Genomic DNA, 54838 nt, shown 5'->3' with positions numbered 1-54838 from the left:
ACCGGGCGGTGGTGGGCGATACTCCGGCTGGTGGGTACGGCGCGGAACCCCCGCGAATGCCCGGACCGGCGCGGAGCGCCTGACCCACCCTACGGTTGTGCCTCATCCCGCCGGCATTGGCCCGCCACCGATCTCATCGCCGCTTAACCCCGCGCGCAACCCTCAGCCGGCGATGCCGAACACCTTGGCCAGGTGCGCCTGGTAGCGCGCCACGTCCGCTTCGATCGCCGGGACCTTCATCACGTCGACGGCGAGGAAGGTCGGCAATGCGCTCATGCCGAGGAACTGGTTGGCCTTGTGGAAGGGGAAATACACCGCGTCCACGCCCTTGGCTTCGAAGAAGTCGGTGGGGTCGTCGAAGGCCTGCTGCGGCGCGTTCCAGGTGGCCGAGATCATGTACTGCTTGCCGTGCAGCAGGCCGCCGCTGCCGTACTTCTGCGAGGCGTCGGAGCGGGTCCGGCCGTCGTTGGCGTAGAGGCTGCCGTGGCCTTCGGTGAAGACTTCGTCGATGTACTTCTTCACCGTCCAGGGAGCGCCCATCCACCAGCCCGGCATCTGCCAGACGACCACATCGGCCCAGAGGAACTTGGCGACTTCCTCGGCGACGTCGTAGCCGCCGTCGATGAAGGTGGTCTTCACGTCGAAGCCGGCGTGGTCGAGGTAGGCCAGTGCGGCCTCGTGCAGGGTGGCGTTGTAGCGGCCGTCGGAGTGGGCGAACTGCTTGCCGCCGTTGAGCAGGAGAATCTTCTTCATTGCGAATGTCCCGTAAAGGTTTGAATGGCGCTCACCTTACGGCCCTCGCGGGGGCGGAAAAAGCCGCTTCCGGGCACATCAATTGTGCGCGAGATTCACCAATCCAATTTTGACTCGTGATTTACGATGTGGTCCTTACCTGTCCAAGGAGCAAACGAGCATGAGCGAGCCCTACGGTTTCATCCTGAAAGCGCACACCCGCGCAGAAAAATCCGCGGCCTTCGAGGCGCTGTTCCGCGGCTACGTCGAAGCCAGCCGTGCCGAACCGGGGTGCATCGAGTACCACATGCTGCGCGACGCCGAGGACCCCACGCTGTTCATCTTCTTCGAGGTCTGGGCCTCACGCGAACACCTCGAGGTGCACTCGGCGCTGCCGCACATGCAGCGCTTCCACACGCAGCGGATGGACTACCTGCGCGAGGATTTCGCCATCCGCCGCATCGACATGCTCAGCCCGGCGTCCGGGCCGAACTGAGGTCCGGAGCCTGGCTTTCGGCGGCGTCCGCGAGTTTCGCCAGCGTGGAGATCCGTGCCGGGCTGAACGGCGGGCGTGGCGCGGGGGGCTGCCAGCCGAACAGGAACTGCGCAGCGCTGCCGCACACGCGGCCCTGGCAGGCGCCCATGCCGCAGCGGCTGCTCAGCTTGGCTTCGGTCCAGCCGCGGCGCCCGCCGATCGCGGAGAGCGGCACGTCCTCGCAACGGCAGACCAGGGTGTCCGGCTGTGCCAACCGGCGCAGCGCCGGGTCGAGGGCGAAGGCCCGGTTGAGGTGGTCGGCGAAGCCTTGCCAGCGTTGCCGCTGCGGCCATAGCGCGCGGGCTTCGGCCAGCATGCCGACCGCCGCGTGACCGGCGATGGCGCCTTCGGCCAGCGCCAGTTCGCTGCCGCCGAACCCGGTACATTCGCCGGCGGCGTAGTGATCGGCGAGGCTGCTGGCCTGCCAGGCGTCGACGCGGATCGCGCCGTCGCTCAGCGCGCAGCCAAGCGCCTCACCGATCTGCGTGTTGGGCACCAGGCCGAAGCCGCAGGCGAGGCGTTCGCAGGCGATTTCCTCGACCCGCTTGCCGACCTGCAGGCGCACGCCTTCGAGCCGCTCGCTGCCGAGCGCGGCGAGCACGTGGCTACCGGTACGGTAGGTCGCATCGAACAGTTCCAGCGCCTGCCAGGCCTTGTTCGGCCAGGCCCAGAGCGCGCTGGCGAAACGTCCCACCGCGCCCAGCGAGGCCTGTTCGGCGATCCGCCCGAGGCGTGCGCCGCGCGCCTTGGCGGTGGCGGCGCTGGCCAGCAGCAAGGGGCCACTGCCGGCGATCACCAGGCGCTCGCCGTCCACCGGCAGGCCGCCCTTGATCAGCGCTTGCAGGCCGCCGGCGCCGGTCACGCCGGGCAGCGTCCAGCCGGGGAAGGGCAGCAGCAGCTCGCGGGCGCCGGTGCAGAGGATCAGCTTGTCGTAGGCGAGCAGCCAGCCGCGCTCGGCGTCTTCCAGCAGCAGGCGTTTCGGCCCGGCGAGGGCGATCACCTTGCAGCCGGCATGGCGCCGCACGTTGGCGCAGGCGTCCAGGCGCGCGCGCATCTCGCGGGCCTTGGGCGGCAGCTCGGCATGCGGGCCGTCGCGCCAGATCTGCCCGCCGGGCAACGGGTTGTCGTCGAGCAGGGCGATGCGCGCGCCGCTCGGCGCAGCGGCGAGAGCAGCGGCCATGCCGGCCGGGCCGGCACCGATGATCAGCAGGTCGACCGCGTCGCTCATGGCCGGGTCTCCACCCGCATGCCGTCGCGGCAGAGGGTCTGGCAGGCCAGCCGGCGCACGCCGTCGATGCTCACCCGGCATTCCTGGCAGATGCCCATGCCGCACAGCGGTGCGCGGCGCTGGCCGCTGACCGAGGTACGTGCGCAGCCGTCGCCCCCCAAGGCAAGGGCGGCGGCCACGCTGGTGCCGTCGGCGACGCGCAGCGGGCGACCGTCGAGAAGGAGTTCAGGCATGCGCGGTGTCTCCGAAGAAGCGCTGCGGCGAGTAATCCTGCGGCGCCAGGGGTGAGGTCTCGCCGAGCAGCTGGGCGACCAGCAGGTCGGCGGTGCCGGGCGCGGTGGTCACGCCGAGGCCCTCGTGGCCGACCGCCAGCCAGACGCCCGCTCGTTGCGGGTGTTCGCCAACCAGCGGCAGGCCGTCCGGGCTGGCGGCGCGAAAGCCGGTCCAGCTGCGGATCGCGTTGAGGTCGCCCAGGCCGGGCATGTAGTGCAGGGCGCGGCCGAGCATCTTCGCCAGCATCCAGCCTTCCACCGCCGGATCGACGCTGTCGAACTGCCGGGAAGCGCCGATGAACAGCTGCCCGGTGGGCCGCGGCTGGATGTTGCAGGCGGCGGACGGGCCGGTGGCGTTGTGCGCGCTGGTGACGTAACCCAGCTCGACCAGCGTGTGCCGGACCTTGCCGGGATAGCGGTCGGTGATCAGCAGGTGGCCCTTCTTCGGCACGATCGGCAGTTCCGGGCACAGCGTGCCGGCCTGCACGCCGTTGGCCAGCAGCACGGCCTGGGCCGCGAGCCAGGTGCCGTCGGCCAGGCGCACGCGGTTGCCGTCGATCTCGACCACCTCGGCGCGTTGCCGGCGGATGCGCGCGGGGTCGCTTTCCAGCAGCCAGCGCGCGGTGTTCGGGGCATAGATAATGCCGTCGCCGGTGACCTTCAGCGCGCCGAGCAGGTCGTCGCGCAGCTCCGGCTCGGTCTCGCGCAGCGCCTGCGCGCCGAGCATCTCGCAGGCCAGCCCGCGGGCGCTCAGCACGGCGTGCTTGGCTTCGGCCACCGCCAGCTCCTCGGGGTTCTCCGCCAGCCACAGCGTGCCATTGCTGCGGTAGGCACAGCCCTCGGGCAATTCGGGCGCGAGGTCGCGCCAGCGCTGCAGCGAGTATTCGCTCAGCGCCAGCTCGGCCGGGTTGTCGTCGAGTACCAGCAGGTGGCCCATGCCGGCGGCGGTGGCGCCGGGCAGGCCGGCGTCCAGCACCTGTACGTCGAGCCCGCGTCGGGCCAGGGCATGGGCGCAGTAGGCGCCGACGATGCCGGCGCCGATGACGATGACGTCGGCGGCGCGGCCCTCGCTCACGGGCGGATGCCCCAGGCGAAGGGGTCGTCGTCCTCGATGATCAGCGTCGCTTCGGCGCTGATGTTGGCGCGCCCGCGGATGGTCGGCACGATCCGGTCGCCCTGCCATTCGAAACTGCCCTCGAACCGGCTGCCGATCACGCTGGCCTGGCGCCAGGTCTCGCCGGGTTGCAGCTTGCCGTCGGCCGCCAGGCACGCCAGCTTGGCGCTGGTGCCGGTGCCGCAGGGCGAGCGGTCGTAGGCCTTGCCAGGGCAGAGCACGAAGTTGCGGCTGTCGGCGGGCAGCCAAGCTGCTGCGCTCGATGGGGCTTCGTTAGGAGCAGGCTCAGAATGCTCATTTACTGCTTGTAAACTGCGCTTCTTCGCCTGCTCCTGCCTCGCCCCCTCTTCGCTCGCGACGCTTGGCTGCGAGCCGTTCGGGGGTGTGTCCTCGGCGAACAGCTCGATGTGGTCGATCAGGCCGCCGTCTTCGCCGCGAATGCCCTGGTCTTCCAGGGCCTTCTGCACGGCGACGGTGTAGGCGGTGAGGGCGTCGAGGTTGTCGCCGGCGATGCGCAGGCCGTGTTCGGCGATCAGGAAGAACCAGTTGCCGCCCCAGGCGATGTCGCCAGTCACCCGTCCGTAGCCGGGTACCTCCAGGCCGACGGCCTGGCGGTAGCGGTAGGACGGCACGTTGCGCACGCTCACCGAGCGGTCGTCGTGCAGCGTCGCCTCGACGGTGCCGACCGGCGTCTCGATCTTGTGCACGCCGGGTTCGATCCAGCCCAGGTGCGCCAGGGACACGATCAGGCCGATGGTGCCGTGGCCGCACATGCCCAGGTAGCCGCTGTTGTTGAAGAAGATCACCCCAGCGCAGGCCTCGGGATCGACCGGCTTGCAGTACAGCGCGCCGACCAGCACGTCGCTGCCGCGCGGCTCCAGCACGCTGGCGGCGCGCCAGTCGTCATGCCGTTCGGCGAGAATCTGCCGGCGCTCGGCCATGCTGCCGGTGCCGAGGTCGGGGAAACCGTCCAGCACCAGCCGGGTGGGTTCGCCGCCGGTGTGGGAATCGAGGACGCGGATGCGTTTCATGCTGCCACCTGAAGCCTGTGAAGGCGCCTAGAGTGGCGCTGGAGGCGGGCGCGGGGCTTGATGGATTTCCGCCGCGCCGATGACGAAATCGGCACGATGCAAAGACGCTGCGGGAAGCCCGGCAAGCACCCCTAGACTTCGGTGATCTCTTCGTTCGGCAGCTGCGCGTAGAGGGTCCGGCAGACGCCGATGATGTGCTGTTCGATCAGTTCGGCGGCGCGGTCGGCGTCGCGATCGGCACAGGCGCGGAGGATCTCCCGGTGTTCCTGGTCGGCGCGCTGCTTGCCCTCGGGGAAGGTCATCTGCATGCGCAGGTAGCGCTCCACCTTGTCGTGGATCGAGCGGATCAGGTTGAGCAGGAACGGCCGTTGCGCGGCTTCGTACAGGCAGGTGTGGAACGCCCAGTTCAGCTCGGCCCAGCGGCCGACGTTGTCGTCGACGATGAATTCGTCGCAGATCGCCGTGGCCCGTTCGAGCTGCGCGCGGGTCATCTTCGGCACCGCCAGGCGGATCGCCTGCACCTCGAGGAGTACCCGCACCTCGAAGATTTGCGCCAGTTCCGGTTCGGAAATCCGCGTGACCACGGCGCCCTTGTTGCGCAGGAACTGCACCAGACCCTCGGCTTCCAGGCGCTTGAGCGCCTCGCGCACGGGAATCTTGCTGACGTTGAACAGCCGCGCGATGTCATCCTGGCGGATCGGCTCGTCCTCGGCGAAATGCCCGGAAATGATCGCTTCGCGCAGGTGCTTGGCGATCACCTCGGAAGCCGACGGCGCGAGGCCAAGGTTGGGTGCGTTGAGAATCGCCAGGGGCATGGGAAGGGGTCCGTTATCGAAGTTTGAATATTGTATACGAGCGACATGGCCGTTGCAGTCGCGCGCATGCCGGCGCGAGCGGTCGGTGATCGTACAACCTCGATCGGGTATGATCGATCCTGCCGAACAGCCATTAAGAATCTTCCATGGAAAGTCCAGATACCCCGCCGCTGCGCACCCGGCGCAAGCACCGCAGCCTCGCCCAGGAGCTGGTCACCGAACTGTCGCAGCAGATTCGCGACGGGGTGATCAAGCGTGGCGACAAGCTGCCCACCGAGTCGGCGATCATGGAAGAGCAGGGCGTCAGTCGCACCGTGGTCCGCGAAGCGCTGTCGCGGCTGCAGGCGGCCGGCCTGGTTGAGACACGCCACGGCATCGGCACCTTCGTGCTGGATACGCCGAGCCCCAGCGGCTTTCGCATCGACCCGGCGACCATCGTCACCCTGCGCGACGTGCTGGCGGTGCTCGAATTGCGCATCAGCCTGGAGATCGAGTCGGCCGGCCTGGCGGCGCAGCGCCGTTCGGCGGAACAGCTCGCGGCGATGCGCGCGGCGCTGGATGCGCTGAATCTCAGCGTCGCGCATGCCAGCGATGCGGTCGCCTCGGACTTCCAGTTCCACCTGCAGATCGCTCAGGCCACCGGCAACCGCTATTTCACCGACATCATGACCCACCTGGGCACCAGCATCATTCCGCGCACGCGGGTGAATTCGGCGCGCATCGCCCATGATGACCAACAGCACTACCTGTCCCGCCTCAGCCGCGAGCACGAGGAAATCTACGAGGCCATCGCCCGGCAGGATTCGGACGCCGCGCGCGCCGCGATGCGCCTGCACCTCACCAACAGCCGCGAACGCTTGCGCCAGGCGCACGAGCAGGCCGAGCAACTGCGGGGCTGAGGCTTCCAGCCGTTGCCGTCTTGGGATCGATGATCGCGAATACGCTTTTAGGCCGTAGGTAGAGGCGCCGCGCCAGACTGGCCGGCTCTTTTCCCGTGCCGGTATCGAGGCCTTGGGTATCGGGGACGCCACCGTTCGGCATCCTGCGGTGACGGGGTATCCCTAGCTGGGATCTGTCGTTATCAGTTGTAATACGACTGCATGGTTTACGGCCGCTGAGCGACGCGGGTGTTTACGCGAATTCCTGCGGGCTAAACCGAGGATAGCCAGCAAACCTGTAGACGAAGGTCGTAGGCGCAAATTCTCGGGCTTGTATTTTCAATCTACAGTTGTACGATGACATACGACATAGCGTAGCTCGCTCGTATTCCTCCATCGCTTTGCAGGGTGTTCCCATAATGAATCCACAAGAACTCAAGTCCATCCTCTCCTCCGGCCTGCTGTCCTTTCCGGTCACCGACTTCGACGCCGCCGGCGAATTCAATCCGGCCGGCTACGTGCGCCGCCTGGAATGGCTGTCCCAATACGGCGCGAGCGCGCTGTTCGCCGCTGGCGGAACCGGCGAGTTCTTCTCCCTCGCGCCGGACGAATACGGTTCGGTGATAAAGACCGCGGTCGATACCTGCGCCAGCAGCGTGCCGATCCTCGCCGGCGTCGGCGGCCCGACCCGCCTGGCCATCCAGTACGCGCAGGAGGCCGAACGCCTGGGCGCCAAGGGCCTGCTGCTGCTGCCGCACTACCTCACCGAAGCCAGCCAGGAAGGCGTGGCCGCCCACGTCGAACAGGTCTGCCGCTCGGTGGACATCGGCGTGGTGGTCTACAACCGCAACGTCTGCCGCCTGACTCCCGTGCTGCTCGAGCAACTGGCCGAGCGCTGCCCGAACCTGATCGGCTACAAGGATGGCCTGGGCGACATCGAGCTGATGGTCTCGATCCGCCGCCGCCTGGGCGACCGCTTCAGCTATCTCGGCGGCCTGCCGACCGCGGAAGTCTATGCCGCCGCCTACAAGGCGCTGGGCGTGCCGGTCTATTCCTCGGCGGTGTTCAACTTCCTGCCGCGCACCGCGATGGACTTCTACCACGCCATCGCCGCCGACGATCACGAGACCGTGGGCAAGCTGATCGACGATTTCTTCCTGCCGTACCTGGACATCCGCAACCGCCGCAAGGGCTACGCGGTGAGCATCGTCAAGGCCGGGGCGAAGATCGCCGGTTACGACGCCGGCCCGGTGCGTGCTCCGCTGACCGACCTGCTGCCCGCCGAGTACGAGGCCCTGGAAGCGCTGATGAGCACCCAGGGCGCTCAATAAGAGGACGTTTCCCCATGGCACAACGTTTCGACAATTTCATCGGTGGCGAATGGGTCGCCGGCGTCGGCTACACCGACAACATCAACCCGTCGGACCTGTCCGATTCCATCGGCGAATATGCCCAGGCCGACGCGGCCCAGGTCGCCCAGGCGATCGAGGCGGCGCACCGCGCGTTCCCGGCCTGGTCGGTGTCCGGTATCCAGGCGCGTGCCGACTCGCTGGAGAAGGTCGGCCTGGAAATCCTCGCACGCCGCGAGGAGCTGGGCGCGCTGCTGGCCCGCGAGGAGGGCAAGACGCTGCCCGAGGCGATCGGCGAAGTCGTGCGCGCCGGCAACATCTTCAAGTTCTTCGCCGGCGAATGCCTGCGCCAGAGCGGCGACCTGCTCGATTCGGTACGCCCTGGCGTCAGCGTCGAGGTGACCCGCGAACCGCTGGGCGTGATCGGCCTGATCACCCCGTGGAACTTCCCCATCGCCATCCCGGCATGGAAGATCGCCCCGGCGCTGGCCTACGGCAACTGCGTGGTGTTCAAGCCAGCCGACCTGGTGCCGGGCTGCGCCTGGGCGCTGGCCGATATCATCTCGCGCGCCGGCTTCCCGGCCGGCGTGTTCAACCTGGTGATGGGCGCGGGCCGCGTGGTCGGCGAGGCCATCGTCGGCGACAAGCGTGTGGACGGCATCAGCTTCACCGGCTCGGTCGGCGTGGGTCGCAGCATCGCCACCCAGTGCGTCGCCCGAGGTGCCAAGGTGCAGCTGGAGATGGGCGGCAAGAACCCGCAGGTGATCCTCGACGACGCGGACCTTGCCGTCGCCGTGGAACTGGCCACGCAGAGCGCCTTCTACTCCACCGGCCAGCGCTGCACGGCGTCCAGCCGGCTGATCGTCACCGCCGGCATCCACGACCGTTTCGTCGAGGCGATGGCCGAGCGCATGCGTTCGATCAAGGTCGGCCACGCATTGGAGCAGGGCGTTCACGTCGGGCCGGTGGTGTCGCAGGCGCAACTCGAGCAGGACCTGCGCTACATCGCCCTGGGCCTGGAGGAGGGGGCGCGGCTGGTGTCCGGTGGCGAGCGCGTGAGCTGTGCGAAGGACGGCTATTACCTGGCGCCGACGCTGTTCGCCGACAGCGATGCGCAGATGCGCATCAGCCGCGAGGAAATCTTCGGCCCGGTGGCCAACATCGTCCGCGTGGCCGACTACGAGGCGGCGCTGGCGATGGCCAACGACACCGAGTTCGGCCTGTCGGCCGGCATCGCGACCACCTCGCTGAAGTACGCCAACCACTTCAAGCGCCACTCCCAGGCCGGGATGGTGATGGTCAACCTGCCCACCGCGGGGGTCGACTATCACGTGCCGTTCGGCGGGCGCAAAGGCTCGTCCTACGGGGCTCGCGAGCAGGGGCGTTATGCCCGCGAGTTCTATACGACGGTGAAGACCACCTACATCGGCTGAGAACCTGTTCATGATCTGCTGCGCGTCGGCCCTACTGCGTTAAAAAACGGGCTCGGACGCTCATTTACAGTTCGTAAACTCCGCGCCCTCGCCCGTTTTTTACCAGCCGGAGGCTGTTACTAACGTAGCGCCTTGTATGGCTCTAGCTCGCGAGATCGTGAACAGGTTCTGAGGACAGCAGCAGTAAGCGGAACGGCGTCGATGGACGCCGGCTCGCAGCAACACTGCGGCGAGGCACGCGAAAAAAAGCGCCTCGCCGGCCGCACGGATGGCGGCAAACGAACCAGTAGACCCCGCCACAAAAACAAAAGTGGGAGTAACCGCTGTGCAAGACACCCAGAAGACTCACGTCCGCTATTTGATTCTGCTGATGCTGTTCCTGGTCACCACGATCAACTACGCCGACCGCGCCACCATCTCCATCGCCGGCTCCAGCCTGCAGAAAGACCTCGGCATCGATGCCGTCACCCTCGGCTACATCTTCTCCGCCTTCGGCTGGGCCTACGTGCTCGGGCAGATTCCGGGCGGCTGGCTGCTCGACCGCTTCGGCTCGAAGAAGGTCTATGCCGCCGGCATCTTCATCTGGTCGCTGTTCACCCTGTTGCAGGGCTTCGTCGGCGGCCTGCCGGTGGCCTGGGCGGTCACCACGCTGTTCGTCCTGCGCTTCATGGTCGGCTTCGCCGAGGCGCCCTCGTTTCCCGGCAATGCGCGCATCGTCGCGGCCTGGTTCCCTACCGCGGAGCGCGGCACGGCCTCGGCGATCTTCAACTCGGCGCAGTATTTCGCCACTGCGCTGTTCGCGCCGATCATGGGCTGGATCGTGCATTCCATGGGCTGGGAACACGTGTTCGTGGTCATGGGCGTACTCGGCATCCTCTTCTCCATCATCTGGATGAAGACGATCTACAACCCCAAGGAACACCCGCGCATCAACCAGGCGGAAATCGACTTCATCGAGCAGAACGGCGGCCTGGTGGACATGGACCAGACCCGCAAGAGCGACGGCCCGCGCTGGGACTACGTGCGCCAGCTGCTGACCAACCGCATGCTGCTGGGTGTCTACCTGAGCCAGTACTGCATCAACGCCATCACCTACTTCTTCCTCACCTGGTTTCCGGTGTACCTGGTGCAGGAACGCGGCATGACCATCCTCAAGGCCGGCTTCATCGCCTCGCTGCCGGCGATCTGCGGCTTCATCGGCGGCGTGCTGGGCGGGGTGATCTCCGACTACCTGCTGCGCAAGGGCCATTCGCTGACCTTCGCCCGCAAGCTGCCGATCGTCTGCGGCCTGACCCTGTCGACCACCATGGTGTTCTGCAACTACGTCCAGGCGGACTGGATGGTGGTCGGCTTCATGACCCTGGCGTTCTTCGGCAAGGGCATCGGCGCGCTCGGCTGGGCGGTGGTGGCGGACACCTCGCCCAAGCAGATCGCCGGCCTCTCCGGCGGCCTGTTCAACACCTTCGGCAACATCGCCTCGATCACCACGCCGATCGTCATCGGCTACATCATCGCCGCCACCGGTTCGTTCAAGTGGGCGCTGGTGTTCGTCGGTGCCAACGCGGTGCTGGCGGTGTTCAGCTACCTGGTCATCGTCGGCAAGATCCGGCGCGTGGTGCTGCATGACGACGACGGCGACGCCGGCACCCAGGTGGTGGATGGCAAACTGGCCGACGCGCGTAGCTGACCGATACCACTCCCGGTTCGCCGGGAGGCTTCACCCCTGACAACGACAACAAGGGCCAACCCATGCAGTTGATCGAACATTCCGATTCCCCGCGTTACGTGCGCCTGCACGATGACGACAACGTCGTGGTGGTGGTGAACGACCAGGGCGTCGCTGCCGGCAGCCGTTTTCCCGATGGGCTGACGGTGATCGAAGGCGTTCCGCAGAGCCACAAGGTGGCGCTGCGCGACATCCCCGCGGGCGGCCCGGTGCTGCGTTACGGGCAGGTCATCGGCTACGCCCGCGAGCCCCTGCGCCAGGGCAGCTGGGTGAAGGAAACCCAGCTCGACATGCCGTCGGCGCCGCCGCTGGACAGCCTGCCCATGTCCGACGCGGTGCCGTCCTCGCTGCCGCCGCTGGAAGGCTTCACCTTCGAGGGTTACCGCAATGCCGACGGCACCGTGGGCACGCGCAACATCCTCGGCATCACCACCACCGTGCAGTGCGTCACCGGCGTGCTCGACCACGCGGTGTCGCGCATCCGCAAGGAACTGCTGCCCAAGTACCCGAACGTCGACGACGTGGTGGCGCTGACCCACAGCTACGGCTGCGGCGTGGCGATCACCGCGCGCGACGCCTACATCCCGATCCGTACCGTGCGCAACCTGGCACGCAACCCGAACCTGGGCGGCGAGGCGCTAGTGATCGGCCTCGGCTGCGAGAAACTCCAGGCCTCCCAAGTGATGCACGAGGACGATCCGTCCGTCGACCTCTCCGAGCAGTGGCTGTACCGCCTGCAGGATTCGCGCAACGGCTTCGTCGAGATGATCGAGCAGATCATGGAACTGGCCGAGGCGCGCCTGCAGAAACTCGACCAGCGCCGCCGCGAGACCGTGCCGGCCTCCGAGCTGATCCTCGGCATGCAGTGCGGTGGCAGCGATGCCTTCTCCGGCATCACCGCCAATCCGGTGCTGGGATACGCCTCGGACCTGCTGATCCGCGCCGGCGCCACGGTGATGTTCTCCGAGGTCACCGAAGTGCGCGACGCCATCTACATGCTCACCTCGCGCGCGGAAAACACCGAGGTGGCCAACGCGCTGGTGCGCGAGATGGACTGGTACGACCGTTACCTGCAGAGCGGCGAGGCCGACCGCAGCGCCAACACCACGCCCGGCAACAAGAAGGGCGGGCTGTCGAACATCGTCGAGAAATCCCTCGGCTCGATCGTCAAATCCGGCAGCAGCGCGATCAACGGCGTGCTCGGCCCGGGCGAGCGGGTCAGCCGCAAAGGCCTGATCTTCTGCGCCACGCCGGCCAGCGACTTCGTCTGCGGCACCCTGCAGCTCGCCGCCGGGATGAACCTCCACGTGTTCACCACCGGCCGCGGCACGCCCTACGGCCTGGCCATGGCACCGGTGGTCAAGGTGTCCACCCGCACCGAGCTGGCCGAGCGCTGGCCGGACCTGATCGACATCGACGCCGGGCGCATCGCCAGTGGCCGGGCGACCCTCGAGGAGATGGGCTGGGAGCTGTTCCGCTACTACCTGGACGTCGCCAGCGGCCGCCAGCAGACCTGGGCCGAGCGCCACGTGCTGCACAACGATCTGGTGCTGTTCAACCCCGCGCCGATCACCTGATCGGCCTTGCCGCCCCGGCGCCGCCCGCCTGGCGTGCCGGTGGGCGCCGTTGCAGCGCCCGAACTGTCCGCCATCATGGCGAACCCCGCCGCGAGGGATAAGATCGCGTCTCTGCGCTGAAGTCTGCGAATCGCCCGCCGATAACCCCTGGTGTCCGTGTTTTCGTGCGTCGCGCAGCGGCCCGATCACTTCAACAGCCCCACGGGAGTTCCATGTCCTCATCCTTCGCCAAGAGCGATGCGCTCTCCCTGCTCCTGTTCACCTTGCGCAGCGGCAAGCTGATGGCAATCAACCTGCTCAAGGTCAGCGAGATCATCCCCTGCCCACGGCTGACCCATCTGCCGGATTCCCACCCGCACGTTGAAGGCATCGCCACCCTGCGCGGCGTCGCCCTGTCGGTGATCAACCTCAGCCGGGCGATCGGCGAGCAGCCGCTGAGCGATCCCGCCGCCGGCTGCCTGATCGTCACCCAGGTCAGCCGTTCCACCCAGGGCCTGCACGTGCAGGGCGTGACCCGGATCGTCCACTGCCGTACCAGCGACATCCGCCCGCCGCCCTATGGCTCCGGGCGCAAGTCGTTCATCACCGGCACCGCCGAGGTGGACGGCGAGCTGATCCAGATCCTGGACATCGAAAAGGTCATCCACGGCATCGCGCCGGCGCCCATCGAGCTGGGCGTGGACGAACTGGATAGCGAGGATGCGCAACTGCTGTCGGAGGCGCGGGTGCTGGTGGTGGACGACAGCCAGGTCGCGCTGCACCAGTCGCTGATTTCGCTGCAGCACCTGGGCGTGGTCTGCCACACCGCCCACAGCGCGCGCGAGGGGATGTCGATTCTCGAAGCGCTGCACGGCAGCGAGGACGCCATCAACATCGTCGTCTCGGACATCGAGATGCCCGAGATGGACGGCTACAGCTTCACCCAGAGCCTGCGCCGGCACGCCGACTTCCGCGATATCTACGTGCTGCTGCACACCTCTCTGGATGCCACGATGAGTGCCGCCCGAGCCACGGAAGCGGGAGCCAACGACGTGCTCACCAAGTTCTCCGCGCCGGAGCTGGGCAAGTGCCTGGTGCGGGCCGTGCGCGCCAATCACGCGGCGCGCATCCGCTAACGGTTGCCGGGAAGGCGCCGATGGCTCGGCGCCTGGTCGGGACGCGCGTGGCTCAGCCGCCGCGGGCCGCCGCCAGGCTGGCGACCAGCTTGGGCTGGCAGTTGAGGTAGACCGACGACTGCAGCCAGCGCTGGTCCGGGTAGTAGGAGAACATGAACTGCCCTCCCTTGAGGCTGTCCACCACTTGTTGCGCCACTTCCGGGCGCACGGCGGGGCAGCCGAGGCTACGGCCGATGCGGCCCTGGCTCCGGATCAGCGCGGGACTCACGTAATCGGCCGGATGGATGACGATGGCGCGCTCGCGGGCGCGGTCGTTGATCCCCGGCTCCAGGCCGTCCATGCGCAGCGAGTAGCCATGTTTGCCGATGTAGCTTTCCTGGGTGCGGAACAGCCCCAGGCTCGACTGATTGCTGCCCTCGACGTTGGAAAAGCGCGTCGCCAGGTTTTCCCCGGATTTCTGCCCGTGGGCGACCAGGTCGCTGAGCACCAGCCGGTTGCTCCGCAGGTCGAAGATCCACAGGCGCCGTTCGGTGGACGGCCGCGAGAAGTCGATGATCGCCAACCGCTGCGCCGGCAGCGCGCCGTTGTTGATGGCGCAACGCATCGCCGAAACGGCGTGCTGGAGGATCTTGCGATTGAGCTGTGGCGCCTGGGCGGCGAGGGTATCCACCTGGCGATCCGGCAGTCGCGGCGCGGCCGAAAGCGGGTTCGCCAGCATCCCCATGCAGACGGCTGCCAAACCGAGCCGTCGAAAAATTGTCATCATGCAGGTAGGTCTCTGTAGTGCGGCTTCCCGGCGTTCACCGGCCGGTTCCGTCTCGTGAGGTCGTTGTGCCTCGCAATTCTCATGCCTGCGGCGTACCGCGAAGTGCGCGGATTCTAGCAGGCGATCCGCCGTTCGGAGTCGAAAAGTTGCTCAATAAACGTACACTTGGTCTGGTTGGGCTGGCGCTGGCCGCCCCGCTGGCATCGGCGCAGGACGTCCTCGTCAACCCGATCCAGCAGCAATTGGCGGACACCCGCTTCGGCTGCGTGCAGCCCGCACCGCCGCTGAACGAAGTCGATCGCGAGTGGCTGCAGGCCTTCTACCTGCAACGCGGGTTCCAGCCGGCCTGGACGGACGAGCGTCTGCAGCGGCTGTTCACCCAGCTGGATGACCTCGCCGACGACGGCCTCGACCCTCAGGCGTACCAGGTGCATCCGCTGCGCCAGCTGGCGCAGTTCGAGCAGCCTTCGCCACAGCTGTCCGCCTGCACCGAGGTGCTCGCCTCCAGCGCCTACCTGCAGGCGCTGCGGCACCTGGCGTTCGGCCGTCTGGAGCAGGCCAAGGTCGAGCCGATGTGGCAACCCGAGGGCAGCCAGCCGACCCTCGACCGCGGGCCGCTGCTGCACCTGGCGGAGGAGCACCTGTCCGATCCCGCCGTGGCGTTCGCCGGGGCGCGGCCGGCCACCGAGGCCTACCAGAGGCTGCGCCTGCGTTACGCCGAATTGCGCCGGCAGCCGCTGCCTGCCTGGCTCGCGGTGCCCACCGGGCCGCTGCTGAAGCCCGGCGCGGTGGATGCGCGCGTGCCGCTGCTGGAACAGCGCCTGCTGCTGCGCGGCGACCTCGCCCAGGGAGTGCCGCCCGCCGAAGCCGGGCAGGGCGCGGTCTACTCGCCGGAGCTGGTCGCGGCCGTGGAAGCCTTCCAGGGCCGCCATCTGCTCAAGCAGGACGGCGTGATCGGCCCGTCCACCCTCACCGAACTGAACCGCTCGGCCAGCGAGCGCATGGATCAGATCCGCGTGAACCTCGAGCGGCTGCGCTGGCTCGCCCACCAGCTCAGCCCGACCGGCGTACTGGTGGACGTGGCCGGCAGCGAAGTAGCGTTCTACCGCGACGACAAGCGGGTCTGGCGCGCGCGCACCCAGGTCGGGCGCCCGTCCCGGCCGACGCCGCTGCTGCGCTCGCAGATCACCCACCTGACGCTGAACCCGACTTGGACCGTGCCGCCGACCATCCTGCGCGAAGACAAGCTGCCCGAACTGCAGCGCGACGCCGCCGGCTACCTGGCCAGCAACAACATGCAGGTGATCGATTACGACGGCAACGCGGTCGATCCGCGGGGCGTCGACTGGAGCCATCCGGGGCGCATCCTGATCCGCCAGGAGCCCGGGCCGCACAATGCCCTCGGCCGCGTGGCGATCCGCTTCCCCAACCCGTTCTCGGTGTACCTGCACGACACGCCGAGCCAGCGCCTGTTCGATAACCTGCCGCGGACCTTCAGCTCGGGCTGCGTGCGCGTCGAGCGGGTCTCCGAGCTGATCGACCAGTTGCTCGCCGAGGTCACGCCGAGGGAGCGCGAACGCATCGCCCGGCTGTGGGATACCGGCCGCACGCTGCGCGCCGACCTGCCCAAGCCGGTGCCGATCCTGATGGCCTACTGGACCGCCCAGGTCGGCGACGACGGTCAGCTGCAGTTCCGCCCGGACATGTACGGCTACGACGCGCGCGTGCTCGCCGCGCTGAATGCGGCGGGCAAGCGCGGCTAGCGCGGGTGGACGCGGCGCCTGTGACGCACCTTTCGCAGGCATGAAAAAAGCCGGGCATCTCGCGATACCCGGCTTTTTTGTTTGCCTGATCGATCAGCTGTTGCGGATCAGGTGGTCGAAAGCGCTCAGCGAGGCCTTCGCGCCTTCGCCGACGGCGATGACGATCTGCTTGTACGGCACCGTGGTCACGTCGCCGGCGGCGAAGATGCCCGGCAGCGAGGTTTCGCCGCGCGCATCGACGATGATCTCGCCGCGGGGCGACAGCTCCACCGAGCCTTTCAACCAGTCGGAGTTCGGCAGCAGGCCGATCTGCACGAAGATGCCTTCCAGTTCCAAAGAAACGAACTCGTCGGAGTTGCGATCCTTGTAGACCAGGCCGGTGACTTTCTGCCCGTCGCCCTTCACTTCGCTGGTCAGCGCGCTGGTGATCACGCTGACGTTGGGCAGGCTGTAGAGCTTCTTCTGCAGTACCGCATCGGCGCGCAGCTTGCTGTCGAACTCCAGCAGCGTGACCTGGGAAACGATGCCGGCCAGGTCGATGGCCGCTTCGACGCCGGAGTTGCCGCCGCCGATCACCGCCACGCGCTTGCCCTTGAACAGCGGACCGTCGCAGTGCGGGCAGTAGGCCACGCCCTTGTTACGGTACTCCTGCTCGCCGGGCACGTTCATTTCCCTCCAGCGGGCGCCGGTGGAGAGGATCACGGTCTTCGCCTTGAGGCTGGCACCGCTCTCGAACTTCACTTCGTGCAGGGCGCCTTCGCCGCTGGCCGGAATCAGCTGGCTGGCGCGCTGCAGGTTCATGATGTCGACCTCGTACTGGCGCACGTGCTCTTCCAGCGCGCGTGCCAGCTTCGGCCCTTCGGTCTCCTGCACGGAGATGAAGTTCTCGATGGCCATGGTGTCCAGCACCTGACCGCCGAAGCGCTCGGCGGCGACACCGGTGCGGATACCCTTGCGCGCGGCGTAGATCGCCGCCGCGGCGCCGGCCGGGCCGCCGCCGATGACCAGCACGTCGAAGGCTTCCTTGGCGTTGAGCTTCTCGGCGTCGCGGGCCGAGGCGCCGGTGTCGATCTTGGCGAGGATCTGCTCGACGTCCATGCGGCCCTGGCCGAACAGCTCGCCGTTCAGGTAGATGCTTGGCACCGACATGATCTGGCGGTCGTTGACTTCGTCCTGGAACAGCGCGCCGTCGATGGCGACATGGCGGATGTTCGGGTTGAGCACGGCCATCAGGTTCAGCGCCTGGACCACGTCCGGGCAGTTCTGGCAGGACAGCGAGAAGTAGGTCTCGAAGTTGAATTCGCCTTCCAGGCCCTTGATCTGCTCGAGGGTTTCGGCCGTGGCTTTCGACGGGTGTCCGCCGACCTGCAACAGGGCGAGTACCAGCGAGGTGAATTCGTGGCCCATCGGCAGGCCGGCGAAACGCAGGCTGATGTTGCCGTTGGGACGGTTGAGCGAGAACGACGGCTTGCGGGCGTCCGCGCCATCGGTCTTGAGGGTGATCTTGTCGGTCAGGCTGACGATGTCCTGCAGCAGGCCGAGGGTTTCCTGAGATTTCGCGCTGTCATCGAGGGACGCGACGATCTCGAACGGCTGGGTGACCTTTTCGAGGTAGGCCTTCAACTGGGTTTTAAGATTGTCGTCCAACATGGCGGCGGTTTCCCTTTTGCTGAATTTTGAGAAAAGAACGCCCGGGCGGATCGCACCCGGGCGTCGGGCACCTTCTAAACTTCATGAGCTTAGCCGGCGAAAAATGGACTGAAGAGCGTCGCGAGCGACGGCAGTGCGAGGCGAAATCAGGCGAGGGCCGGTCGGAGTCGCGGGCGACTTTACGAACTGTAAATGAGCAGCCCGAGCCTGATTTCAACGCTGCAATGCCTAGCGCAGCAGCTCTACAACCATTTTTAGATCTTGCCGACCAGGTCCAGCGACGGAGCCAGGGTCTTCTCGCCTTCTTTCCACTTGGCCGGGCAGACTTCGCCCGGGTGAGCGGCGGTGTACTGGGCGGCTTTCAGTTTGCGCAGGGTTTCCGACACGTCACGAGCGATCTCGTTGGAGTGGATTTCCACGGTCTTGATCACGCCTTCCGGGTTGATCAGGAAGGTGCCGCGCAGGGCCAGGCCTTCTTCCGGAATGTGCACGCCGAAGGCGTTGGTCAGTTGGTGGGTCGGGTCACCGATCAGCGGGAACTGCGCCTTGCCAACGGCCGGCGAGGTTTCGTGCCATACCTTGTGCGAGAAGTGGGTATCGGTGGTGACGATGTACACCTCGGTACCGGCCTTCTGGAACTCGGCGTAGTTGTTGGCGGCGTCTTCGATCTCGGTCGGGCAGTTGAAGGTGAAGGCAGCCGGCATGAAGATCAGTACCGACCACTTGCCTTTGAGGGATTCCTCGGTGACTTCGATGAACTTGCCGTTGTGGAATGCGTTGACTTTGAAAGGCTGGACTTGAGTGTTGATCAGAGACATCAGTGGAGCTCCTTCAGGGGGTTTGGAAAATTTGATGTCGCCATCCTAACGAGGTTGGCGGGAAAGTTTTAATTGATTGAGGCGATGAGTGTCATTGGCTGACTCTATGCTGCGGCGCCTCTCGCGCAAGGAACATGATCGACCAGTCGCCCGCAACACGCCAGCAGCGAAAACGGCCCGCAAGGGGCCGCTCCGTTCCATCGGGGATTCTCATGTCTGGGTGTGACAATCCCTCGACTCCGATGTTCGTCAGCGCGGCTTGTAGACCTGCCCGGTCTGCGCGCCCTCGACGCTCCTGGCGTAGGCCAGCGCCGCTTCCGCTGCGGGGATCGGCTTGAAGCCGCGAAAATAGCTGGCGTACACCTCCATCGACTCCTCGACCACCGTCGGGCTTACCGCGTTGACGCGCAGGCCGCGGGGCAGCTCGATCGCCGCGCCGCGGACGAAACCGTCGATCGCGGCGTTGACCAGGCTCGCCGAGCTGCCGAAACGGATCGGCTCGTCGCTGATGATGCCCGAGGTGAAGGTGAAGGACGCGCCGTCGTTGGCGAACTCGCGGCCGATCAGCAGCAGGTTGACCTGGCCCATCAGCTTGTCGCGCAGGCCGACGGCGAACTGTTCCCCGCCCATCTCGGCCAGCGCGCCGAAGTGCACCTTGCCCACCGCGCTGACCAGCGCATCGAAGCGGCCGACCTGCTCGAACAACCGGCGGATCGAGGCCGTATCGGTGATGTCGACCTGATGGTCGCCGTTGCTGCGGCCGACCCGGACGATCTCGTGGCGCGGGGCGAGTTCGGCATCGATCGCCTTGCCGAGGGTACCGCTGGCGCCGATGAGGATGATCTTCATGGAGCTGCTCCTGTCGGGGAATGGACACCCAGTGTAGGCGCAAGCCGGTCACGGCGGTGAGCGCCCGCGCGGCAGTGGGCACTGCGCAGGCGCTATCATGCGCGCTCCCTTTGCCGACGATGACCCTCATGACTACGGAAACACCGACGCTGCTGACCGCCCTGGAAACCGCCGACATGCTGCTGATCGACGACCTGCACGCCTGGCAGTTCGCGCTGGACGAGGCGGCGCTGGCGCAGGTCGCGCAGGGCGTCTTCGCCGACGCCGACGGCCTGCTGAGCATCGAGTGCATGGACGGCCGCACCCGCCGCGTCTGGCGCTTCTCTTCCGTGCAGGTACGGGCCGCCACCTTCGATGCGCCGAGCGACAGCTGGCGCATCGCCGACGCCGACGGCGAACACCGGCTGGTGTGTATGGCGGCATTCGGTGGCGACGACAGCGACGCCGACAACGAGCAGCAGGGCGCCAGCAACGACGCGTAGAAAACGCGAGCCGCCTGCCAGCGCGCATAAAAAACCGCCCCGAAGGGCGGCTTTTTCGTTCTGGCAGGCTCAGCCGCCGAGGTAGGCGTCGCGCACCTTCGGGTCGTGCAGCAGGTCCTGCCCGCTGCCCTGCATGACGATCCGGCCGTTCTCCAGCACGTAGCCGCGGTCGGCGAGCTTGAGCGCCTGGTTGGCGTTCTGCTCGACGAGGAACACGGTCACGCCGTCCTCGCGCAGCTGTTCGATGATGTCGAAGATCTGCTGGATGATGATCGGCGCCAGGCCCAGCGACGGTTCGTCGAGCAGCAACAGCTTGGGCTTGCTCATCAGCGCACGGCCGATGGCGAGCATCTGTTGCTCGCCGCCGGACATGGTGCCGGCGCGCTGCGCCAGGCGTTCCTTGAGCCGCGGGAACAGGTGCAGCACCTTGTCCAGCTGCTGCTGGTTGTCCGCCTTGCTGCCAAAGAAACCGCCCATGGCGAGGTTTTCCTCGACGGTCAGGCGGGCGAACACGCGGCGGCCTTCCGGCACCACGGCGATGCTCTTGCGCATGATCTGCGGGGTTTCCAGGCCGACCAGTTCCTCGCCTTCGTAGCGAATGCTGCCGCTGGTGGCCTGCGGCGAGCCGCAGAGGGTCATCAGCAGGGTAGATTTGCCGGCGCCGTTGGCCCCGATCAGGGTGACGATCTCGCCCTTGCGGACTTCCACGCTGACGCCGTGCAGCGCCTGGATCTTGCCGTAGAAGGTGGACACGTTATCGAAATACAGCATTGGATTACGCCTCCCCCAGATAGGCTTTGATCACGTCCGGGTTGTCGCGGACCTGCGCCGGCGTGCCGTCGGCCAGGGGCGTGCCCTGGTTGATCACGAAGATGTGGTCGGAAATGCTCATCACCAGGTGCATGTCGTGCTCGATCAGCAGCACGGTGACGTTGTGCTCGTCGCGCAGCACGCCGATCAGTTGCTTGAGGTCTTCGGTTTCCCGCGGGTTGAGGCCGGCGGCCGGTTCGTCGAGCATCAGGATGCGCGGGCGCGTCATCATGCAGCGGGCGATTTCCAGGCGGCGCTGCTGGCCGTAGGCGAGGGTGCCCGCCGGGCGGTTGGCGACGTCGGTCAGGTTGACCCGTTCCAGCCAGTGCGCGGCGAAATCCATCGCTTCGCGCTCGCTGCGGCGGTAGCCCGGCGTCTTCAGCAGGCCGGCGAGGAAGTTGGTGTTGAGGTGGCGATGCTGCGCCACCAGCAGGTTTTCCACCGCGGTCATGTCCTTGAACAGGCGCACGTTCTGGAACGTCCGCACCACGCCCTTGCGCGCGATGTGATGGCCCGGCAGGCCTTCGATCTGCTCGCCGGCGAGGCGGATGCTGCCGGAAGTCGGCTTGTAGAAACCGGTCAGGCAGTTGAACACGGTGGTCTTGCCGGCGCCGTTCGGGCCGATCATCGAGACCACCTGTTTTTCCTCGACGCGCAGGTTCACCCCGTTGACGGCCAGCAGGCCGCCGAAACGCATGGACAGCCCGCTCACTTCAAGAATCGGCTGGCTCATCGTTTCAACTCCAGGTGGGGACGCTGCATGGGCAGCAGGCCCTGCGGACGCCAGATCATCATCAGCACCATCAGGGCGCCGAACATCAGCATGCGGTACTCGCTGAACTCACGCATCAGCTCGGGCAGCAGGATCATCACGATGGCGGCGAGGATCACCCCCAGCTGCGAACCCATGCCGCCGAGCACGACGATGGCGAGGATGATCGCCGACTCGATGAAGGTGAAGGATTCCGGCGTCACCAGACCCTGGCGGGCGGCGAAGAAGCTGCCGGCGAAACCGGCGAAGCAGGCACCGAGGGTGAACGCCGAGAGCTTGATCGCGGTGGGGTTCAGGCCCAGCGCGCGGCAGGCGATCTCGTCCTCGCGCAGCGCCTCCCAGGCGCGGCCGATCGGCATGCGCAGCAGGCGGTTGATCACGAACAGGGTCAGCAGCACCAGCAGCAGGGCGATCAGGTAGAGGAAGATCACCTTGTTGATCGAGTTGTAGGCCAGGCCGAAGTACTCGTGGAAGGTCTGCATGCCCTCGGCGGCCTTGCGCTCGAAGGAGAGGCCGAACAGCGTCGGCTTCTCGATGTTGCTGATGCCGTTGGGGCCGCCGGTGATGCTGGTCAGGTTGCGCAGCAGGATGCGGATGATCTCGCCGAAGCCCAGGGTCACGATCGCCAGGTAGTCGCCGCGCAGGCGCAGCACCGGGAAGCCGAGCAGGAAGCCGAACAGCGCGGCCATCGCCCCGGCGATCGGCAGGCAGGTCCAGAAGCCGAAGCCGTAGTAGCTCGACAGCAGCGCGTAGCTGTACGCGCCGACGGCGTAGAAGCCCACGTAGCCGAGGTCGAGGAGGCCGGCGAGGCCGACGACGATGTTCAGGCCGAGGCCGAGCATCACGTAGATCAGGATCAGCGTGGCGATGTCCACCGCGCCGCGCGAGCCGAAGAACGGCCAGACCAGCGCGAGCATGACCAGCGCCAGGATGATCCAGCGCTGCGTCGACGGCAGGGTGAGGAAGTTGCCGGCACCGGCCGGTACGCTCGGCAGGTTCGGGCTGGCGGCCCAGCCGGCGGCCAGGTGATGGCGGAACAGCTGCCAGACGAACATCGCCACGGCGCAGCCGGCGATGATCCACAGGGTGGTGGCGCTGGCGCCGTGCACCTGCAGGCCGATGCCCACGGTGGTCAGCTTGAGGCCGAGCACCGGGTAGGCCACGGCGATCACCAGCAGGGCGCTGAAGAACGCGGTCTTGAGTTTGTGTGCGGTCATACTTTTTCAACCTCCGGGCGGCCCAGGATGCCGGTCGGCCGGAACAACAGAACGAGAACCAGCAGGCTGAAGGCGACGACGTCCTTGTACTGGTCGCCGAACAGGTCGGCGCCGAAGGCTTCGGCGACGCCCAGCACCAGCCCGCCGAGCATGGCGCCGGGGATGCTGCCGATACCGCCGAGCACCGCGGCGGTGAACGCCTTGATCCCGGCGAGGAAGCCTAGGTGCGGGTTGATCACGCCGTATTGCAGGCCCAGCAGCACCGCGGCGACCGCCGCCAGGGCGGCGCCGATGACGAAGGTCAGGGCGATGATGTTGTTGGTGTTGATGCCCAGCAGGTTGGCCATCTTGATGTCTTCGGCGCAGGCGCGGCAGGCGCGGCCGAGGCGCGAACGCGAGATGAACAGCGTCAGCCCGAGCATGGTCAGGGTGGTGACGACGAAGATCAGGATCTGCATGTAGGAGATCGTCACGCCGTTATCGCCGAGCACCAGGTTGCCGGGGATCAGGTTGGGGATCGCCTTGTCCTTTGAGTCCTGGGTCAGCAGGACCTCGTTCTGCAGGAAGATCGACATGCCGATCGCCGAGATCAGCGGGATCAGCCGGTTGCTGCCGCGCAGCGGCCGGTAGGCGACCCGTTCGATGCTGTAGCCATACGCACTGGTGACGATGACGCTGGCGGCGAAGGCCGCGATCATCACGATGGGCAGGCTGTGGATGCCGAACATGGCGAGGCCGGCGATGGCCATGAACGCCACGTAGGAACCGATCATGTACACCTCGCCGTGGGCGAAGTTGATCATGCCGATGATGCCGTAGACCATGGTGTAGCCGATGGCGATCAGGGCATAGGTGCTGCCAACGGTGAGACCGTTAACCAGCTGCTGAAGGTAGTGGTAGAGCTCGGGCATTACCTGACTCCTGGAACATCCCGTACTGCGGCGCTCGTGACGCGTGGATGTCCGGAACATGCGGATAGACAAAGCCCACTGCGCGAACGCAGTGGGCTTTGGGTTTCAAGCGTGACGCTTACTTGGCTTCTGTCTTGGTACCGTCCTGGTGCCATTCGTAGACCACGAAGCTGAAGTCCTTCAGGTCGCCCTTGTCGTCGAAGCCGAGGCTGCCGGTCGGGGTGTCGAAGCTGTTGGCGCGCAGCGCGGCGGCGACCTTGTCGGTGTCGGTGCTGCCGGCTTTCTTGATGCCATCGGCGATCACCTGGACCGCGGCGTAGGCCGGGAACACGAACGGACCGGTCGGGTCCTGGTTCTTCGCCTTGAAGGCCTCGACCAGCGCCTGGTTCTTCGGATCCTGGTCGAAGGATTTCGGCAGGGTGACCAGCAGGCCTTCGGAAGCCGGGCCGGCGATCGCCGAGATTTCCTTGTTGCCCACGCCTTCCGGCCCCATGAACTTGACCTTCAGGCCTTTTTCGCTGGTCTGGCGCAGCAGCAGGCCGAGTTCCGGGTGGTAGCCGCCGTAGTAGACGAAGTCGACGTTGGCCTGCTTCAGCTTGGCGATCAGCGAGGAGAAGTCCTTGTCGCCGGAGTTGATGCCTTCGAACATCGCGACCTTGACGCCCTTGGCTTCCAGGGTCTGCTTGACGGCGGTGGCGATGCCTTCGCCGTATTGCTGCTTGTCATGGATCACGGCAACCACTTTCGGCTTGACGTGGTCGGCGATGAAGGCGCCGGCGGTCGGGCCCTGCAGGCTGTCCAGGCCGATGGTGCGGAAGATCAGCTTGTAGCCGCGCGCGGTGATTTCCGGGCTGGTGGCGGCCGGGGTGACCATCATGATGCCTTCGTCTTCGTAGATGTCCGAAGCCGGCTGGGTGGAGCTGGAGCACAGGTGGCCGACGACGAATTTCACGTCGTCGTTGACGATCTTGTTGGCCACGGCGACCGCTTGTTTCGGGTCGCAGGCGTCGTCGTAGACCACGCCTTCGAGTTGCTCGCCGTTGACGCCGCCGGCCTTGTTGATCTGCTCGATCGCCATCTTGGCGCCGATGAACTGCATTTCACCGTACTGGGCGACCGGACCGGTCACGGGACCGGCGAGGGCGATCTTGATGGTGTCGGCGGCAACGGAATAGCTGGCAGCGCCGGCCAGGGCCATGGCGGCGAACAGTTTGGAAAGCTGCTTGGTAGCCTTGTTCATTGGTGCTCCACTCTCTGGTGTTTTGGTTGTGTCGGCTCTGCGCGGCAGGCCGTGGAACCGAACGGTAGACCCTCCGGGTCGTGCCCGTACAACTGTACCGGTACAGTGTAAGGCGGGCGTCGACGGCTTGAAAGCCAAGGCGCCAAGCGGAACGGAGGGGTGTCGCCTAAACGCAACAAGTGTACAAAATTCCGCCGCAAATTCCTCGTCTCGCATGCTGTTTGCATAGATCTGACCGGAACATCGGGAGCGGGGCACGCCGTTGCGCAGGCCGCGCAGCTCATCGCGCGCCAGCCGCGACGGTTTGGCGCGCTGCGCCATGGGCATTATCATTCGTCTCCGCGACAGCCACAGGTGAGTCCATGACCGGCTCCGACGAAACGCTCTACGCCAAGCTTCTTGGCGAAACCGCAGCAATCGGCTGGGCCGAGCTGCAGCCCTTTTTCGCCCGTGGCGCGCTGCTCTGGGTTGCGCCCGCGCTGGACCTGGTGGAAGTCGCCCAGGCCGTGGCCGAGGACGACGGCGAAAAGGTCGGTGCATGGATGCGAGGCGGTGCGTTGGGCAAGATCGAGGACGCCCTCGCCGAAGACCTGGTCGCCCGCGATCCGCCGCTCTGGGCGGTGGTGGTGGCGCCCTGGGTGCTGGTGCAGGAACGCGACCTCGGGCAGGGTGCCAGGCACTGAAACTATCCACGGGCAGACAGTCCGATCCTTTATGCCTTACGGGAGCACCACATGTTCGAATCGGGCCATCTGCATCTGCACCACCTCAGCTTCCCGGGTATGCCGGACGGGCAGGAGTTCTCCATCGACGTGCACTACGAGGTACGCAGGGACGCGCAGGAAGGGCAGATGCTGCACATGCTCATGAAGGGCGACGTGGACGGCAAGGCCTTCGAGGAGACCTTCGAGCTTCACCGCGATGACGCCTTCAATTTCGCCACCAAGATCAGCCGGATCGCCGAGCAGCATGGCAGGCATCCGCATTTCGGCAGCGTGTTCGTCGATCACAAGGATTTCGACGCGATGTTCGCCGACATCCGCCGGCTGCTCGATCTCAAGCCCGGCGAGCCGATGAACCTCGATCACCTCGGCCAGGACGGTCTTTGAGCGGCGCCAGCCCGGACCGGGGCTGACGTCCGACGTTTGCGGGAGCACCTTTCGATGAGCGCGTTGCCGAAGCTCGCCTTCGCCGGCACAGGCCTGATGGGCGAGCCCATGAGTCGCCGCCTGCTGGCGGCCGGCTATCCGCTGCGGGTATGGAACCGCAGCCCGGACAAGACCGAAGCCCTGGCCGCTGCCGGCGCGATGGTCGTCGACGACCCCGCCGCGCTCTGCGCCGATAGCGATGTCGTCATGCTCTGCCTGAGCGATACCGCGGCGGTGCGCGACGTGGTGTTCGGCGCCGACGGCATCGTCGAGGGCGCGCGGCCCGGGCAACTGCTGGTGGATTTTTCCAGCCTCGATCCGGCCGAAACGCGGCGGATGGCCGCCGAGCTGGCCACGCGCAGCGGCATGCGCTGGGTCGATGCGCCGGTTTCCGGCGGCACTGTGGGCGCCGAGGCCGGCAGCCTGACCATCATGGCCGGCGGCGAGGCGGCGGACATCGAGCGGCTGCGGCCGATCCTGGCGCACCTCGGCCAGCGCCTTACCCATATGGGCGACGTCGGCGCCGGGCAGGTGACCAAGGTCTGCAACCAGATGATCGTCGCCTGCAACGCCCTGGTGATCGCCGAAGTGGTGGCCCTGGCCGAGCGCTCGGGCGTCGATGCCGCGCTGCTGGCGCCTGCGCTGGCTGGTGGTTTCGCCGACTCCAAGCCGTTGCAGATTCTCGCCCCGCAGATGGCCGAGCGGCGCTTCGAGCCGATCCGCTGGCACGTGCGCACCCTGCTCAAGGACCTCGATGCAGCGGTGAAACTGTCCCGCGAGCAGGGCTCGGCGACGCCCATGAGCGGCCTCGCCGCACAACTGATGCGCCTGCACGGCGGCCACGGTTACCTGGCTCGCGATCTGGCCACCCTGATCGAGCACTACCGGGAGTTGGAGGCATGAAAATCGCCGCGAACCTGTCCCTGCTGTTCACCGAACTGCCGCTGCTGGAGCGCATCGAGGCCGCCGCCGCGGCGGGTTTCGACGGCGTCGAGGTGCAGTTTCCCTACGAGGTGTCGGCCCAGGATTTCAAGGATGCCCTCGATGCTGTCGGCCTGCCGCTGCTGCTGTTCAATCTGCCGGCAGGCGACCTGATGCAGGGCGGCCCGGGGCTGGCCGCGCTGCCGCAGCGCCAGGCGGAGTTCGACGAGGCTCTGCGCCTGGCGCTGGATTACGCCCGGGTGCTGCGCCCGCGCTGGGTGAACGTGCTGGCCGGGCGCCTGGCCGAGGGCGTTCCCCGCGAGCTGGCGTTGCAGACGCTGACGGTGAACCTGCGCCGCACCGCCGAGGCGTTCGCCGAACTGGGCATCGGTGTGCTCGCCGAGGCGATCAATCCGCTGGACATGCCCGGCTTCCTGATCAACACCCCGGAGCACCTGCAAACGCTCCTCAAGGCGGTGGCGCACGAGAATTTCCGCGCGCAGTTCGATCTCTATCACATGGCGCGCCAGGGCCTTGACCCGGCCGCCGGGATCGAGGCGCTCGGCGAGCGTATCGGCCATGTGCAGTTCGCCGATTGCCCCGGCCGCCACGAGCCTGGCAGCGGCACGCTGGATTTCGCTTCGGCGTTGCAGGCGCTGCGCCGCAGCGGCTACCGCGGCTGGCTGGCGGCGGAGTACCGGCCGGGCGGGGCAACCGTGGATTCGCTCGGCTGGCTGCCGAGCTGGCGCTCAGACCAGGCTGATCTGCCCGGATAACGGCAGCGGCAACTCCGGCCGTTCGGCGAGGAAACTCTCCAGTTGCGCCATCGGCAGTGGCCGGCAGAACAGGAAGCCCTGCATGAAATCGCAGCCCTGGTCGCGCAGGAAGCTCACCTGCTCCTGCGTCTCGACGCCCTCGGCGACCACCTGCAGGCGCAGCGCGTGGGCCATCGCCAGGATCGCCTGGATGATCTGCCGGTCCTCTTCGGTCGCCGCCAGGTCCTGGATGAACGAGCGGTCGATCTTCACCGTGTTGATCGGCAGGCGCTTGAGGTAGGCGAGCGACGAATAGCCGGTGCCGAAGTCGTCGATCGCCAGGGACACGCCGAGCTGGCGGATCTCCTGGAGCAGCGAGATCGCCCGGTTGATGTTGCTCATCAGCGCGTTTTCGGTCACCTCCAGTTCCAGCATCTGCGGCTGCAACCCGGACTGGCGCAAGGCCTGGTCGACCTCGTCGGGAAGCTGTTCATGGGCGAGGTTCAGCGCCGAGCAGTTCACCGTGACGATCAGTGGCGGATGACCGCGCGCCTGAAACCTGGCGACGTCCTGGCAGGCGCGGCGCAGCACCCAGCCATCCAGTTCGGTGATGAAACCGTTGGCCTCGGCGATGCCGATGAAGCGGTCCGGCGAAAGCATGCCGTGCTGCGGATGTTGCCAGCGCACCAGGGCTTCGAGCTTGGTGGTGCGGCCGCTGCGCAGGTCGACGATCGGCTGGTAGAACAATTGCAGACCCTCGTCGCGCGCCAGCGCCTTGCGCAGGTCCTCCTCCAGTTCCAGCTCGAACGACGCCTTGCTGCGCAGCCGTTCGCTGAAGAAGGTGAAGTGGTTGCGCCCGCTGCCCTTGGATTGATAGAGCGCCATGTCCGCGTGCTTGAGCAGCTCGTCGCAGGCGTCGCCATCCTGCGGGAACAGGCTGATGCCGATGCTGGTGGTCATCACCATGCTGCGCCCGGCGAGGGCGATCGGCTCCTTCATGGTCTGCATCACCCGTTGCGCCAGCAGGCGCGCGTCGTCCTGCTGCTCGAGGCTGGCGAGGATGCAGAACTCGTCGCCGCCGAAGCGGGCGATGGCGTCGCCTTCACGTACCGCGCTGCGGATGCGCTGGGCGATCACCTGCAGCAGCTCGTCGCCGGCATCGTGCCCGAGGCTGTCGTTGATCCGCTTGAAGTGGTCGATGTCGAGGAACATCACCGCCATGTCGCGGTGTTGTTCGGAGTGTTCTTCGAGCTTCTCGGCGAACAGCGCATTGAAGCCGCGGCGGTTGAGCAGGTTGGTCAGTGCATCGTGGTGCGCCGCCTTCTTCAGCGACGCCTGGGCGTGGTCGAGTTTGCGCAGCAGCGCATTGACCCGGCGCAGGTCGCGCTCCTTGCTTTGCAGCTTGCGATTGGTCCAGGCGGCGCCGAGGCTGATGACGACGATCATCAGCGTGACCAGGCCGATGCTGAGGCCGAGCTGCAGGGTGTCGTTGGCGGGCTGCAACTCGAGAGGCGTGCCTTCCGGCACCACCAGCGTCATCGCGTGCATCCCGGTGAAGTGCATGGAAAGGATCGCCAGCGCCACCAGCGCACTGGCACCGAGCTTGAGCAGGCGCTGGCGGGACGTGGTGCGCCGGCGGAAGTGCATGGCCAGCAGCAGGATCACCAGGCTGGCGGCGACGGCCAGTATCAGCGAAAGGACGAAGAGGCGCGGGTCGTAATGCTGGCTGGCCGGGGAGACGATCGACAGCATGCCGCTGTAGTGCATGGCGGAGATGCCCAGGCCGATGCAGACCGCCGACACCACGTAACGCCGCAGCGGCAATGCCGGTTTGTTCAGGGTGAACATCGTCAGCGCCGCGGTGATCAGCGCGATGATCAGCGAAGCGAGAGTCGCCGGCAGCGTGTAGTGGATCGGAATCGGTGCGCGGAACGCCAGCATGCAGAGAAAATGCAGCGACCAGATGCCGCCGGCCATGCACAGTGCGCCCAGCACGCCCCAGGTCAGGCGGCCGCGGCGCCGCCGCGCATGCACCATGCGTTCGGTGATGCCCAGGGTGGTGAATCCCGCTGCCGTGGCGACGATGAAGGCGAGCATGACCAGCCAGCCGTTGTGCATGCAGTGCAGCGCGACCATTCCCTCCCTGGGCAGGTTGAACAGGGCTGCAAGACCGGGCGATTCCATGTTGATCGGGACTCCAGGCGGGGACGCTTGCCCTTAGAGCGTGTGGCGGATTCTTTGTTCAAATAAACGACGCCAGAGAATCGTCGTTATATCGCAGTAACTGCAAGGCTGTCGCATTTGCTGACATAACACCCGCGAATGGTCGCAGACAGCTGGTGCCCGGCGCCTTAGATTGCAGTCAGGCGCCTGGGCCGCGGTATGACCAGGGAAGTTATAACAACAAGAGAGACCGACCCATGCAGCCCTCCACGCAAGCGGCGAATGCCTGGCGCATACTGTTCCTGCTGTTCCTCGCCAACCTGTTCAACTTCTTCGATCGCACCATCCCGGCGATCATCATCGAGCCGATCCGCCACGAGTGGGGCCTCAGCGACCTCCAGCTGGGCCTGATCGGCACCGCCTTCACCCTCGTCTATGCCATCGCGGGGGTGCCGCTGGGGCGCATGGCCGACACCGGCGCGCGGCGCAAGATCATGGGTTGGGGCCTGGCGGCCTGGAGCGGTCTTACCGCGATCAACGGCCTGGCCTGGAATTTCTGGAGCTTCCTGCTGATCCGCATGGGCATCGGGATCGGCGAGGCCAGCTACGCGCCGGCCGCCAACTCGCTGATCGGCGACCTGTTCCCGGCGCACAAGCGGGCCCGCGCCATGGGCATCTTCATGCTCGGCCTGCCGCTGGGCCTGCTGCTGGCGTTCTTCACCATCGGTGCGATGGTCGAGGCGTTCGACAGCTGGCGCGCGCCGTTCTTCATCGCCGCCGTGCCCGGCCTGCTGCTGGCGGCGTTCATGTTCCTGATCAAGGAGCCGGTCCGCGGCGCGGCGGAGACGGTCAAGGTGGATGCCGCGCCGGTGGAGAAACCGCTGCGCAAGGTGCTGGTGATCCGTACCTTCTGGTGGCTGACGCTGGCCGGCCTGGCGTTCAACTTCGCCACCTACGCCTGCAACTCGTTCATGGTGCCGATGCTGATGCGCTACTTCCTGCTGCCGTTGCAGCAGGCGGCAGTGGCGACCGGGGTGATCGTCGGCGTGACCGGCCTGATCGGCCTGACGCTGGGTGGCTGGGTGGCGGACCGGTTCCACCAGAAATCCGAGCGCGGGCGCTTGATGTTCGCCGCGGTGAGCATGCTGGTGGCGGCGGTGGCCACCGGTTTCGCGCTGTTCTCCGGGCGGATAGAGATCGGCCTGTTCATCACCGTCTACAGCATCGGCTGGCTGTTCTCCTACAACTTCTACACCTGCGTCTACACGGCGATCCAGGACGTCATCGAGCCGCGCCTGCGCGCCACCGCGATGGCGCTGTTCTTCGCCGGCCTGTACCTGCTCGGCGGCGGCCTCGGCCCATTGGTCGTCGGCGTCCTCTCCGACTATTTCGCCCAGGCCGCGATGCACGCCGCCGGCGACAGCCAGATGAGCGAGGCGTTCAAGGCGGTCGGTCTGCACAACGCCATGTACCTGATCCCCTCGGCGCTGTTCGTCACCATGCTCTGCCTGCTCCAAGCCATGCGCAGCTTCGCCCGCGACTCGCGTGCGATGCAGGCCGGGCTGGTGGCCGCCGCCCCGGCGGCCTGATCGGCAGGACGAAAAAAAGGCCCGCATCTGCGGGCCTTTTTCGTTTCCGTGGGCTGGCGCCTTAGCCCGCGACCAGCACGCGGATCGCCTCCAGGCGCAGCGCAGCCTTGTCGAGGCAGGCCAGGCCTTCCTCGCGCTGGTGGCGCAGCGCATCGATCTCGCTGTCGCGCACGCTCGGGTTGACCGCCTGCAGCGCCACCATGCGCGCCAGTTCCTCGTCCAGCTCGGCCATCAGACGGTGCTTGGCCTGCTCGACGCGCTCGACGTGGCGCGGGCTGACCTTCGCCTCGGCGGCGTTGATCTGCGGGCCGAGCACGTCGCGCTGGGCCTGGATGAACTTGTTGGCGCTGGCCCGCGGCACGCTTTCCAGCTGATCATTGAGGGTGTCGAAGGCGACCTTGGAGGCCAGGTCGTTGCCGTTGCCGTCGAGCAGGCAGCGCAGCGCCACCGGCGGCAGGAAGCGCCCGAGCTGCAGCGCACGGGGCGCCACCACTTCGCTGACGAACAGCAGCTCGAGCAGCACGGTGCCGGGTTTCAGCGCCTTGTTCTTGATCAGCGCCACCGCGGTGTTGCCCATCGAACCGGCCAGCACCAGGTCCATGCCGCCCTGCACCATGGGGTGTTCCCAGGTGAGGAACTGCATGTCCTCGCGGGCCAGCGCCTGGTTGCGGTCGTAGGTCACGGTGACCGCCTCGTCGTCGCCGAGCGGGAAGCTGGCGTCCAGCATCTTCTCGCTGGGGCGCAGCACGAGGGCGTTCTCGGAGTGGTCCTCGCTGTCGATACCGAATGCATCGAACAGCTCTTCCATGTAGATCGGCAGGCTGTACTGGTCGTCCTGCTCCTCGATCGCCTCGACCAGCGCGACACCTTCGCCGGCACCGCCGGAGTTCAGTTCCAGCAGGCGGTCGCGGCCGGAATGCAGTTCGCCTTCGAGGCGCTCGCGCTCGGCGCGCGCCTCGTCCACCAGCGCCTGCCACTCGCCATCGTCGCCGCCTTCGAGCAGCGGCAGCAGGCGCGGGCCGAACTGGTGCTGCAGGGCATTGCCGGTGGGGCAGGTGGCGAGGAAGGCGTTCAGCGCCTGGTGGTACCACTGGAACAGGCGCTCCTGGGCGCTGTTTTCCAGATAGGGCACGTGCAGCTGGATGACGTGCTTCTGGCCGATCCGGTCGAGGCGGCCGATGCGCTGCTCGAGCAGGTCCGGGTGCGACGGCAGGTCGAACAGCACCAGGTGATGGCTGAACTGGAAGTTGCGGCCCTCACTGCCGATTTCCGAGCAGATCAGCACCTGCGCGCCGAATTCCTCGTCGGCGAAATAGGCGGCGGCGCGGTCGCGTTCGAGGATGTTCATGCCTTCGTGGAACACCGTGGCCGGAATGCCGGAGCGCACGCGCAGGGCGTCCTCCAGGTCGAGCGCCGTTTCGGCGTGGGCGCAGATCACCAGCACCTTGAATTTCTTCAGCATCTTCAGCGTGTCGATCAGCCACTCGACGCGCGGGTCGAAGCGCCACCAGCGCTCTTCGCCGGCGTCCGGCTGCGCCTGGTAGCTGAGTTCCGGATACAGCTCGGCCTGCTCGCCCAGCGGCAGCTCCATGTACAGGTCCGGGTTGGGCAGCGGATACGGGTGCAACTGGCGCTCGGGGAAGCCCTGGACCGCAGCGCGGGTGTTGCGGAACAGCACGCGGCCGGTGCCGTGGCGGTCGAGCAGTTCGCGGACCAGGCGGCCGCTGGCGTCGATGTCGCCGTCGCTGATGGCGGCGATCAGTGCTTCGCCCTCGGCGCCGAGAAAACCGCCGATGGTGGCCTGCGCGGCCGGCGAAAGACGGCCGTTCTCCAGCAGTTCCTGCACCGCCTCGGCGATCGGGCGGTAGTTGGCGCTCTCGGCGCGGAACGCTTCCAGGTCGTGGAAACGGTTCGGGTCGAGCAGGCGCAGGCGCGCGAAATGGCTGTCCTGGCCAAGCTGCTCCGGTGTCGCGGTGAGCAGCAGCACGCCGGGAATCACTTCGGCCAGCTGTTCGACCAGCGCGTACTCGGGGCTGGCCTTCTCCGGATGCCAGACCAGGTGGTGCGCCTCGTCGACCACCATCAGGTCCCAGCCGGCGGCGAACGCGGCGTCCTGAGCCTTCTCGCTGCGCACCAGCCACTCCAGGGAAACCAGGGCGAGCTGGGTGTCCTCGAATGGGTTGCTGGCATCGCTCTCGGCGAAGCGCTCGCCGTCGAACAGCGCCACCTGCAGGTTGAAGCGCCGGCGCATTTCCACCAGCCACTGGTGCTGGAGGTTTTCCGGAACCAGGATCAGCACGCGGTTGGCGCGCCCGGTGAGCAGCTGGCGATGGATCACCAGGCCGGCCTCGATGGTCTTGCCCAGGCCCACTTCGTCGGCCAGCAGGACGCGCGGGGCGATGCGGTCGGCGACTTCACGGGCGATGTGCAGCTGGTGAGCGATCGGTTGCGCACGCGCGCCGCCCAGGCCCCACAGAGAGGATTGCAGCACGCGGCTCTGGTGTTCGAGGGTGTGGTAACGCAGGGCGAACCAGTTCAGCGGGTCGATCTGCCCGGCGAACAGGCGGTCGCTGGCCAGGCGGAACTGGATGAAGTTGGACAGCTGGGTTTCCGGCAGCGTCTGCGCCTGGTTCTGCTCGTCGAGCCCGTGATAGACCAGCAGGCCATCGACGGTCTCGACTTCGCGCACGGTCAGCTTCCAGCCTTCGAAGTGGGTGATTTCGTCGCCGGGGGCGAAGCGCACGCGCGTGAGCGGCGCGCTGCGCAGGGCATACTGGCGAGTGTCGCCGGTGGCCGGGTAGACCACGGTGAGCAGGCGACCGTCCTGGGAGATGACCGTGCCGAGTCCCAGCTCTGCTTCGCTGTCGCTGATCCAGCGTTGCCCCGGTTGATACTGCTGCGCCATGCCGCTCTCCGTCTGAGAAATCGCTTCGAAAAAGCCGGTTATCTTAACGGAAGGACCGGCACAGGGCGACGGCACTTGCCGATTCAGGCACAGTCCAAGTTGCTGCAAACGCGTTGCAACGACGAAAGGACAGCCGCCTGGCTAAAGGTAGCCGGCCGCGCGCCGACAGACATCGCAAGGAGGGATTGAAGATGCTATCGCCGATAACCCCAACCATGTTGCCGGTCGCCACCCAGCCGGACCCGGTCGTGCAACGTCCCGTGGTTCCCGCCGTCGCGCCGGTGCAGCAGACCTCCGCCGAGGATGCGGTCGCGCTGGACAAGCGCCACCCGCAGGAAACCGAGGAGCTGCTGCGCGAGGAGCAGCGCCGGCGTCAGCGCCGCCGTGCCTACAGCGCCGCCGAGCTGGCGGAGGGCAACGTCGACGAAGCCGATGCCGAGGCGGTGGAAGCCCTGCCGCGCCAGGGCCTGTGGGTGGATGTAGAAGTTTGAGCGGCATGGACCTGTTCGCCGATGTTGCGCTGCAACTGGCCGACGCCGATCTGCGCTACCAGCCGGGCTGGCTGGACGCCGAAACCGCCGACGCCTGGCTGCAGGCGCTGATGCGCGATACGCCCTGGGAACAACCGATCGTGCAGGTGCATGGCCGGCGCCTGCCGGTTCCGCGACTGGTCGCCTGGTATGCCGATCCCGGCGTTCACCTCAGCTATTCCGGGCTGACCCATCGCGCGTCGAGCTGGACGCCGTTGCTCGAGCAGATACGCCGGCGCGTCGAAGAAGCCGCGGGGCAGGCGTTCAATGGCGTGCTGATCAACCACTACCGCGATGGCCAGGACTCCATGGGCTGGCACGCCGATGACGAGGGCTACTTGGGGCGCAATCCCGTGATCGCCTCGCTGAACCTGGGCGGCGCGAGACGCTTCGACCTGCGCCGCAAGGGGCAGAGCCGCATCGAACATTCGCTGGCTCTCGGCCACGGTTCGCTACTGGTGATGGGCGGTACGACGCAGCATCATTGGCAGCACCAAGTGGCGAAAACGCGCAAGGCCTGCGCGCCCCGCCTCAATCTCACCTTCCGTCACGTGCTGCCCGAGCACCGGTAGCCCGATGGATGCGCGGCACGACGCGGAGGTTTCCTGCGTAGCCGGCATGAGCGGGCGCCCCGTCAAGTCACCCGATGGGGCTCGCCGGCAGCGGTCGAAGCGGGCGTGCGGCACCTTTCGAAAAGCGCTTGGTTTTCGTCCGATTCAGTAATTAGAATCAGTCTCATTTGATATCCGTCGCCCGGGTTCCTTGAGATGACTGAAGCAGTGACGTCGACGGAGCGGTCCCTTGATGCCTTGTACCGCGACCACCATGGCTGGCTGGAAAGCTGGCTGCGCCGGCGAATGGGCAACGCCTGGGATGCGGCGGACCTCAGCCAGGATACCTTTCTGCGGGTGCTCTCCAGCTCCCAGAAAATTGCCGACATGCGCGAGCCCAGGGCTTATCTGCTCACCGTGGGCAAACGCCTGTTGAGCAACTTCTACGCTCGACGCAGCCTGGAACACGCCTATCTCGAAGCCCTGGCGCAAATGCCTGAAGACAGCGTGCCGTCTCCGGAACAACGCTGGCTGCTGCTGGAAACGTTGCACGCGCTCGATGAGTTGCTCGATGGGCTGCAGGCCCAGGTGCGCCGCGCCTTTCTATTGAGTCAGCTCGACGGTCTTGGCTACCGCGATATTGCCGAGCGCCTGGAGGTTTCGGAGCGCACCGTCAAACGCTACATGGCCCAGGCCTACGAGCATTGCCTGCTGGTGGACTGGTGACGCGCCGAGTGCCCTCGAACGAGGATCGCGAGGTAATACGCCAGGCGGCACAGTGGTTGGCGCTGCTGGAGTCGGCGGGCACCTGCGAGGACGATCACCCGGAGTTGCAGAGCTGGCGTAAGAGTTCCAGTACCCACGAGCGCGCCTGGCAGAAGGCTCGCCAACTGCGCGAGCGCTTCTGCGGCCTGCCGTCGGGGCTGGCAATGTCCACTCTGGACCGACCGGACCAGGGCCGTCGCGCGCTGCTCAAGCGAGCCTTGGGTATTACCGCGGTGGTTCCTGCAGCCTGGTTGCTGAGCCGGCAGTTGCCGCTGGATGTCTGGCGCGCCGACCTCCACACCTCCACCGGTGAACTCCGTAAGCTACCGCTGGCCGCAGGTAGCTTGCTGCAACTCAACACGGACAGTGCCGTGAATCTGGACCTGGGCAGCGGCGTCGTGACGCTGCTGCGTGGCGAAATTGCGCTGAGCGTGCCGGGCAACGCGGTACTGGCCATCGAGGCGCCATATGGGCGCATCCTCGTAGGTCGGAGCGCGGTCTGTGTACGGCTCAACTCCAGCGATTGCCAGGTGTCGGTGCTCAGCGGCTCGGTTCAGTTGGGGCCGTTGCGGGGCGTGTCGATGGATTTGCATGCAGGTCAGCAGGTCCGTCTGGCGTTGAACGGGGCAGGGCCGATTGGCGTCTTCGACGTTTCCGCGCCCGGTTGGCGCGAGGGCGTACTCACGGCGCAGGACCAGGCCCTGGGTGACTTCCTGCGCGAACTGAGCCGTTATCGCGTCGGACTGTTGCGCTGGGAGCCCGAGCTCGAAAACCTTCGTGTCACCGGCACGTTCCGTCTCGACGACACCGAACAGATCCTCTCGTTGCTGGCGGCCAGCCTGCCGGTCGAGGTGCAGATGCGTAGCCGTTACTGGGTCACGCTGCGGTCTCGCAAAGCCTTCACGCAGAAGAACAGCGCGTAAAGCTCGTCCCTTTTTTTCAGCTCGCCGGTCATTCCCGGTAAGTGAATAAAATACGAGAGACTTGCCATGTCCGCTGCACCGCCTTTTCGTACGAGCCCGCTGTCGCATCTCGCCTTGTTGCTGGCCCTGAGTTCCCTCCCGCCATTCATCCCGAGCAGTTGGGCAGATACGCCGCCGCCGCGTAGTTACGAGGTCCCTTCCGGTAGCCTGGGTCCCGCGCTGACGCGTTTTGCCGGGCAGGCTGGCGTCAGCCTGTCGGTCGATCCGGCGCTGGTCAATGGACGCACCACGGCCGGCCTTTCCGGGCAGTATGGCGTCGAGGAGGGCTTCGCCCACTTGCTGCTGGGCACCGGCCTGCGACTTGTGCCCGTCGGCGAGCAGGCCTACACCCTCGCGCCGGTCGCGGAAGGTGCTGCGCTGCAACTGGCGCCTGCTTCGGTCATCGCTGCCAGCGGCTCGGCGGACGGCCAGGCCTACGCCGGCGGTCAGGTCGCCCGGCTCGGCTCGCAGGGTTTGCTGGGTTCGCGCGACTTCATGGATACGCCGTTCAGCATGACCACCTACACCTCGGCGGCGGTGAAGAATCAGCAGGCACGTACCCTGGCCGATCTGACCGCCAGCGATCCGGCGGTACGCTCCACCAATCCGGCGGGCGGTCGTTTCGAACAGTTCACCATCCGTGGTTTCAGCCTGTTCAACAGCGATGTGTCCTACGGCGGCCTCTACGGCATCATGCCGACGTACTCCATCGACATGGAGATGGCCGATCGCGTCGACATCCTTCGCGGCCCGACCCAACTGATCAACGGCATATCGCCGCGCGGTAGCGTCGGCGGCGGCATCAACATCGTGCCCAAGCGCGCCACCGACAAGCCCATTACCGAATTCACCACCAGCTATGTCTCCGACAGCCAGGTGGGCGGCGCGCTGGACGTAGGCCGCCGCTTCGGCGAGGACAACCGCTTCGGCATCCGCTTCAACGGCGTCAAGCAATCCGGCGATACCGAGTGGGATCACCAGAAGGTCGACCGCGAGATGGCCATCGTCGGCCTCGATTTCCGCGACGAGCGCCTGCGCCTGTCGATGGACGTAGGCCATACCGAGCGCGATACCGATGCACCCCAGGAGCGGGTGCTGGTGGGCGACGATGCGCCCGTGCCCAGGGCGGATGATGTTCGCCACAACTATGCCCAGGCCTGGACCAAAGCCCGGACCCGCGACACCTTCGGTGCGATACGGGGCGAGTACGACATCGACGACTCGCTGATGGTTTACGGCGCGGTCGGGGCACGTAAGAGCAACCACGACTTCCTGCGCCACAACGTATCGATCACCAATGCCGCGGGCGACTTCACCATCCAGCCCCGCGACTTCACCCGCGACGAAGACGTACGCACGGTCAATGCCGGTGTGCGCAAATGGTTCCGGACCGGCACAGTGAGCCATGAGGTGAATCTGGCCGCCGACTATTTCTCGATGGACTTCGAGAACGGTGGCGGGCGTTACGCCAACCGCCCGGGCAATCTTTACGACCCGGTCACTACGCCCGAACCGACCGTGCGGACCCGGACTGACGCGAAGATCTACACCGAGAACCGCTTCAGCGGCGTCGCCTTGTCCGACACCCTGGGCTTTTTCGAGGATCGGATGCTCCTGACGCTCGGCGCGCGTTGGCAGCGGGTGAAGGTCGACGACTGGGAGAATGGCATCAAGGGCGAAACCTCCTACGACGAGGAGAAACTCTCGCCGTCGGTTGGCGTGCTGTTCAAGGCTACCGATCAGCTGTCGCTTTACGCCAACTACATGGAAGGCCTGAGCCAGGGCAAGATCGCTCCCTCGACCGCCAGCAACGAAGACGACATCTTCCCCCCGTTCATCAGCCGCCAGCTTGAGGCCGGTGCCAAATACGACATGGGCAAGTTCGCCATTACCGCTGCAGCATTTCGCATCAAACAGCCCGCCTATGAGACAGGTGATGCACCCGGTCCAGGTTTGGAGGGCACTTTCGGCCCCAGTGGCAAGCGGGTGAACGACGGTATCGAGTTGAGCCTGTTCGGCGAGCCCGTCGGTGGCGTCCGCCTGCTCGGCGGTGTGATGTACATCGACAGCAACCTGGAAGACACCAACAACGGCGGCGCCAACGATGGTAACCGCGCCCCGGCCACGCCCAAGTACAACGTCAACCTCGGTGCCGAGTGGGACGTGCCAAGGGTGCAGGGGCTCACCCTGACCGCCCGTGGCATCTACAGCAGTTCCCAGTATCTGGATCAGGACAACACCAAGGAAATCGACGCCTGGACGCGCTATGACGTCGGCGCCCGCTACGCCTTCAAGGTCGATGAAAAGGTCATTACCTTGCGCGGCACCGTCGAAAACCTGCTGAACGAGCGCGACTGGATCTCGGCGGGTGCTTCGGACGATAGCGAGCCCGGTTTGACGCTTGCCACACCGCGCACCTACATCCTCTCGGCCACGATCGGCTTCTAGAACCGGCGAAGTGCCTGGGCGCCGGCCCCGGCACTTCGCCGGATACCGTTCCGCGTACGGGGACCGGGAAGGAGATCATCTCGAGTGGTCTCCGACCGATGTCCCTGGCTGAGGGCTGAGGTAACGTCACGCATCCCGTAAGGCCGATTGAGCGGTCAATTGCAGACAGCTCGATAAAAATGCAGGAAAATTGCACCGAAAAGGCGTCGGTGGCATAGGCACTACGGGGAAGGTCGACATGAGCGATGACAAACTGATCGACTTCGCCGCCGAGCGAGACAAACGCATCCACGATCTGCGCGACAAGCGCCTGGATGAAATGCGTCAGGCCTTCGAGCAGGCGATGCCCCTGGCGAAGAAGAAAAAGCCGAAGAACAAGCCGAAAAAACGCTAGAGCCCCCGCAATCCGCGGCCATCGGTCGCCCATCAATCCGCCAATGCTTGACTCAGGTCATTCCCCCAGGAAGCCGTCGGATTGGCTTTCCCCGCACTTGATTCAAATCAATTTTGCCCGCGTCGAGGGTGACTATCTTGGACCCATCCAAGCATAACGCCCCATCGCAGGAGGCCATCCATGTTTCTAGATGAAGTGGTAATCGCAGGTCTGCTTATCGTCGGACTCTGTGTCGTTTTCTGCACCAGTTTCGGACTTTTCATCTGGAAGGACTCGAAGAAGCAAAAAGCAAACTGATCCTTCTTTAAAGAGCACGCAAGGCACTTGGGGCGACTTCGGTCGCCCGTTTTTTTGCCTGCAGAAAAGTGGTTTCAGGCGGCCTGGCCCGATAGATGACGCCGAAACCCGTCTCTCTTACCGCTGTTTTCCGTCTGGCCCGATCGAGTGGCTCGACGCGCATCCCGCCCGCGCATTCCCGCCTCGCCGGCGAATCGATCCTGTGATCGGTCGCTCAGCCGTGTCCCTCATTTCTCGTCAGCCCGCCATGCGCTCGATTTTTGCCGGGGTGCGTTGCATCAGCACCTTGCCGTGACGGATCGAGACCAGCGCGTGGCCCTGGCTGCGGATCATCTCGTAGTCACTGGGTGCGGAAAGAACCAGCAGGTTGGCCGGGCGGCCGGCTTCCAGGCCGTAGCGCTCGCCCAGGTTCAGGGTGCGCGCACTGTTGTCGGTGATCAGGTCGAGGCCGCGCTGCAGGTCGTCGTAACCGAGCATGTGGCAGATGTGCAGGCCGGCTTCGAGGATGCGCATGATGTTGCCGTTGCCCAGGGGATACCACGGGTCGACGATGGAATCCTGGGCGAAGCAGACGTTCATCCCGGCGCGGTCGATTTCCGCCACCCGGGTCAGGCCGCGGCGCTTAGGATAGGTGTCGAAGCGGCCTTGCAGGTGGATGCTCTCGGTCGGGCAGGAGATGAAGTTGATCCCGGACATCTTCAGCAGGCGGAACAGCTTGGAGCAGTAGGCGTTGTCGTAGGAGCCCATCGCCGTAGTGTGGCTGGCGGTGACGCGTTCGCCCATGCCGCGCACGCGGGCTTCCTCGGCCAGCACTTCGAGGAAGCGCGACTGCGGATCGTCGGTTTCGTCGCAATGCACGTCCACCAGGCAGCCGTTGCGCTCGGCCAGGTCCATGAGGAATTTGATCGAGCTGACGCCCTGGTCGCGGGTGTTCTCGAAGTGCGGGATGCCACCGACCACGTCGGCGCCGATCACCAGCGATTCCTCCATCAGCTTGCGGCCATTGGCGTAGGACTCGATGCCTTCCTGCGGGAAGGCGACGATCTGCAGGTCGATCAGGTGGCGGGTTTCCTCGCGCACCTCGACCATCGCCTTGAGCGCGGCGAGGGTCGGGTCGGTGACGTCGACGTGGGTGCGCACGTGCTGGATGCCGTGGTCGACGAGCATGTCGATGGTCTTCTTCGCCCGCGTCTTGCTGTCCTCGTGGGTCACCAGCGCCTTGCGCTCGGCCCAGCGCTCGATGCCTTCGAACAGCGTGCCGCTCATGTTCCAGGCCGGCTCGCCGGCGGTGAGGGTGGCGTCCAGGTGGATGTGCGGCTCGATGAAGGGTGCCGTGACCAGGTTGCCGGTGGCGTCGAGGTCGCCGGGGTTGGCGACGCTGCTGCCGACCTGGGTCTGGATCGCGGCGATGCGCTCGCCGCTCAGCTCGATGCGGTACAGGCCGTCTTTTCCGCGCAGGCGGGCGTTGACGATATTCATGCAGGACTCCGTGGATTTCGGGGAGACGATAGCCGCCAGATCATCAGGGCGACGGCGGTGTTCAGGCGCTGGTGCGGGTCGTCGAACGAGCGGCCGGTGAGCGCTTCGATACGCTGCATCCGGTAGCTCAGGGTGTTGCGGTGCACGGCCAGGCGCTGCGCGGCCAGGGCCAGGTTGCCGTTCTCGTGAAACCAGGCCTCCAGCGTCGGCATCAGCACCGGCTCGTGGCGCGAGTCGTCGCCGATCAGCGCGCCAAGGGTGGTATCGACGAAGCGGTCGAGCAGCTTGCGATCGCGAATCGCGCCGAGCAGTTCGAGCACGCCGAGTTCGTTGAAGCAGCATAACCCCAGGCGCTCCGGGAAGGATTGTGCGGCGACGAGCGCCTGGCGCGCCTCGCCGAGTGCGAGGGCATAGCCGGACGGGCCATGACCGCCGGCGCTGAGGCCAAGGAACAGTCGCAGCGGCGCCAGGGTCTGGTTGAGTTCGTCGAGCAGGCCGGTCATTAGTTGCCGGTTGAGCTGCTCGCGCTGGGCGTCGGCGGCGGGCAGCAGGGCGATCCAGTGCTCGCCCTGGCAGACCAGGGCGAGCGGCTCGCCGAGGTCGTTCAGAGCCTGTTCAAGACGTCGCTGCAGGCGCTGGCGGCTGGCCTGGAGGCTGCGCTCGGCGTCCTGCAGGTCGTCCCCGGCGAACAGCCGCTCGCTGTTTTCCAGCTTGAACAGCGCCACCTGGCGCGGCACGGCCAGCGGCAGGTGCAGGGTCTGGGCGCGCTGGGTGAGCACGTCGAGGGATTGGTAGTCGCCTTCCAGCAACTGCTCCAGAACGTGCTGGCGCGAGCGCCCGAGCAGTTGTTCCTGGACCAGCGCGGTGCCGATGGCCTGGGTCACCACCACCATCTTCAACTGGTAGGGCTGCTCGAGCAGCGGCACGCCGAGGCGCTCGGCTTCGGCGATCACCGCCTCGGGAATCTGCTGGATGAATTCCTCGCCGGTGAGGATGACCATTCCGGCGACCACCCGCTGCTGCGCCTCGCGCACCAGTTGCAGCAGGTTGGCCTCGTCGCGGGGATGGTTGATGCCGGTGACGAAGATCAGTTCGCCGCCCATCACCCAGTCGGCGATGCCTTCGTTCTCGGCCACGTAGGGCCAGCGCACCGGATTGTCGAGCCCCGCCGCGCCGGCGCGCAGGTGCATGCTTTCCAGACCGGGGAGGGCGAGGGCGTCGGCGACGGTCAGGCTCATCAGCGCCGGTCCTGGCGGATGTAGGACTGCCCGAGCGCCGCCGGTTCGGCGTTGCGCCGCGCCCGCGAGCAACTGGCGGCCACCAGCACGACGATGGTCAGCGCGTAGGGCAGCATGCCCATCAGGTACACCGGCGCGTCGAAGCCGCTGGCCTGCAGGCGCGGCAGCAGTGCTTCCACCGCACCGAAGAGAAAGGCACCGAGGATCGCCCGCAGTGGGTCCCAGCGGGCGAAGATGACCAGCGCCAGGGCGATCCAGCCGCGCCCGGCGACCATGTTCTCGACCCAGACGTTGCTCGCCACCGCGGACAAGTATGCGCCGCCGAGGCCGCCGAGCGCACCGCAGCAGGTCACCGCGAACAACTGGTGCAGTTGCACGTTGACCCCGGCGACATCGGCGGTCGCCGGGTCTTCGCCGACCGCGCGCAGGCGCAGGCCGAAGTGGCTGCGGGCGATCAACCACCAGCCGCCGAGGGTGAGGAGGATGGCCAGGTAGGCCAGCGGGTCCTGGGCGAACAGCAGCTGGCCGAGCAGCGGCACCTGGGCGAGGCTGCCCAGGTCGACGTTGGTCACGCCTTCGAAGGTGCGATGCACGTAGTCGCGGCCGAGCAGCCCGGCGGCGCCGAGGCCGATCGCCATGGTCGCCAGGCCGGCGAGGATCTGCTCGGCGCGCAGCAGCACCACGGCGATGCCGAAGCCCAGTGCGAGCAGGGCGCCGGCGGCCACCCCGGCGGCGATGCCGAGAACCAGGCTGCCGCTCTCCAGGGTCACCGCGGCGGCGGCCATCGCGCCCATCGCCAGGTAGCCCTCGACGCCGAGGCTGACCACGCCGGCGCGTTCGGACAGGATCAGGCCGACGCTGGCCAGCAGCAGTGGGATGGCGGCGGTCGGTACGCTGCCGAGCCAGCTGCCGAGGAAGGCGATGTCCATCAGCGCGGCTCCTTCTTCATGTCGATGCGGTAATGGGCGAAGAATTGCGCGACGAGCAGGCTCATCAGGATCAGCCCCTGCAGCAGCACGACGACGGCGTCGGACAGGCCGTAGAACACTTTCAGCGTGCTGCCGGCGTTGTACAGCCCGGCGAGGGCGAAGGCGGTGGGCAGGATCCACAGCGGTTTGAAGCGCGCGACGAAGGCGATGACGATGCCGCTGAAGGTCATGTTCCAGCCGATGTTCTGCGTCAGGCGATACTCGCTGCCCGTGATGATCAGGCCGCCGGCGAGGCCGGACAGCGCGCCGGAGAGCAGTACCATGATCGCCAGCGTGAGGCCCACCGGAATGCCGGCGGCGCGCGCCACCTGCGGGTTGGCGCCGATGGCGGCGGCGTGGAAGCCGAGCCGGCTGCGTTCGCTGAGCATCGCCACCAGCAGGGTCACGGCGAGGGCGATGAAGAGGCCGCTGTGCAGGTTGCCGAAGCCGAGCAGCGCCAGACGCTCGTCGCCGCCGATCTGCATCGACATCGGGAAGCTGTTGGCCGGATCGCGCCAGGCACCGAACAGCAGGTGCTGCAACAGCAGGTAGGCGATGTTCGAGAGCAGCAGGGTGACCACCAGTTCGCTGACCTGCAGGCGCAGGCGCAACACCAGTGGCAGGGCGATCCAGGCGGCGCCGAACAGCGCGGAGGCGAGCAGCATCAGCGGCAGGCGCAGCGCCTCGGGGCCGACGCCGTAGAGGGAGACGGCCGTGGCGCCGATGGCGCCGAGCCAGAGCTGGCCCTCGATGCCGATGTTCCAGAACTTCACCCGCATGGCGACCGCCGAGGACAGCCCGACGAGAATCAGCGGCACCGTCAGGGTCAGCGTCTGCGCCAGTCCCTGCGGGCTGATGAAGACCTGCACGAAGAGGTCGTCGAGCAGCGACTCCGTCGGTACGCCGGCCCAGACCAGCAGCGCCAGGCCGAGCAGGATGCCGGCAGCCAGGCCGCCGACGAAGGTGCCGACGCCACGACGGCCGGACAGCGTCAGGCGGCGTTGCAGGGCGAAGGTGTAAGGCAGCGCGATCATCGTTTCATTCTCATGTCAGGCATGCCCGAGCATCAGCCGGCCAACCTCTTCGGCGCTCGACCCGCCCGGGCACTCGCCGGTGATGCGACCGGCGCTCATCACCGCGATACGGTCGGAGAGCGCGAGGATTTCCTCCAGGTCTTCGCTGATCAGCAGGCAGGCGGCGCCGCTGGCGGCCACCTCGCGGATCGCCTGGTGGACCACCGCGCAGGCTTTGACGTCGAGGCCGCGGGTCGGCGAGTGGGCGACCAGCAGGCGCACGCCGCTGTCCAGTTCGCGGGCCAGCAGTACCTTCTGCGCGTTGCCGCCGGAGAGCAGGCTGGTGCGCAGCTCCGGGGTCGCGCCGGCGATGGCCTGGCGGGCGATGGCGGCCAGGGCGTCGGCGCGCATGCGTGCGCGGTTCAGCCAGCCGCTTCGGTAATGGCCGCCGCGCACGCGGGTCAGCGCCAGGTTGTCGGCCACCGAGAGTTCGCCGATCAGGCCGCTGGCCATGCGGTCGGAGGGAATGATGCGCAGGCCGAGGTCGCGGCGACGGGCGATGGATGCGTGGGTCACCTCGGCGCCGTCCAGGGACAGGTTGCCGGCCTCGATCGGCAGGCTGCCGAGCAGGGCGTCGGCGAGTTGCTGCTGGCCGTTGCCGCCGACGCCGGCGACGCCAAGGACTTCGCCGGCGCGCACGCGCAGGCTGACGCCGTCGATACCGACGCCGCCGTCGGCGCGGCTGACGCACAGTTGATGGGCGATCAGCAGGTCGGCGCCGTTGCTGATCAGCGTGGACGGGGCGCGCTCCGGGCCGGCCTTCTGCTCGCCGACCATCAGGCGGGCGATTTCTTCCATGGAAAGGCTGGTGGTCGGCAGGTTGGCGGCCACCGTGCGGCCCTGGCGCATCACCGTCAGGCGGTGGCTGTGGCCGATCACTTCGCGCAGCTTGTGGGTGATCAGCACGATGCTGAGGCCGGTGTCGGCCATGCGCCGGATCGCCGAGAGCATGTCGCCGGCCTCGCGGTCGGTGAGCACCGCGGTGGGTTCGTCGAGGATCAGGATGCGCGCGCCGAGGGCCAGCACCTTGCAGATTTCCGTGCGCTGGCGCTCGGCTACCGAGAGGTCGGCGACCTGCGCCTGCGGGTCGATGCGCAGGCCAATCTGCTCGGCGGTGCGCAGCAGCGCGGCGCTGGCTTCGGAGGCGCTGCGCAGGCCCTTGCGCCCGCCAGCGGCGAGCAGCAGGTTCTCCACCACGCTGAAGCGCTCCACCAGGCGGAAATGCTGGTGCACCATGCCGATGCCCGCCGCGCTGGCGTCCGCCGGGCGACGGATCGCCAGGCGTTCGCCCTGCAGGCGGATCTCGCCATCGTCGGCGAGGTAGACCCCGGTGAGAATGTTCATCAGGGTCGACTTGCCGGCGCCGTTCTCGCCCAGCAGCGCATGCACTTCGCCGCGCTCCAGGTGCAGGCCGACGCCGTCGAGCACGGTGCGTTCGCCGAAGCGCTTGCTCAGCCCGCGCAGCTCCAGGAACACCGGGGCCGAGGCCGCCGGCATGGCTGTCACTTGACGCTCCCGACGGTGCCCTTGACCAGGTAGTCCATGTTCCAGATCGCCGCGTCGTCCAGCGCCGCACCGGCGGCCACGGCCTCCTCGCCGTTCTGCTTGAACAGCGGGCCGCTGAACGGCGAGAAGCTGCCGGCGATGATCTGCGCGCGCACCGCCTCGATCTTCGCGCGGGCCTCGGCGGGCACCTTGTCGCTCAGCGGGGTGATGTCCACTACGCCTTCGGCGAGGCCGGGGAAGGCGCCGTATTGGTTCGGCTCCCAGCTGCCGTCGACGATCTTGCGGATGGTCGGCACCAGGTACTTGTCCCAGTGGAAGACCACCGAGGTCAGGTGACCCTTGGGTGCCATCTTGCTCATGTCCAGCTGGAAGCCCACCGAGGCCTTGCCGGCCTTTTCCGCAGCCGTGAAGGGGCCGGCCGAGGACAGGTTGTTGGCGATCACGTCGGCGTTCTGCTCGAGGATCGACTTGGCCGCCTGGCTTTCCTTGGCCGGGTCCCACCAGGAGTTGGTGTAGAGGGCGATGGTCTTGATCGTCGGGTCGACCGACTGCGCGCCGAGGGCGAAACCGTTGATGTCCCAGTTCACCGGCGCCACCGGGAAGCCGCCGAGCATGCCCAGGGTCTTGTTCGGGCTGACCGAGGCGGCGGCGATGCCCGCCAGGTACCAGGCCTGGTAGGTGCGCGGGTAGAAGCTTTCCAGGTTGGCCGCGTTGGTGGTGCCGGAGGCGGCGAGGAAGGCCACCTGCGGGTACTTCTTGGCCGCTTCCAGCACGCCGTCGGAGTAGCCGAAGGAGGTGGTGACGATGATGTTGAAGCCGCGCTGCACGTAGAGGTCGATGGCGTTCTTCAGCGCGGTGGATTCCTCGGGAATGCTCTCCGCCACGGCGATCGGGTAGCCGAGTTCGCTGGCCACCTGCTGGCGGCCGTTGTCGATGGATTCATTCCAGCCGCCGTCCTTGACGGTGGCGGCATAGATGAAGGCGATCTTCGGCTTGCCGGCCAGCTTGAAGGCTTCCGCCGCCTGCGCGGGTGCCAGGGCGAGCAGGGCGGTGGAGGCCAGCAGGCCGATACAGGCGAGGTGCAGGGACGCGTGACGGCGAGTTTTCATGGGGTATTCCCTTCAGGAGTTTGGCTTTCGTCTTTCTGGCGGTGGAAGTAGGTGTGGTCGAAGCGCGAGCGGATGTAGTCGCCGGCGGTGATCGGCGGGTACTGCGGCGGCCAGTCCGGGTTCTGGCAACTCGGCAGCACCTCGATCAGGCTCTGCGAGTCGGGGCCGAAGAAGAAGGGGATCGAGTAGCGCTGGCGCCCCGAGGCATTGATCGCGCGATGCAGCGTCGAGGCGAAGTAGCCGTTGGTCCAGCGCGCCATCAGGTCGCCGACGTTGACGATGAAACAGCCGGGAATCGGCAGCGCCTGGATCCACTCGCCGGCGCTGTTGAGCACCTGCAGAGCCGGCACTTCGTCGGTGCGCAGGATGGTGAAGCACTCGTAGTCGGAGTGCGCGCCGATGCCGATCTGCGCGTCGTCGATGGCGCCGCTCTGGCTCGGGTAGGAGAGCACGCGCATGTGCGCCATCGGCTTGTTCAGGTAGCCCTCGAAGAAGTCCTCTTCGAGCTCCAGGGCCAGGGCGAAGGCGGCGAAGATGCGCCGACCGAAATCCAGCATGGCGGCGTGGTAGGCGAGCAGCGCGGGCTTGAAACCGGGCAGTTGCTCGGGCCACTGATTGGGGCCGTAGCCGAACACGCCGGCCTGCACGTCGGGATCGTCGGCGGGCACTTCCAGGGCCAGGTCGAACCCCTCGTGCATGTCGCCCTGGCCTTCCTCGTTGGTGTTCTCGCCGAGCATCGGCGTGTAGCCGCGCATGTTCGGCGAGCGGTCGATGTCCACCGCCTTCTTCACCTCCAGCGGCAGGTCGAAGAAGCGGTGGGCGGCGCTGAAGGTGGCATCGATCACCTCGTCCGGCACGCCGTGCCCGCGGGCGTAGAAGAAGCCGACCTCGGTGCACGCCTTGCGCACCTCTTCGCCGACCCGTTGCCGGGCCTCCGGGTCATCGCCGTACATGGCGGAGAAATCGATCACGGGGATTTCGGAGAAGGGCAACTGGCGCGCTTCAAGGCCCGAGGCACTGAAGCTGCGGGGGCCGTTGCCGGTTCTTACGGTTTGCATGGTGGCGTCCCTGAAGTGAATGGCGTAGTCAGGCGCGGCTGGTGCCGGCGCTGCGGGTGGCCAACTGGCGCAACTGGAACAGCACGACATACGCCAGCGCGCCGACCAGGATGCCAACGATGGGCGCTACCCAGGGCGAGACGTAGGCGCAGAAGGCACCGATGAAGTAGGCGGCGAGGCCGACGGCGTTGAACTTCGGCAGGCGCACGTCCGCCAGGCGCGGGTAGCGCTGCTTATGCCCGTAGAAGTAGTCGGCCATGATCACGCCGCCGATCGGCGGGATGATAGAGCCGAGCAGGATCAGGAACGGGATCAGCATCTCGTACATGCCGCCGATCGCCAGCAGGGTACCGATGCCGGCGCCGACCACGGTGATCAGCTTGCGTCGCTCGCTGCGCAGCAGGTTGCAGCCGGCGGCGGCGAAGTTGTAGATGGTGTTGTCCTGGGTGGTCCACAGGTTGAGGAAGAGCATCATCACGGCAATCATCGACAGGCCCTGCAGTACCAGAACCTCGACCACGTCGGGTTGCTGGTAGACGATGGCACCGTAGGCGCCGGTGACGATCATCAGGCCATTGCCGAAGAAGAACCCGACCATGCTGGAAAGCATCGCCACCCGGCCGTTGCGGGCGAAACGCGTCCAGTTGGTGGCCTGGGTGGCGCCGCTGACGAAGGTGCCGAAGATCATGGTGATCGCCAGGTTCATGCTCATGCTTTCCTGCGGCTGGATTGCCAGCAGTGCATCGAGGCCGCCAACCTTGCCGGTGGCCAGCCACAGCGACCAGACCAGGAATACGCACATGGCCGGCACCGCGACGCGCGACAGCAGGTCCAGGCCCCTGTAGCCGACGAAGGCGGTGATGCAGAAGCCGAAGCCGAACAGCACCATCAGCGGAATGGTCCAGCCTTCCGGCAGGCCGAGGATCTTCACCAGCGCCAGGGCCATGGTCGCGGTGCCCCAGGCGTACCAGCCGACCTGGGTGAAGCCGAGCAGCATGTCGGACAGCTTGCTGCCCACTTCGCCGAAGCAGAAGCGCCCCATCAGCACCGAGTTGAGCCCGCTGCGGCAGGCGATCAGGCCGAGCACGGCGGCGTAGGCGCCAAGCAGCAGGTTGCCGATGAGCGCTGCCCAGATCAGCGTCTTGAAGTCGAAGGCCATGCCGATCTTGCCGCCGGCGAACATGGTGGCGGTGAAGAAGGTGAAGCCGAACAGCATGATCGAGGTGGAAAACAAGCCTTTGCGTGCCCCGGCCGGGACCTCGCTGAGGGGGTAGTCGTTGCCGTTGTCCGCTGCCTGGGCCATGCCGTCTCCTCGCGCAATCGTTTGGTGTGGCCTCGGCGATTGCGAAGGTTGTGCCAGGTCGATGGAGAAAACACGGAAAAGCGCAGGTTGGTCAGGGCGACGGTGATACTTGTGCGTTATGCACAGATAATTGAGGGATTTTCACGGGATTGACGCGATTTCTTGTGCGATATGGCTGTTTCGTGAGCCGCGCTGGTGCGTGGCCGTGACGCCTGCACCAGATATGGCCGACGCGGTGCGCCTGGCGTACCCTAACTCGTGATTGCCTTCCGTAGGATGCGCCCCGCGCATCGCCGGCGTACCGGACTGTCAGCCGATGGTGATCGGCGGCAGCTCGGTCAGGGGGATGTTCAGCGCCTCGGTCGGCGCCATCACCTCCGCCTCGCCGTCCACCACCTTCTTGCCATCCTGGTTGATCACCCGGGTGGCGATGCGCACGCGGTTCTTCGGCAGCTTTTCGAGAATTTCCAGCTCCACGGTCAGGGCGTCGCCGAGCTTCACCGGGCGGGTGAATTTCAGGCTCTGGCCGAGGTAGATGGTGCCCGGTCCCGGCAGCTCGCAGGCGATGGCCGCGCTGATCAGCGCGCCGCTGAACATGCCGTGGGCGATGCGCTCCTTGAACTGCGTGCCGGCCGCGTAGGCGGCATCGAGGTGCACCGGGTTGCGGTCGCCGGAAACCGCGGCGAACAGCTGGATGTCGCGTTCTTCGACGGTCCTTTCGTAGCGTGCGGTCTGGCCGACTTCGAGGCTGTCGTAGGGGAAGTTGCGGAGCTGGGTCATGGAGTGTCCTTGGCGGATGAGTCGAGGGCCTGTTGCAGCCAGTCGATGAGGAAGGCGGTCACCTCGTCGCGATTGGTCTCGTTGAGCAGCTCGTGACGGGCGTCCGGGTAGAGTTTCAGTTGCACCTTGCGCAGGCCGGCGCGCTGCATCGCTTCGGCGAGGTCTTCCAGGCGCTCGCCGTCGCTGACCGGATCGCACTCGCCACCGATCACCAGCAGCGGCAGGCGTGCGTCGATCTGCGCCAGCTTCTCCAGCGGGGTGATGTCCTGCAGCCCGCCGAGCAGGTCCATCCACAGGCGGTTGGTGCAGCGGAAGCCGCACAGCGGGTCGGCGACGTAGGCGTCCACTTCCGCCGGGTCGCGGCTTAGCCAGTCGAAGGCGGTGCGGTTCGGCTTGAAGGCCTTGTTGAAGGAGCCGAAGGACAGGAAGTCGATCAGCGCGCTGCGCCCGGTCGGGCCCTGGCGCCATTGCTCGAAACGCGCCACCTGGCGCGCCGCGCGATACAGCGAGACCGGCTGGTAGTTGGAGCCGGAAAGGATCGCGCCGCTCACCGCGCAGCTGTGCTGCATCAGGTAGGCCTGGGCGATGTAGCTGCCCATGCTGTGGCCGAGCAGGAAGATCGGCGTGCGCGGGTGCTGCTGGCGGATGTGGTGGTTGAGCGCGGCGAGGTCGTCGATCACCCGTTGCCAGCCATCCTTCACCGCGTAGTCGCCGAGGATGCCGCGCTGCGCCGTCTGGCCGTGGCCACGCTGGTCGTGGGCATACAGCTCGACGCCGGCGGCGACCAGCGCCGCGCCGAAACGGGCATAGCGGCCGGCGTGTTCGGCCATGCCGTGGGCCAGCATCAGCACGGCTTTCGGCGGTTGTTCGGCGAACCAGCGCTGGACGTGGACGGGCGCGGCATCGCTGGTGGTGAGCCAGAAGGCATCGTGGCGCATGGTGGTTCTCGAACCCTGTGGTGGCGGCATTTTGCACGGGACGACCGGCAGCGCAAGCCACCGGTGACCGCTTGAGCATAGCCAGCCCGCGCGGTAGCAGCCTGCGGCAAAGCCGGCAAGATTCACGCGGTCTATGGCGATTTGCGCCGTCCGGCCCACCTGCTAACGTCCGGAAAGGCCCGCACGAGCGGGCGCGCCACGTTCAGGACCAAGGAGACAATAACAATGCAGCCTGATTTCTGGAGCGACAAACGTCCGGCCGGAGTGCCTGCTTCGATCGATCAGACGGCTTACTCGTCCGTCATCGAAGTGTTCGAGCGCTCGTGCAAGCGGTTCGCCGACCGTCCGGCGTTCAGCAACCTCGGCGTCACCCTCAGCTACGCCGAGCTCAATCGCCAGGCCGCCGCCTTCGCCTGCTACCTGCAGAAGCACACCGACCTGCAGCCCGGCGACCGCATCGCCGTGCAGATGCCCAACGTGCTGCAGTACCCGATCGCCGTGTTCGGCGCCCTGCGTGCCGGGCTGGTGGTGGTCAACACCAACCCGCTGTACACCGCCCGCGAGATGCGCCACCAGTTCAAGGACGCCGGCGTGCGCGCGCTGGTCTACCTGAACATGTTCGGCAAGCTGGTCGAGGAGGTGCTGCCCGATACGCAGATCGACTACCTGATCGAGGCGCGCATGGGCGACATGCTGCCGAGCCTCAAGGGGCTGCTGGTCAACACGGTGGTGAAGAAGGTCAAGAAGATGGTCCCGGACTACCATCTGCCGCAGGCGGTGCCGTTCAAGGAGGCGCTGCGCAAGGGCCAGGGTCACGGGCAGAAACCGGTGAACGTCGGTCTCGACGACATCGCCGTGCTGCAGTACACCGGCGGCACCACCGGCGTGGCCAAGGGCGCCATGCTTACCCACGGCAACCTGGTGGCCAACATGCTCCAGGTGGACGCCTGCATGCAGCAGCTCGGCCCGGACGGCAAGCCGCTGATGAAGGTGGGCGAGGAGGTGATGATCGCGCCGCTGCCGCTGTACCACATCTATGCGTTCACCGCGAACTGCATGTGCATGATGCTCAACGGCAACCACAACGTGCTGATCACCAACCCGCGCGACATCGGCGGCTTCATCAAGGAGCTGAAGAAGTGGCGCTTCTCCGCGCTGCTCGGGCTGAACACCCTGTTCGTCGCGCTGATGGACCATCCCGACTTCAAGACCCTGGACTTCTCCAACCTCAAGCTGACCAATTCCGGCGGCACCGCGCTGGTCAAGGCCACCGCCGACCGCTGGAAACAGCTGACCGGCTGCATGGTGGTGGAAGGCTACGGACTCACTGAAACCTCTCCGGTGGCCAGCACCAACCCCTACGGCGACAAGGCGCGGCTGGGCACCGTGGGTATCCCGGTGGTCGGCACCGCGTTCAAGGTGATCGACGACGACGGCAACGAGCTGCCGCTGGGCGAACGCGGCGAGCTGTGCATCAAGGGGCCGCAGGTGATGAAGGGCTACTGGCAGCGCGAGGAGGCGACCGCCGAGGTGCTGGACGCCGAGGGCTGGCTGAAGACCGGCGACATCGCCGTGATCGACCCGGATGGCTACACGCGCATTGTCGACCGCAAGAAGGACCTGATCATCGTCTCCGGCTTCAACGTCTACCCCAACGAGATCGAGGAAGTGGTGATGGCCCATCCGGGCGTCGCCAGCTGCGCCGCCATCGGCGTCGAGGACGAGCGTTCCGGCGAGGCGGTGAAGCTGTTCGTCGTGCCGCGCGAGGGCGGGGTCAGCGTCGAGGAACTCAAGGACTACTGCAAAGCCAACTTCACCGGCTACAAGGTGCCCAAGCACATCGTCCTCAGGGACGCGTTGCCGATGACGCCGGTGGGCAAGATCCTCCGCCGCGAGCTGCGCGACATCGCCTGAGGCGTCTGGAAAGGGCATTTCAGGCAAGGCTGAAAAATATGACCGGATACTTGTATCCGGTCATTTTCGTTACTGACTAGGCAGATGTTGGTGCTGGTGGGCTCCTGGCAAAGCTGCTACGCTCGGCGCGATTTTTTGCCCTCCCCGTGCGGGGCAAGATGCGCAGACACAATAACCAATCGCCTCAAAGGCGATGAGACCAGCTGTTGCTTAGGAGTGGGCTTCCATGATCGAAAACTTCTGGAAGGACAAGTACCCGGCGGGCATCCCTGCTGACATCAATGCCGACCAATACCCGAACATCCAGGCGGTATTGAAAGAGTCCTGCCAACGCTTCGCCGACAAGCCCGCCTTCAGCAACCTCGGCAAGACGATCAGCTACGGCGAGCTGTACGAACTCTCCGGCATCTTCGCCGCCTACCTGCAGAACCATACCGACCTGCAACCCGGTGACCGCATCGCCGTGCAGATGCCCAACGTGCTGCAGTACCCGGTCGCCGTGTTCGGCGCGATGCGTGCCGGCCTGGTGGTGGTCAACACCAACCCGCTGTACACCGCGCGGGAGATGGAACACCAGTTCAACGACTCCGGCGCCAAGGCGCTGGTGTGCCTGGCCAACATGGCCCACCTGGCCGAAGACGTGCTGCCCAAGACCGGCGTGCGCCACGTCATCGTCACCGAGGTCGGCGACCTGCTGCCGCCGCTCAAGCGCCTGCTGGTCAACAGCGTCGTCAAGTACGTGAAGAAGATGGTGCCGGCGTTCAACCTGCCGCAGGCGGTGAAGTTCAACGACGCCCTCGCCAAGGGGCGCGGCAAGGCGCTGCGCGAATCCGCTCCGCAGGGCAACGACGTCGCCGTGCTGCAATACACCGGCGGCACCACCGGCGTGGCCAAGGGCGCGATGCTCACCCACCGCAACATCATCGCCAACATGCTGCAGTGCAAGGTGCTGATGGGCGCC

General features: G+C 66.5%; 50 protein-coding genes (1 of these 50 cut by a window edge). 23 read left to right on the top strand and 27 right to left on the bottom strand.

Features of this window, described 5'->3' with window-relative positions; genetic code table 11:
- Positions 1-162 precede the first annotated feature (162 nt).
- A complete protein-coding gene (gene mdaB / locus BLV15_RS12580; RefSeq protein WP_090228657.1) occupies positions 163-753 on the bottom strand; it encodes an NADPH:quinone oxidoreductase MdaB in 591 nt (196 codons plus the stop codon).
- 160 nt (positions 754-913) lie between these two features.
- Here mdaB and BLV15_RS12575 point away from each other — a divergent pair, with 160 nt between their 5' ends.
- Positions 914-1228 (top strand): putative quinol monooxygenase, encoded by a 315-nt coding sequence (locus BLV15_RS12575; protein WP_090228654.1) that lies wholly within the window; start codon positions 914-916, stop codon positions 1226-1228.
- Here the strand turns inward: BLV15_RS12575 and BLV15_RS12570 are convergent.
- The 5 genes from BLV15_RS12570 to BLV15_RS12545 form a co-directional block, all read right to left on the bottom strand.
- Positions 1203-2495, bottom strand: coding sequence for an NAD(P)/FAD-dependent oxidoreductase (locus tag BLV15_RS12570; protein WP_090228651.1), 1293 nt, complete (start codon positions 2493-2495; stop codon positions 1203-1205). The genes BLV15_RS12575 and BLV15_RS12570 overlap by 26 nt on opposite strands.
- Complete coding sequence (locus tag BLV15_RS12565) at positions 2492-2728, bottom strand: (2Fe-2S)-binding protein (protein ID WP_090228648.1); 237 nt, start codon at positions 2726-2728, stop codon at positions 2492-2494. The genes BLV15_RS12570 and BLV15_RS12565 overlap by 4 nt, the downstream gene beginning before the upstream one ends.
- Entirely contained in the window at positions 2721-3842 is a 1122-nt protein-coding gene (locus tag BLV15_RS12560; RefSeq protein WP_090228646.1) for an NAD(P)/FAD-dependent oxidoreductase, read from the bottom strand. Before BLV15_RS12560 ends, BLV15_RS12565 begins: the two co-directional genes overlap by 8 nt.
- Positions 3839-4912: a proline racemase family protein gene (locus tag BLV15_RS22310; protein WP_245728179.1), complete on the bottom strand. Its 1074-nt coding sequence runs from the start codon at positions 4910-4912 to the stop codon at positions 3839-3841. The genes BLV15_RS12560 and BLV15_RS22310 overlap by 4 nt, the downstream gene beginning before the upstream one ends.
- Before the next feature lie 131 nt (positions 4913-5043).
- A complete protein-coding gene (locus tag BLV15_RS12545; RefSeq protein ID WP_090229098.1) occupies positions 5044-5715 on the bottom strand; it encodes a GntR family transcriptional regulator in 672 nt (223 codons plus the stop codon).
- 158 nt (positions 5716-5873) lie between these two features.
- Between BLV15_RS12545 and BLV15_RS12540 the strand changes: the two genes are divergently transcribed.
- The 6 genes from BLV15_RS12540 to BLV15_RS12515 all read left to right on the top strand — a co-directional run bounded on the left by BLV15_RS12540 (position 5874) and on the right by BLV15_RS12515 (position 13805).
- Positions 5874-6626: a FadR/GntR family transcriptional regulator gene (locus tag BLV15_RS12540; protein WP_090228643.1), complete on the top strand. Its 753-nt coding sequence runs from the start codon at positions 5874-5876 to the stop codon at positions 6624-6626.
- A 398-nt stretch (positions 6627-7024) separates the two neighbouring features.
- Complete coding sequence (kdgD, locus tag BLV15_RS12535) at positions 7025-7936, top strand: 5-dehydro-4-deoxyglucarate dehydratase (protein ID WP_090228641.1); 912 nt, start codon at positions 7025-7027, stop codon at positions 7934-7936.
- 14 nt (positions 7937-7950) lie between these two features.
- Positions 7951-9387 (top strand): aldehyde dehydrogenase family protein, encoded by a 1437-nt coding sequence (locus tag BLV15_RS12530; RefSeq protein WP_090228639.1) that lies wholly within the window; start codon positions 7951-7953, stop codon positions 9385-9387.
- A gap of 325 nt (positions 9388-9712) precedes the next feature.
- Complete coding sequence (locus BLV15_RS12525; RefSeq protein WP_090228637.1) at positions 9713-11074, top strand: MFS transporter; 1362 nt, start codon at positions 9713-9715, stop codon at positions 11072-11074.
- A gap of 62 nt (positions 11075-11136) precedes the next feature.
- On the top strand, positions 11137-12690 hold the full coding sequence (gene garD / locus BLV15_RS12520) for a galactarate dehydratase (RefSeq protein WP_090228635.1): 1554 nt from the start codon (positions 11137-11139) through the stop codon (positions 12688-12690).
- Between the two features lie 212 nt (positions 12691-12902).
- Positions 12903-13805, top strand: coding sequence for a chemotaxis protein (locus tag BLV15_RS12515; RefSeq protein WP_090228632.1), 903 nt, complete (start codon positions 12903-12905; stop codon positions 13803-13805).
- 52 nt (positions 13806-13857) lie between these two features.
- Here the strand turns inward: BLV15_RS12515 and BLV15_RS12510 are convergent, their stop codons facing one another.
- Entirely contained in the window at positions 13858-14571 is a 714-nt protein-coding gene (locus tag BLV15_RS12510) for a murein L,D-transpeptidase catalytic domain family protein (protein ID WP_090228629.1), read from the bottom strand.
- Positions 14572-14717: 146 nt separating this feature from the next.
- On the opposite strand from BLV15_RS12510, the gene BLV15_RS12505 reads away from it, so the two are divergent.
- The gene (locus BLV15_RS12505) at positions 14718-16334 is read left to right on the top strand and encodes a L,D-transpeptidase family protein (RefSeq protein WP_090228627.1); all 1617 of its coding nucleotides are present in this window, start codon (positions 14718-14720) and stop codon (positions 16332-16334) included.
- A gap of 93 nt (positions 16335-16427) precedes the next feature.
- Here the strand turns inward: BLV15_RS12505 and ahpF are convergent, their stop codons facing one another.
- From ahpF to BLV15_RS12490, 3 genes are all read right to left on the bottom strand, one after another.
- On the bottom strand, positions 16428-17984 hold the full coding sequence (gene ahpF, locus BLV15_RS12500) for an alkyl hydroperoxide reductase subunit F (RefSeq protein WP_090228624.1): 1557 nt from the start codon (positions 17982-17984) through the stop codon (positions 16428-16430).
- Between the two features lie 254 nt (positions 17985-18238).
- Complete coding sequence (ahpC, locus tag BLV15_RS12495; RefSeq protein ID WP_090228623.1) at positions 18239-18802, bottom strand: alkyl hydroperoxide reductase subunit C; 564 nt, start codon at positions 18800-18802, stop codon at positions 18239-18241.
- Between the two features lie 249 nt (positions 18803-19051).
- The gene (locus BLV15_RS12490; RefSeq protein WP_090228621.1) at positions 19052-19651 is read right to left on the bottom strand and encodes a short chain dehydrogenase; all 600 of its coding nucleotides are present in this window, start codon (positions 19649-19651) and stop codon (positions 19052-19054) included.
- A 128-nt stretch (positions 19652-19779) separates the two neighbouring features.
- Between BLV15_RS12490 and BLV15_RS12485 the strand changes: the two genes are divergently transcribed.
- On the top strand, positions 19780-20133 hold the full coding sequence (locus BLV15_RS12485; protein WP_090228620.1) for a DUF5629 family protein: 354 nt from the start codon (positions 19780-19782) through the stop codon (positions 20131-20133).
- A gap of 69 nt (positions 20134-20202) precedes the next feature.
- Here the strand turns inward: BLV15_RS12485 and BLV15_RS12480 are convergent, their stop codons facing one another.
- From BLV15_RS12480 to BLV15_RS12460, 5 genes are all read right to left on the bottom strand, one after another.
- Positions 20203-20904, bottom strand: coding sequence for an ABC transporter ATP-binding protein (locus BLV15_RS12480; protein ID WP_090228618.1), 702 nt, complete (start codon positions 20902-20904; stop codon positions 20203-20205).
- Positions 20905-20908: 4 nt separating this feature from the next.
- The gene (gene livG, locus BLV15_RS12475) at positions 20909-21676 is read right to left on the bottom strand and encodes a high-affinity branched-chain amino acid ABC transporter ATP-binding protein LivG (RefSeq protein ID WP_090228615.1); all 768 of its coding nucleotides are present in this window, start codon (positions 21674-21676) and stop codon (positions 20909-20911) included.
- Positions 21673-22932 carry a high-affinity branched-chain amino acid ABC transporter permease LivM gene (locus BLV15_RS12470; protein ID WP_090228613.1) on the bottom strand — a complete coding sequence of 420 codons (1260 nt, stop codon included), beginning with the start codon at positions 22930-22932 and terminating at the stop codon, positions 21673-21675. The genes livG and BLV15_RS12470 overlap by 4 nt, the downstream gene beginning before the upstream one ends.
- The gene (gene livH / locus BLV15_RS12465; RefSeq protein WP_090228610.1) at positions 22929-23843 is read right to left on the bottom strand and encodes a high-affinity branched-chain amino acid ABC transporter permease LivH; all 915 of its coding nucleotides are present in this window, start codon (positions 23841-23843) and stop codon (positions 22929-22931) included. The genes BLV15_RS12470 and livH overlap by 4 nt, the downstream gene beginning before the upstream one ends.
- 118 nt (positions 23844-23961) lie before the next feature.
- Positions 23962-25083, bottom strand: a complete 1122-nt coding sequence (locus BLV15_RS12460) for a branched-chain amino acid ABC transporter substrate-binding protein (RefSeq protein WP_090228609.1) — start codon at positions 25081-25083, stop codon at positions 23962-23964.
- Between the two features lie 362 nt (positions 25084-25445).
- Here BLV15_RS12460 and BLV15_RS12455 point away from each other — a divergent pair, with 362 nt between their 5' ends.
- From BLV15_RS12455 to BLV15_RS12440, 4 genes are read left to right on the top strand one after another with little or no spacing between them, the layout of a single operon-like run.
- Complete coding sequence (locus BLV15_RS12455) at positions 25446-25766, top strand: DUF2288 domain-containing protein (protein ID WP_090228606.1); 321 nt, start codon at positions 25446-25448, stop codon at positions 25764-25766.
- Between the two features lie 51 nt (positions 25767-25817).
- Positions 25818-26192 (top strand): DUF5064 family protein, encoded by a 375-nt coding sequence (locus BLV15_RS12450; protein ID WP_090228603.1) that lies wholly within the window; start codon positions 25818-25820, stop codon positions 26190-26192.
- 54 nt (positions 26193-26246) lie between these two features.
- Positions 26247-27134 carry an NAD(P)-dependent oxidoreductase gene (locus BLV15_RS12445; protein WP_090228602.1) on the top strand — a complete coding sequence of 296 codons (888 nt, stop codon included), beginning with the start codon at positions 26247-26249 and terminating at the stop codon, positions 27132-27134.
- Entirely contained in the window at positions 27131-27928 is a 798-nt protein-coding gene (locus tag BLV15_RS12440; RefSeq protein WP_090228599.1) for a hydroxypyruvate isomerase family protein, read from the top strand. The genes BLV15_RS12445 and BLV15_RS12440 overlap by 4 nt, the downstream gene beginning before the upstream one ends.
- Here the strand turns inward: BLV15_RS12440 and BLV15_RS12435 are convergent.
- Positions 27902-30091, bottom strand: a complete 2190-nt coding sequence (locus BLV15_RS12435; RefSeq protein WP_090228597.1) for a putative bifunctional diguanylate cyclase/phosphodiesterase — start codon at positions 30089-30091, stop codon at positions 27902-27904. The two genes, BLV15_RS12440 and BLV15_RS12435, sit on opposite strands and share 27 nt — an antisense overlap.
- Before the next feature lie 236 nt (positions 30092-30327).
- Between BLV15_RS12435 and BLV15_RS12430 the strand changes: the two genes are divergently transcribed.
- On the top strand, positions 30328-31659 hold the full coding sequence (locus BLV15_RS12430; protein ID WP_090228595.1) for a spinster family MFS transporter: 1332 nt from the start codon (positions 30328-30330) through the stop codon (positions 31657-31659).
- Between the two features lie 61 nt (positions 31660-31720).
- Here the strand turns inward: BLV15_RS12430 and rapA are convergent, their stop codons facing one another.
- On the bottom strand, positions 31721-34564 hold the full coding sequence (rapA, locus tag BLV15_RS12425) for an RNA polymerase-associated protein RapA (RefSeq protein WP_090228593.1): 2844 nt from the start codon (positions 34562-34564) through the stop codon (positions 31721-31723).
- A gap of 191 nt (positions 34565-34755) precedes the next feature.
- Here rapA and BLV15_RS12420 point away from each other — a divergent pair, with 191 nt between their 5' ends.
- The 7 genes from BLV15_RS12420 to ccoM all read left to right on the top strand — a co-directional run bounded on the left by BLV15_RS12420 (position 34756) and on the right by ccoM (position 40511).
- Positions 34756-35055 carry an aspartate-semialdehyde dehydrogenase gene (locus tag BLV15_RS12420; protein ID WP_090228591.1) on the top strand — a complete coding sequence of 100 codons (300 nt, stop codon included), beginning with the start codon at positions 34756-34758 and terminating at the stop codon, positions 35053-35055.
- Positions 35056-35060: 5 nt separating this feature from the next.
- Positions 35061-35666 carry an alpha-ketoglutarate-dependent dioxygenase AlkB family protein gene (locus tag BLV15_RS12415; RefSeq protein WP_090228588.1) on the top strand — a complete coding sequence of 202 codons (606 nt, stop codon included), beginning with the start codon at positions 35061-35063 and terminating at the stop codon, positions 35664-35666.
- Between the two features lie 195 nt (positions 35667-35861).
- On the top strand, positions 35862-36371 hold the full coding sequence (locus tag BLV15_RS12410) for a sigma-70 family RNA polymerase sigma factor (protein WP_090228585.1): 510 nt from the start codon (positions 35862-35864) through the stop codon (positions 36369-36371).
- Positions 36368-37333: a FecR domain-containing protein gene (locus BLV15_RS12405; RefSeq protein WP_090228582.1), complete on the top strand. Its 966-nt coding sequence runs from the start codon at positions 36368-36370 to the stop codon at positions 37331-37333. The genes BLV15_RS12410 and BLV15_RS12405 overlap by 4 nt, the downstream gene beginning before the upstream one ends.
- A gap of 66 nt (positions 37334-37399) precedes the next feature.
- The gene (locus BLV15_RS12400) at positions 37400-39820 is read left to right on the top strand and encodes a TonB-dependent receptor (protein WP_090228579.1); all 2421 of its coding nucleotides are present in this window, start codon (positions 37400-37402) and stop codon (positions 39818-39820) included.
- Positions 39821-40058: 238 nt separating this feature from the next.
- A complete protein-coding gene (locus BLV15_RS22110) occupies positions 40059-40214 on the top strand; it encodes a hypothetical protein (RefSeq protein WP_090228577.1) in 156 nt (51 codons plus the stop codon).
- Between the two features lie 180 nt (positions 40215-40394).
- A complete protein-coding gene (ccoM, locus tag BLV15_RS22405; protein WP_275937449.1) occupies positions 40395-40511 on the top strand; it encodes a cytochrome c oxidase subunit CcoM in 117 nt (38 codons plus the stop codon).
- Positions 40512-40748: 237 nt separating this feature from the next.
- On the opposite strand, the gene codA is transcribed toward ccoM, so the two are convergent.
- The 10 genes from codA to BLV15_RS12345 all read right to left on the bottom strand — a co-directional run bounded on the left by codA (position 40749) and on the right by BLV15_RS12345 (position 51963).
- Positions 40749-41990 (bottom strand): cytosine deaminase, encoded by a 1242-nt coding sequence (gene codA / locus BLV15_RS12390; RefSeq protein WP_090228574.1) that lies wholly within the window; start codon positions 41988-41990, stop codon positions 40749-40751.
- On the bottom strand, positions 41987-43228 hold the full coding sequence (locus BLV15_RS12385) for a PucR family transcriptional regulator (RefSeq protein WP_090228571.1): 1242 nt from the start codon (positions 43226-43228) through the stop codon (positions 41987-41989). Before BLV15_RS12385 ends, codA begins: the two co-directional genes overlap by 4 nt.
- Positions 43228-44157 (bottom strand): ABC transporter permease, encoded by a 930-nt coding sequence (locus BLV15_RS12380; RefSeq protein WP_175534353.1) that lies wholly within the window; start codon positions 44155-44157, stop codon positions 43228-43230. Before BLV15_RS12380 ends, BLV15_RS12385 begins: the two co-directional genes overlap by 1 nt.
- On the bottom strand, positions 44157-45230 hold the full coding sequence (locus BLV15_RS12375; RefSeq protein ID WP_090228569.1) for an ABC transporter permease: 1074 nt from the start codon (positions 45228-45230) through the stop codon (positions 44157-44159). Before BLV15_RS12375 ends, BLV15_RS12380 begins: the two co-directional genes overlap by 1 nt.
- 15 nt (positions 45231-45245) lie before the next feature.
- Positions 45246-46766 carry an ABC transporter ATP-binding protein gene (locus BLV15_RS12370; RefSeq protein WP_090228566.1) on the bottom strand — a complete coding sequence of 507 codons (1521 nt, stop codon included), beginning with the start codon at positions 46764-46766 and terminating at the stop codon, positions 45246-45248.
- A gap of 5 nt (positions 46767-46771) precedes the next feature.
- Positions 46772-47884, bottom strand: coding sequence for a BMP family ABC transporter substrate-binding protein (locus BLV15_RS12365; RefSeq protein ID WP_090228563.1), 1113 nt, complete (start codon positions 47882-47884; stop codon positions 46772-46774).
- Entirely contained in the window at positions 47881-48942 is a 1062-nt protein-coding gene (locus BLV15_RS12360; protein WP_090228561.1) for an isopenicillin N synthase family dioxygenase, read from the bottom strand. Before BLV15_RS12360 ends, BLV15_RS12365 begins: the two co-directional genes overlap by 4 nt.
- 28 nt (positions 48943-48970) lie before the next feature.
- The gene (gene codB / locus BLV15_RS12355; protein WP_090228558.1) at positions 48971-50245 is read right to left on the bottom strand and encodes a cytosine permease; all 1275 of its coding nucleotides are present in this window, start codon (positions 50243-50245) and stop codon (positions 48971-48973) included.
- Between the two features lie 309 nt (positions 50246-50554).
- Entirely contained in the window at positions 50555-51025 is a 471-nt protein-coding gene (locus BLV15_RS12350) for a MaoC family dehydratase (protein ID WP_090228556.1), read from the bottom strand.
- Positions 51022-51963 (bottom strand): alpha/beta hydrolase, encoded by a 942-nt coding sequence (locus BLV15_RS12345; RefSeq protein WP_090228553.1) that lies wholly within the window; start codon positions 51961-51963, stop codon positions 51022-51024. The genes BLV15_RS12350 and BLV15_RS12345 overlap by 4 nt, the downstream gene beginning before the upstream one ends.
- 225 nt (positions 51964-52188) lie before the next feature.
- Here BLV15_RS12345 and fadD2 point away from each other — a divergent pair, with 225 nt between their 5' ends.
- Both fadD2 and fadD1 read left to right on the top strand, forming a co-directional pair.
- Positions 52189-53877, top strand: coding sequence for a long-chain-fatty-acid--CoA ligase FadD2 (gene fadD2 / locus BLV15_RS12340; protein ID WP_090228551.1), 1689 nt, complete (start codon positions 52189-52191; stop codon positions 53875-53877).
- Positions 53878-54103: 226 nt separating this feature from the next.
- Positions 54104-54838, top strand: the 5' portion of a protein-coding gene (gene fadD1, locus BLV15_RS12335; RefSeq protein ID WP_090228548.1) for a long-chain-fatty-acid--CoA ligase FadD1. 954 nt of this gene lie beyond the right edge of the window; 735 of the gene's 1689 nt are visible here — the first part of the coding sequence; the start codon lies at positions 54104-54106; its stop codon lies off the right edge, out of view.

The sequence above is a fragment of the Pseudomonas kuykendallii genome (genome assembly GCF_900106975.1).
GTDB lineage: Bacteria > Pseudomonadota > Gammaproteobacteria > Pseudomonadales > Pseudomonadaceae > Pseudomonas_O > Pseudomonas_O kuykendallii.
The sequence above is the reverse complement of the archived record's forward strand: the minus strand, read 5'-3'. Positions and strand labels throughout refer to the sequence as shown.

Coding starts and splice junctions, on each gene's coding strand:
- mdaB (WP_090228657.1), bottom strand. CDS start 753: ATGAAGAAGATTCTCCTGCTCAACGGCGGCAAGCAGTTCGCCCACTCC.
- BLV15_RS12575 (WP_090228654.1), top strand. CDS start 914: ATGAGCGAGCCCTACGGTTTCATCCTGAAAGCGCACACCCGCGCAGAA.
- BLV15_RS12570 (WP_090228651.1), bottom strand. CDS start 2,495: ATGAGCGACGCGGTCGACCTGCTGATCATCGGTGCCGGCCCGGCCGGC.
- BLV15_RS12565 (WP_090228648.1), bottom strand. CDS start 2,728: ATGCCTGAACTCCTTCTCGACGGTCGCCCGCTGCGCGTCGCCGACGGC.
- BLV15_RS22310 (WP_245728179.1), bottom strand. CDS start 4,912: ATGAAACGCATCCGCGTCCTCGATTCCCACACCGGCGGCGAACCCACC.
- BLV15_RS12540 (WP_090228643.1), top strand. CDS start 5,874: ATGGAAAGTCCAGATACCCCGCCGCTGCGCACCCGGCGCAAGCACCGC.
- kdgD (WP_090228641.1), top strand. CDS start 7,025: ATGAATCCACAAGAACTCAAGTCCATCCTCTCCTCCGGCCTGCTGTCC.
- BLV15_RS12530 (WP_090228639.1), top strand. CDS start 7,951: ATGGCACAACGTTTCGACAATTTCATCGGTGGCGAATGGGTCGCCGGC.
- garD (WP_090228635.1), top strand. CDS start 11,137: ATGCAGTTGATCGAACATTCCGATTCCCCGCGTTACGTGCGCCTGCAC.
- BLV15_RS12515 (WP_090228632.1), top strand. CDS start 12,903: ATGTCCTCATCCTTCGCCAAGAGCGATGCGCTCTCCCTGCTCCTGTTC.
- BLV15_RS12510 (WP_090228629.1), bottom strand. CDS start 14,571: ATGATGACAATTTTTCGACGGCTCGGTTTGGCAGCCGTCTGCATGGGG.
- ahpF (WP_090228624.1), bottom strand. CDS start 17,984: ATGTTGGACGACAATCTTAAAACCCAGTTGAAGGCCTACCTCGAAAAG.
- ahpC (WP_090228623.1), bottom strand. CDS start 18,802: ATGTCTCTGATCAACACTCAAGTCCAGCCTTTCAAAGTCAACGCATTC.
- BLV15_RS12490 (WP_090228621.1), bottom strand. CDS start 19,651: ATGAAGATCATCCTCATCGGCGCCAGCGGTACCCTCGGCAAGGCGATC.
- BLV15_RS12485 (WP_090228620.1), top strand. CDS start 19,780: ATGACTACGGAAACACCGACGCTGCTGACCGCCCTGGAAACCGCCGAC.
- BLV15_RS12480 (WP_090228618.1), bottom strand. CDS start 20,904: ATGCTGTATTTCGATAACGTGTCCACCTTCTACGGCAAGATCCAGGCG.
- livG (WP_090228615.1), bottom strand. CDS start 21,676: ATGAGCCAGCCGATTCTTGAAGTGAGCGGGCTGTCCATGCGTTTCGGC.
- BLV15_RS12470 (WP_090228613.1), bottom strand. CDS start 22,932: ATGACCGCACACAAACTCAAGACCGCGTTCTTCAGCGCCCTGCTGGTG.
- livH (WP_090228610.1), bottom strand. CDS start 23,843: ATGCCCGAGCTCTACCACTACCTTCAGCAGCTGGTTAACGGTCTCACC.
- BLV15_RS12460 (WP_090228609.1), bottom strand. CDS start 25,083: ATGAACAAGGCTACCAAGCAGCTTTCCAAACTGTTCGCCGCCATGGCC.
- BLV15_RS12455 (WP_090228606.1), top strand. CDS start 25,446: ATGACCGGCTCCGACGAAACGCTCTACGCCAAGCTTCTTGGCGAAACC.
- BLV15_RS12450 (WP_090228603.1), top strand. CDS start 25,818: ATGTTCGAATCGGGCCATCTGCATCTGCACCACCTCAGCTTCCCGGGT.
- BLV15_RS12445 (WP_090228602.1), top strand. CDS start 26,247: ATGAGCGCGTTGCCGAAGCTCGCCTTCGCCGGCACAGGCCTGATGGGC.
- BLV15_RS12440 (WP_090228599.1), top strand. CDS start 27,131: ATGAAAATCGCCGCGAACCTGTCCCTGCTGTTCACCGAACTGCCGCTG.
- BLV15_RS12435 (WP_090228597.1), bottom strand. CDS start 30,091: ATGGAATCGCCCGGTCTTGCAGCCCTGTTCAACCTGCCCAGGGAGGGA.
- BLV15_RS12430 (WP_090228595.1), top strand. CDS start 30,328: ATGCAGCCCTCCACGCAAGCGGCGAATGCCTGGCGCATACTGTTCCTG.
- rapA (WP_090228593.1), bottom strand. CDS start 34,564: ATGGCGCAGCAGTATCAACCGGGGCAACGCTGGATCAGCGACAGCGAA.
- BLV15_RS12420 (WP_090228591.1), top strand. CDS start 34,756: ATGCTATCGCCGATAACCCCAACCATGTTGCCGGTCGCCACCCAGCCG.
- BLV15_RS12415 (WP_090228588.1), top strand. CDS start 35,061: ATGGACCTGTTCGCCGATGTTGCGCTGCAACTGGCCGACGCCGATCTG.
- BLV15_RS12410 (WP_090228585.1), top strand. CDS start 35,862: ATGACTGAAGCAGTGACGTCGACGGAGCGGTCCCTTGATGCCTTGTAC.
- BLV15_RS12400 (WP_090228579.1), top strand. CDS start 37,400: ATGTCCGCTGCACCGCCTTTTCGTACGAGCCCGCTGTCGCATCTCGCC.
- BLV15_RS22110 (WP_090228577.1), top strand. CDS start 40,059: ATGAGCGATGACAAACTGATCGACTTCGCCGCCGAGCGAGACAAACGC.
- ccoM (WP_275937449.1), top strand. CDS start 40,395: ATGTTTCTAGATGAAGTGGTAATCGCAGGTCTGCTTATCGTCGGACTC.
- codA (WP_090228574.1), bottom strand. CDS start 41,990: ATGAATATCGTCAACGCCCGCCTGCGCGGAAAAGACGGCCTGTACCGC.
- BLV15_RS12385 (WP_090228571.1), bottom strand. CDS start 43,228: ATGAGCCTGACCGTCGCCGACGCCCTCGCCCTCCCCGGTCTGGAAAGC.
- BLV15_RS12380 (WP_175534353.1), bottom strand. CDS start 44,157: ATGGACATCGCCTTCCTCGGCAGCTGGCTCGGCAGCGTACCGACCGCC.
- BLV15_RS12375 (WP_090228569.1), bottom strand. CDS start 45,230: ATGATCGCGCTGCCTTACACCTTCGCCCTGCAACGCCGCCTGACGCTG.
- BLV15_RS12370 (WP_090228566.1), bottom strand. CDS start 46,766: ATGCCGGCGGCCTCGGCCCCGGTGTTCCTGGAGCTGCGCGGGCTGAGC.
- BLV15_RS12365 (WP_090228563.1), bottom strand. CDS start 47,884: ATGAAAACTCGCCGTCACGCGTCCCTGCACCTCGCCTGTATCGGCCTG.
- BLV15_RS12360 (WP_090228561.1), bottom strand. CDS start 48,942: ATGCAAACCGTAAGAACCGGCAACGGCCCCCGCAGCTTCAGTGCCTCG.
- codB (WP_090228558.1), bottom strand. CDS start 50,245: ATGGCCCAGGCAGCGGACAACGGCAACGACTACCCCCTCAGCGAGGTC.
- BLV15_RS12350 (WP_090228556.1), bottom strand. CDS start 51,025: ATGACCCAGCTCCGCAACTTCCCCTACGACAGCCTCGAAGTCGGCCAG.
- BLV15_RS12345 (WP_090228553.1), bottom strand. CDS start 51,963: ATGCGCCACGATGCCTTCTGGCTCACCACCAGCGATGCCGCGCCCGTC.
- fadD2 (WP_090228551.1), top strand. CDS start 52,189: ATGCAGCCTGATTTCTGGAGCGACAAACGTCCGGCCGGAGTGCCTGCT.